The following is a 57,671-nucleotide window of genomic DNA, read 5'->3' as shown; positions in this document are numbered from 1 at the left end:
AAGGCCTTTTCCACCTGCTGCAGGCGCGAGATGATCCAGCGATCCGCCACTGACAGCTCATAGCCGCCGGAATTGTCCTGGTCGCAGTCGTGGGCGCTGAGGCGATTGCCCTGTTCGTCCTGCACCTCGCAGTTCATCAGCACATAGCGGGAGGCGTTCCAGATCTTGTTGCAGAAGTTGCGGAAGCCTTCGATGCGGCCTACATCAAACTTGATGTCGCGGCCGGTGGAGGCCAGCGAGTAGTAGGTGTAGCGCAGGGCGTCGGTACCGTAGGCGGCGAGGCCATTGGGGAATTCCTTGCGGGTCTGCTTTTCGATCTTCTCGCGCATCCGCGGCACCATCATGCCGGCGGTGCGCTTGGCCACCAGGTCTTCCAGTTCGATACCGTCGATCAGGTCGATGGGGTCGATAACATTGCCCTTGGACTTCGACATCTTCTGGCCGTGGCTGTCGCGCACCAGGCCGTGTACGTAGACGGTGTGGAACGGCACTTCCTTGCGGAAGTGCAGGGTCAGCATGATCATGCGCGCGACCCAGAAAAAGATGATGTCGAAGCCGGTCACCAGCACGTCGGTGCTGTGGAAGGTTTTCAGGAGGTCGGTCTGTTCCGGCCAGCCGAGGGTGCCAAAGGTCCACAGGCCAGAGGAGAACCAGGTGTCGAGCACGTCGTCATCCTGCTGCAGGCTGAGGTCGTCAGGCAAGTTGTGCTTCTGGCGCACTTCGGCTTCGCTGCGGCCGACGTAGACGTTGCCCTGGCGGTCGTACCAGGCGGGAATGCGGTGGCCCCACCACAGCTGGCGGGAAATACACCAGTCCTGAATGTCGCGCATCCAGGAGAAGTACATGTTTTCGTACTGCTTCGGCACGAATTGAATGTCGCCGTCTTCCACCGCCCTGATGGCTTCTTCTGCCAGCGGTTGGGTTTTCACGTACCACTGGTCGGTGAGGTAGGGCTCGATCACTACCCCGGTGCGATCGCCGCGCGGCACTTTCAGTTTGTGGTCGTCGATTTTTTCCAGCAGGCCCAGGGCCTGCAGGTCTTCGACCACCAGCGTCCGGGCGTCGAAGCGGTCCATGCTGCGGTATTTTTCCGGCACATTGGCGTTGGTGCGGGCGTCGTTGTCGAAGATGTTGATCATGGGCAAGCTGTGGCGCTGGCCCATTTCGTAGTCGTTGAAGTCGTGGGCCGGGGTGATCTTGACACAGCCGGTACCAAATTCGCGGTCGACGTAGTCGTCGGCGATAATCGGTATTTCGCGCCCTACCAACGGCAGGGTGATGGTCTTGCCGATCAACTGGCGGTAGCGTTCATCTTCCGGGTGCACCGCCACTGCGGTGTCGCCGAGCATGGTTTCCGGGCGGGTGGTGGCCACTACCAGGTGACCGCTGCCGTCGGTCAGGGGGTAGCGAAAGTGCCACAGGTGGCCGTCTTCTTCCTCGGAGATGACTTCCAGGTCGGAGACGGCGGTGTGCAGTTTCGGGTCCCAGTTGACCAGGCGCTTGCCGCGGTAGATGAGCTTTTCTTCGTAGAGGCGAATAAACACTTCCTGGACCGCTTTGTAGAAGCCGTCGTCCATGGTGAAGCGTTCGCGGCTCCAGTCGGGGCTGGCGCCGAGGCGACGCAGTTGCTGGGTGATGGTGCCACCGGATTCGGCTTTCCACTCCCACACTTTCTCGATAAATTTTTCCCGGCCGAGGTCGTGGCGGGAGATGCCCTGGGCGTCCAGTTGTCGCTCGACCACCATTTGGGTGGCGATGCCGGCGTGGTCGGTGCCCACTTGCCAGAGGGTGTTGCGGCCTTTCATGCGGTGGTAGCGGATCAGGGCGTCCATTATGGATTCCTGGAAGCCGTGGCCCATGTGCAGGCTGCCGGTGACGTTGGGCGGCGGAATCATGATGCAGTAGGACTCGCCCACGCCGGATGGCTTGAAGAAGCCATTTTTTTCCCAGGTCTGGTACCAGGATTTTTCGATTGCTTGGGGCTGGTAGGTTTTGTCCATAGTTCTGCTGTCGTTTGCTCGGCGGAAAAGTGCGGGATTATACAATGGCTGAGCGGTGGATGGGAGCGCCAAAGGGTGCTTTCTCGTTTGCTGACATTTGGCGGTTGGCAGGTGTGGCTCGTCGAGTCTATGCAGGCTCTCCGTTGGCGCTCAGTTTGAGCATCCGTCTGCGGGTACCCGAAAGATGTTAGTTAGTTCGCGCACATTAGACGGCTCGGCGGGTGTGCCCTGCCAGACCAGCCGCAGGCTCGCCGCTGGCAGTTGGCTTGAGTATCCGTCTGTGGGAATCCGAAAGATGTTATTTGGTTCGTGCACATTAGGCGGCTCGGCGGGTGCACCCCGCCAGACCGGCCGCAGGCTCGCCGCACTTTTCGCGCTCCCGCCCTTTTATTTACTTCTAAATCGTCGCTCCGCTGCGCTGCGCTCAAACATCCGTACGCGAAAGCCCGAAAAGCGCGGCGAGCCTAAACGCGGCCTGATTGGTCTGGCAGGGTACACCCGCCGAGCCTCGATCCAGCGTCGGCGAGGGTGGCTGATTTAACGGCATAGATCTTTTTTCGTTACAAGCGGGGTCGGGGCAGGCCTGAAAGGTTGGCTCTCATACTTTCAGGGGCCGCCGCAGATTTCTTTATCGTTTACTTAACAGAGGTATTATTCGTCTCCATTCGGCTTATCTACCTCGCCAAGAACCAAAGAAAAAACCCTGGCTCTAGCGATAATGCCGGGTCAAGGCGCAGCGGGTGCGTTCTACCAGACCAATCAGAGCGCGTTTAGGTTCGCCGCACTTTTCGGGCTTTCGCGGACGGATGTTTGAACGGAGCGAAGCGAAGTGAGTTTCCGGGAGCGCGAAAAGTGCGGCGAACCTGCGCTCGGTCTGGTAGGACGCACCCGCTGGGCCGCAGCGTCACACTTGACTGTTGAGCACTGGTTAGTTGAGCACAACCGCCGGGCCGCAGTGCCGACGCTTGGGGTTGCATGAAATCAATGAAATTCTCCCGCCACGCCACAACACCCAAGCGCAGTAGCTGCTCTGCAACCAATAGATTTCCGCTGAATGGGGCCGGGGAGCTCCGAGTGGGTTCATTCCCGCGCGATTCTGCTAGAATGGCGGCCTTTATTGATCCCATATCCAGGAAGCCTTCATGCAGCTACCCGATACTCCCCAGGCCATCAAAGACTCGGTGCTGGCCGTTAACGACGATCTGCCCATTCGTACTGATCGCCCGGTGCACAGTGGTAAGGTGCGTTCAGTCTATTGGTTGACCGAGGCTGACAGCCGCCGCCTGATTGCGGAGAAGGGTTACGATGTGGCCCCGGATGCGCCTTTGGCGATTATGGTGATCAGCGATCGTATCTCGGCGTTCGACTGTATCTGGCGCGGACAGGGTGATGTGCGTGGGGTGCCGGGCAAGGGCGCGGCGCTGAATGCTATTTCCAATCACTGGTTTCGCTTGTTTCGGGAGCAGGGGTTGGCAGATAGCCATATCCTGGATATTCCCCATCCGCTGGTTTGGATCGTGCAGAAAGCCCGGCCGGTGATGATCGAGGCTATCTGTCGCCAGTATATTACCGGCTCCATGTGGCGGGCCTATTCGAAAGGCGAGCGCAGTTTCTGCGGCATTGAATTGCCGGAGGGGTTGCGTAAGGACCAGAAGCTGCCGGAATTGCTGATTACGCCGTCGACCAAGGGCATTCTCAAGGGCATTCCCGGGGTGCCGGAGGCGGATGACGTCAATATCACGCGCGCTGATATTGAGGCCAATTTTGGGGCCTTTAATTTTCGTTCGCTGGCGGATGTGGGCCGCTACGAAACGCTGTTGCAGGAGGGTTTTGCCCTGATCAGCCGGGAGCTGGAAAAGATCGACCAGGTTTTCGTCGATACCAAATTCGAGTTTGGCTTTGTTACCGACAAGAATGGCGTTGAAAAGCTGATCTATATGGATGAGGTGGGCACACCGGATTCGTCTCGCATTTGGGACGGCGGGGAATATCGCGGCGGCCGGATTGTGGAAAACTCCAAGGAGGGCTTCCGCCAGTTTTTGCTCAACCACTTTCCCGACCCCGACATCCTGCTCAACAAGGAGCGTATGGGGGAGCGGCTCGCGCTGGCGCGGGACAATGAGTTGCCGCTGGAGGCGCTGTTGCAGATCTCTGCGACCTACGTGGGTATCGCCGAGAAAATTATTGGCGCTCCGCTGGCGCTGGCGGAAAACCCCAAGGCCGAGATCGTACAGGTGTTGCGCGACAGTTACGGCTTGATTAACTGAGCCGTTTTCCGGTCGCTGCGGAGCCTTGGCAGTATCCAGGGGCTGCCGCGCTGCAGGCAATTAGTGAAGGTTGCTTGCTGAGGCCCGGTTGATGCAAGCGTGCAGCAAGCGGGGCTGGCCTGGTTTTCCTGGTGTAGTGCCTCTTGCAAAGTGTTCATTGCGCAAGCCCCTAACGGGCCAGATACGAACCTCTGACCCAGGACACTAGCTACTGGCGTACTGGTTTAACAGTACCTGCAGCGGGTGCGGCAGTTGCGCGGCGTCAAAGCGCTTGGCTTGGCTGCGGCAGGAGTAGCCGGTGGCCATGAGTTTGCCCTGGTTGTCCGGGGCGCTGACCACTTCCGACCAGGACAGCTCGTAAATCTTCCTCGAGGTGTCGCGGTTGCGGGTTTCGTGGCCGTAGGTACCGGCCATGCCGCAGCAGCCCACGTCGACATTCTGCAGGGTCTGCCCCAGGGCGCTGAAGACGGTGTGCCAGTCCTTGATGGATGCGGCGGCGTTGGTCTTCTCAGTGCAGTGGGCCAGCAGTTTGAATTCACCCTGGCTAAAATTAGCGGCCTGTTGGCCGAGGTGCTCACTGGCGCCGGCCAGCCACTCCTGCAGCAACTCCACGCGCGGGGCTTTGTCGCCCAGCAGTTTCTTGTACTCGCTGCGGTAGGCCAGGGTCATGGAGGGGTCGATGCCCACCAGGGGAATGCGGTACTGGCCGAGGCGGTTGAGAAACTCGGCGTTGGTGTTGGCGGTTTTGTCAAAAGCCTTGAGAAAGCCGTGCACGTGCAGGGCTTTGCCATTGGCGCGATAGGGCGCCAGCATTGGGATAAAGTCGAGTTTTTGCAGCAGCGCCAGCACGTCCAGCACCAGTTGTGTCTCAAAGTAACTGGTGAAGGCATCCTGCACCACGATCACCGTTCTGGCCCGGTCCTCGGCGCTGAGCTGGGCGATATTGGCCTCGGCGGCGTACACCACACCCATTTCCGTCAGGCGTGCGTCCAGGTTGATGGCGCTGAGCAGGGGGCTGTCTACCATGCCGGCGATGCGCGACAGCAGGGCCTGCACGAACGCCGGTTTCATCAGGCCATTGTAGAGCCAGGGCACCCGGGCCAGGGTCGGGATCATATGTTCCAGGCCGCCGATAAAGTAATCCTTCAGTGGGCGCAGGTAACGACCGTAGTAGAGCTCCATAAACTTGCTGCGGAACGACGGTACGTCGACATTGACCGGGCATTGGCCGACGCAGGATTTGCAGGCCAGGCAGCCGGCCATGGCGTCCATCACTTCGTGGGAAAAGTCGTATTCGCCCTTGCGCTTGGCGAGGGTGTTCTTGCCGCGCGCCCAGAGTGAGCGCATAAACGGTTGCTGTTTCAGCTGCGCACTTTCTGCCAGCGGGTCGACACCGCGTTTACTCAATTGCTTGAGCCATTCGCGCACCAGTGCGGAGCGGCCTTTGGGCGAGTGAATGCGCTCCCGGGTGGCCTTCCAGGAGGGACACATGGCGTCGTTGGGGTTCCAGTTGTAGCAGGCACCATTGCCGTTGCAGTACATGCCCTCGCTGTATTCGTCCCAGATACGCACCGGTATCTTGCGGTCTTCTTCGCCGCGGGTGCGTACGCCGTCGATTTTGCTCAGCTGGTGCTGGTTGTCGGGGGTGGCGATCTTGCCCGGGTTGAGCTGGTTGCGCGGGTCGCAGGTGGCCTTGATGCGCTGCAGTTGCGGGTAGAGATCGCCAAAAAACTTCGGTGCGTACTCCGAGCGCACGCCCTTGCCGTGCTCGCCCCAGAGCAAGCCGTTGTATTTGTGGGTCAGGTCCGCCACCGCATCGCTGATGGGGCGCACCAGGCTGGCTTGCTCCGGGTCGCGCATGTCCAGCACCGGGCGCACATGCAGCACACCGGCATCGACGTGGCCGAACATGCCGTAGGCCAGGTTGTGGCTGTCGAGTAACTGGCGAAACTCGAGAATAAAATCGGCCAGGTTTTCCGGCGGTACCGCGGTGTCTTCGACGAAGGGCATGGGCCGGGCCGCCCCTTTCATATTGCCCAGCAGTCCCACGGACTTCTTGCGCATACCCCAGATCTTGTTGACCGCGTCGCTGCCCCAGGCCACCGAGTAGCCGCTGCTGACGCATTCAGGGGTGCCGGCGAGGGCGTCGAGCTGGTCGGTCAGGCGCTTGATGCTGGCTTGCAGTTCTTCTTCATCGTCGGCGCTGAATTCCACCAGGTTGATGCCCTGGATCTCGCCGCTGTCGGAACCCGGGAAGAATTCGGCCACGCTGTTCCAGACGATGTCGTTCATGGCCAGGTTGAGGACCTTGGAATCCACCGTCTCGATGGAGGTGGGGCCGGATTTCATCAGCTCGGTGGCGTCGCGCAGGGCGGCGTTGAAGTTCTGGTAGTTGACATTGACCAGGGCCGAGTAGCGCGGGATGGGCAAGACATTGAGCTTGGCCTCGCTGATAAAGCCGAGGGTGCCCTCGCTGCCGCAGAGTACACTGTTGAGGTCGAAGCGACCGTCCTCGGTGCGGATATGGGCGAGGTCGTAGCCGGTCAGGCAGCGGTTGAGCTTGGGGAATTTCTCCGCGATGGCATCCTTGTATTCACGCTGGATACTGTTGAGTACCCGGCACAACTCGCCGACCCGGTCCTGGCGTGAGGCGACCGCTGCGAATTCTTCGTCGTTGAGCGGTTGCGAGGTCCACTCGCTGCCGTCCATAAATACGGTGGTCAACGCCAGCACGTGATCGCGGGTTTTGCCGTACATGCACGAGCCCTGGCCGGAGGCATCGGTGTTGATCATGCCGCCGATGGTGGCGCGATTACTGGTGGACAGTTCCGGCGCGAAAAACAGCCCGTGGGGTTTGAGGGCAGCGTTGAGCTGGTCCTTGACCACACCGCTTTGCACCCGCACCCAGCGCTGCTCGACGTTGATCTCGAGGATTTTATTCATGTGCCGGGAGGTATCCACCAGCAGACCGTCGGTGAGCGACTGGCCGTTGGTACCGGTGCCGCCGCCCCGGGGGCTGAGCACGATATCGCGAAACTGGCGCAGGTTGCTCAGTTCCGCCACCCGCACCAGGTCGTTGGCGTTTTTCGGGTAGACGACCCCTTGGGGCAAGACCTGGTAAATGGAGTTGTCGGTAGCCAGTACTGTGCGGTTGGCATAATCCGGATTGATCTCGCCCTCAAAGCCGCAGGCCTTGAGCGCCTCGAGAAAGGCCAGGTATTGCGCTTGCAGCGGTGAAGTCTCGGTAATGCTGGGTATCATCGGGGTGTGTACGTCATGGAGGAGGAAAGGGTCGTCATTTTAACGGTTTCCCGGCAGTCGGGCTATGCCCCAATTTACGCCTGCTCGGGGAGCAGTGGATCACCGACGCGCAGGGTTGCGGTTTTTCCCGGCGCGGCGAGCAGGGTGGCGTTGACGCCAAAAGCGGCAGCGCGCGATTTGCTCGGCAGCGGGTTCAGCTGCAGCAGGGTGTGGAAGGGTTCGCGGTCGGCCGCCAGGGTGGCGCTGTCGGGGTCGATGGTGGTGATGATACAGCGCTCGCAGGGATCGCAAAGGGCAAAGCCCAGGCCGCTGGCGGGGTGTCGCAGTGCGCGTAACTGCTGTTCGCCAAACGCCTCGATACCGGCCACCACCAGGTTGGGGCGAAAGCGGCGCATATCCACCTGGGGCTTGGCGCTCAGCGCCAGTTGCTGGTTCAGGCGCACCAGCGAGGTGGTGTTGGCAATCAGGTAGGGGGCGGCGTCGGCAAAGCGGGTGCGGGTGTCGCGGCCAAAGCGGGCCGGGTCGGCGGCGGGGCGCTGCCGACCGGGTGCCAGGGTGACCAGGCGCAGGGGGTGCGGGGGCCGGAGCACGCGATTGAGCCAGGCGGAAGCCGCGCGGCTGGCTTCGATGACATCGCAGTCGTCGCGCCACACGCTGCCCTTGAAGACGGCGCTGTCGGTCGCGTCAGCGTTTGCCGGGTTGGGCAGCGGCAGCGCCACTGAACCGCGTCCGCTGGCACCCAGGTGCAGGCAATTGTCTTCAATGGCGGTGTCGACCAGGGCCATTTGCGGCAGTTGGCGCTGGCTGACGAAGCGGCCATTGGGCAGCACCAGCATCCACTGGCGATCGTAGGCCAGCCCCCGGGGGGTGGCCTGCCACTCCTGCACGGTAATTCCGCGCAGGGATTTCACCGGGTAGAGGGTGATTTGCTCAATGTGGATGTCGGTCACGGCGGCGGCTTGTGCTCGTGTGGATCCCTGTATCAGGGGGCTACATTAGTCCTTCTGTCTGGCGTTAAACGCGGCCAGCTGTTCCGGAGTGGCGGGCTGTTGGTATTTGTCTTTCCACTCGCTGTAGGGCATGCCGTAGACGATTTCCCGGGCCTGCTCATAATCCAGCGCCAGGCCTTTTTCTTCCGCTGCCGCGGCATACCATTTGCTCAGGCAGTTGCGACAGAAACCGGCCAGGTTCATCAGGTCGATATTCTGGACGTCCTTGCGTTGGTCCAGGTGTTGCAGCAGGCGGCGAAAGGCGGCGGCTTCCAGTTCGGTTTGTGTTTGTCGATCCACGGTGCACTCCTGTTGGTGAGTCGGTTGCCCTTTTAAGGCACTTTTAAGGCAACCCTAAAAGACTGAATAATCTGGCCAGCGGTTGGCGCCGGCGGTTTAAATCAACTGGTCAAAGCGTACCACCTCAATCGGGTCGCCCACCTTTAGTTCAGTGTCGACCGGGACAATGGCCACGGCATTGGCCCAGGTGGTGGAGGAGAGTACCCCTGAACTCTGGTTGGGGTAAACCTGCATCTGGCCCTCGTGGTCAATCCTTATCATCACGTACTCCTGGCGAATGCTCGGCCTGCGGGTAAAACTGGCGGGCCAGAAAGTGCCTTGCGGCAAGATTGGCTGCTGACCCTGGATCTTTTGCAGCCAGGGGCGGGCGAAGAACAGGAAGGTCACAAACACCGACAACGGGTTGCCGGGCAGCCCCAGAAACGGGGTCTGGCCAACGCGACCAAAGGCCAGCGGTTTGCCGGGTTTGATGGCCAGTTTCCAAAGGTTCAACTGGCCCAGTTTTTCCACCGCCGATTTCACATGGTCTTCCTCGCCCACCGATACCCCGCCGGTGCTGAGTATGACATCGGCCCGGGCGGCGGCCTCGGTGAGGGCGGCAAGGGTGGCATTGGCACTGTCTTCCACCCGTCCCAGGTCAATGACATCGACGTCGATATTGTGCAGCAGGCCGGTCAGCAGGTAGCGATTGGAGTTGTAAATCTGGCCCGGCTGCAGCGGTTCGCCGGGCTCCGCCAGTTCGTCACCGGTGGAGAGGATGGCAACCTTCAGTTTGCGCACCACCTCCACCTCGGCGATACCAATGGAGGCCAGCAGGCCCAGTGCCTGGGCCGAGAGTCGGTCGCCCCGGGCGGCGACCAGGCTGCCGGCGGCGATGTCCTGGCCGCGGGGGCGAATATTGTTGCGGGGTTCAATGCCGGCGGGAATCGACACCCGATCGCCCTCGACCACACATTGCTCTTGCATGACCACGGTGTCGGCCCCCGGGGGGACCGGCGCACCGGTAAAGATTCGCGCCGCGGTGCCGGTCTCGAGGGGGCTTGCGGTGGCGCCGGCGGGGATGCGCTGGCTGACCGCAAACCACTGGGCACCCGAGGAGGTATGTGCGGCGCTGTGGAAGGCGTAACCATCCATGGCGCTGTTGTCGCTGGGCGGCACGTCTAGCGGTGAGTGTTGGGTCTGGGCCAGGATACGGTTCCTGGCCTGGGCCAGCGGCACCTGTTCGGTGGCGGATAGCGGCACGGCGGATTGCAGAATTTGTGTGAGGGCTTCGACGGCCGGTTTCATAGCGGTTACTGCTCTGGAGAACTGACGGCGGATTATAGCCGAGTTGGGCGAATATGTTTCACCCTCCCGCGAGTTTGGGTTAAGGTTCGCCACCTTTGCATCCCGGTCCCGGGAGCGGTTATCCAGACCATGAGCAGTTGATGAAAAACAGATATCTGGTTGAATTAAAGCAGTTGATACGGCTGGCGTCGCCGCTGCTGGCGGCCCAGCTGTTGGTCACCGCCACCGGTGTGGTGGATACCCTGATGGCGGGCCGCTACCATGCCAATGATCTTGCGGCAGTGGCCATAGGCAACAGCTTTTGGCTGCCGCTGCATCTGTTGATCAGCGGCTTGTTGATTGCCACTACGTCTATGGTGGCGCGGGCACACGGGGCCGAGCAGTTGCAGGCGATCAAGACGGTGGTGCAGCAGAGTATCTGGCTGTCATTGGCACTGGCGCTGCTGTGCGTGCTGGTGCTGGTCAAGATCGGCGGGCTGCTGGAGTGGCTGGCAGTGGATAGCGCATTTGCCGGCATTAGCGAGGACTACCTGCTTGCCATCGCCTGTGGTTTTCCGGCGATTGCCATTTACAGTAGCTTGCGCGCTTTTTGCGAGGGCATGGGCCGCACCATGCCCTATATGATTGGCAGCCTGGTGGCTTTCCTGGCCAATATCCCACTCAATTACGCTCTGATTTACGGCGCCTGGGGCCTGCCGGAACTGGGCGGTGCGGGTTGTGGCTGGGCAACCGCGGCGAGTATGTGGCTGCAGGTTGTTATTTTAATGATTTTGACCGCCCGCTCCGGGGACTACCAGGGCATTCACCTCTTTAGCGATTGGCAGTGGCCGGTCTGGCAGGAGATCAAACCGGTGGCCCGGTTGGGGGTTCCGATTGCGCTGGCGGTGTTTGCCGAGGTGTCCATTTTTTCTACCATCGCCCTGCTGCTGGCGCCGCTGGGGGCGGTGGTGGTCGCCGGGCACCAGATAGCCCTCACCATCTCCCACCTGATTTTTATGATACCCCTCAGCTTCTCCCAGGCGTTGACCATTCGCGTCGGTTACTTTCTCGGCCGTGGCCAACAGTCAACCGCCAACTTTGTGGTCAGGACAGGTCTGCTGACCGCGGTGGCGCTGGCCCTGCTTACAGCGACCTCAATCCTGCTGCTGCGCCATACCCTGGTGGGCTGGTTTACCACCGATGCGGCGGTGCAGGCGGGCGCAGTGGCACTGTTTGTGTGGATGGCGCTCTACCAGATTCCCGATCATATCCAGATTGCGGCCAATGCCGGCTTGCGCGCCTATCAGGACAGCCGCGTGCCCATGCTGTTGATCCTGCTGGCCTATTGGGGGGTGGCGCTGCCGCTGGGTTTCGTGTTGGCGCGCACGGATTGGTGGGGGGTGTCGTTGGCGGCCAAGGGGTTCTGGATCGGCCTGCTGGTGGGTTTGGCTGGCAGTGCCGTGTTGTTGAGTGCACGCTTGCTGTGGGTGGCGACCCGCCCGCTGTCGGGGGCTAGCAGCCAGGCGGCTGTGGTGCGCTAGGTCAGACGGCGCTGCGCAACCGCTGCAGGCGCTGTTCCCGCATAATGAATTGTTCCAGTTGACGGCGCTCACTGCTGTCGAGGGTGACCATCTGCGCGCCGATGGTGGTGATGCCGGAATCGGCTTCGGCAATGCGCGCCACTCGCAAATCGCAGTGCAAGTTCAGCGAGGCGATCTGCAGGTTGCAGTTTTCAATGGCTTCCCCCACCGCCAGTGGCGGGCTGTCGCCAGGGGTTTCCGGCAGGGAGATTTGCACACCGCTGATGGAGATATCACTGACCCGGGCCTGGTCAATCTCAATACTCCCCATTTGCCAGCGGGCGCTGCCCTGGGTGGCCAGGCGGAAAGCATCGCGGCGCTGGTGGCCGTCGAGCTGGCTGGGCAGTACCAGGCTGTAGCTCGGCTGGTCGCCGTCGCTGAGGCGCTCGGCGACGCGAGTGTGGAAGGTAAGGGAGCGGTGCTTTGAGGTGCGCACGGTCACGGAGACGCGGTCGTTTTCATGCAGCAGCAGGCCGGTGGGAAACAGTTCGTCGATGGTGAGTGTGCCGGCGCCCGGATTGACCTCAAGGATGATGCTCTGGTAGGTGCGCTGCCCCTGATTGCCGCCACCGGTCGCGGTGCGCGCGACGTAGATCAGGGTGTGCTCGCGCTGCAATTTTTGCAGGGTGGCCAACACTTCGCGCTCGGGGGCTGCGCCGGCGGCGGCCGACCTGGGCTTGCTGTTTCTTAATACCCCGGTCAATTTCAGCATTGGCTCTCACCTCGATTCAGGCGCTGCGAATGCAGCACTGGTACTCTGTCTAGCGGCCAGTTTACGCAAAACTTGACGGTTTGTTTTAGCTTAATAAGTTCTATTAATGCCTGTTTTTTATGCAGGCATTTTTTATTCGGTCATTTTTATTCGGTCATTTTTATTCGGTCATTGGAGAGCCAATCCCGGCGGGCTGGAGCGGCCAGCCTCGCCAAGACCGTCGCGGACTAGTTGGTGCTGCTTTGACCGCTGAGCAAGCGCTGCAGAATGCCCCGATAAATGTTGGTCAAGACGTCCAGGTCGCTGGCTTTGACACACTCATCCAGCTTGTGAATGGTGGCGTTGACTGGCCCCAGTTCGATGACCTGGGCGCCGGTCGGGGCGATAAAGCGGCCGTCCGAGGTGCCGCCGGCGGTGGACAACTGGGTGTCAAAACCGGTTTCCGCCTTGATGGCGGCAACGGTGGCTTCCACCAGTGGTCCGCTGCTGGTGAGAAACGGCAAGCCGCTCAGGCGCCAGTCAATGTCGTAGTCAAGCTGGTGTTTGTCGAGAATGGCTTCGGTGCGCTGGCGCAGGTCCGCCTCGGTCAGCTCGGTGGAGAAACGGAAGTTAAAGATAACCTCCACTTGCCCGGGAATGACATTGGTGGCACCGGTGCCGGCGTTGATATTGGAGATCTGGAAGCTGGTGGCGGGAAAGAAATCATTGCCCTGATCCCATACTTCAGCCGCCAGCTCCGCCAGTGCCGGGGCGACCCGGTGAATGGGGTTGTCCGCCAGGTGGGGGTAGGCCACGTGCCCCTGCACGCCGTTGACTGTCAGCCAGCAGCCGAGGGAGCCGCGGCGGCCGTTCTTGATGACGTCGCCGGTTTTGGCGGTGCTGGAGGGCTCGCCGACCACGCACCAGGTAATTTGTTCACCTTGCTGCGCCAGCCACTCCATGACCTTGACCGTGCCATTGATGGCCACGCCCTCTTCATCACTGGTGATCAGGAAGGCAATGCGGCCGCTGTGGTCGGGGTGTTGAGCGACAAAGTTTTCGCACGCCACCACCATTGCCGCGAGACTGCCCTTCATGTCAGCGGCGCCGCGGCCGTAGAGCATGCCCGCGTCGATGGTGGGTTCGAACGGCGGCCGCTGCCACTGGGAGGCGGGGCCGGTAGGCACCACATCGGTGTGGCCGGCGAAGGCCAGAATGGGGCCGCTGGTACCGCGCACGGCCCACAGGTTGTCGACGTCGCCAAAGCGCAGGTTGTGAATCTGGAAGCCGATGGCGCTCAGGCGCTCGGCCATCAGTGCCTGGCAGCCCTTGTCTTCCGGGGTAACAGAGTCGCGGCTGATCAGGTCACAGGCCAGTTCAAGGGTCGGCGATAAATTAGTCATATAAAGGTTCTTCTGGTTTGGTTGACCGCGCTGAGCTCGGCCGGATTGTGCTGCTGTGCACACTAGGGAGGTTCCGGCGGCTGGCCGGACCTCTTTAGTTTTTGGCTTTTTTAGTTATTGGCTTAGTTATTGGCGTGCAGCTCGGCGTTGAGGGCTACAGCCGATTTATTGGTCTTGCACTCCACCGCGCCGGTGATGGAGTTGCGGCGGAACAGCAGGTCGGACTTGCCGGCCAGTTCCCGGGCCTTGAGCTGTTCTACTTCGTTGTTGCCGTCGTCCAGCAGGATGACCTTGGTGCCGGCGGTAATGTACAGGCCCGCTTCCACCGTGCAGCGATCGCCCAGCGGGATGCCGATGCCGGCATTGGCGCCCAGCAGGCACTCTTCGCCAACGGAGATAATGATGTTGCCGCCCCCGGACAGGGTGCCCATGGTGGAGCAGCCACCACCCAGGTCGGAGCCCTTGCCCACAAACACACCGGCGGAAATCCGACCTTCGATCATACCCGGCCCTTCGGTGCCGGCGTTAAAGTTGACGAAGCCCTCGTGCATGATGGTGGTGCCTTCGCCGATATAGGCGCCGAGGCGGACCCGGGCGGTATGGGCGATGCGGACGCCCTTGGGCACCACGTAGTTGGTCATTTTCGGGAACTTGTCGACGCAGTCCACATCCAGCAGTTCACCCTGCAGGCGCGCTTGCAGCTGCCGCTCGGGCAACTCGTCCAGGTCGATGGCGCCGAGGTTGGTCCAGGCGACATTGGGGAGGGTGCCGAACAGGCCGGTGAGGTTGGTGCCGTGGGGTTTTACCAGGCGGTGAGAGATCAGTTGCAGCTTCAGGTAGCCCTCCGGTACTGACGCCGGCGCCGCGTCTTCGCTGAGCAGGGTAGCCACCAGTGGTCGCTGGCTCTCTTGCAGGCTGCGGGCGAGGGTTGCCTGGTCAGCTTCACCGGCCGCCTCAAGCGCCGCGGCCAGGGCTGCCAGTTGACTGTTGTCGAGGGCGATGGCCTGGTTGCCACCGCTGTAACCCAGTGCCTTGTTGGCGGCTGCGGCCAGTGCAGCGCTGGGGTTCAGCTGGGGCTTGGGGTAGTAGACTTCCAGCCATTGGCCCTTGCTGTTGTGAGTGCCGACACCGAGGCCGAAAGAGTAGAGATTGCTCATGGTTAAGATTCCGTTTGTATTTGTAGGAGGTGGTTAAGCCGCCAGGTGCGGGTTGCCCCGGCGCAAGTTACTGAAACAGGGATTGGTATTCGGCGGGCTTGAAACCGACCTTGAGCAGGTCGTCGCGCGCCAGCAGTGGCCGTTTGATCAGGGTGGGGTGGGCCAGGATAAGATCGACAACGCTGGCGTCAGTAATCTGCTGGCGAGTGGCATCATCCAGGGTTTTCCAGGTGGTGCTGCGCTTGTTGACCAGGGTTTCCCAGCCCAGTTGTGTCACCCACTCGATTACGTCTGCGCGGCTCAGGCCGTCTTTGCGGAAGTCGCAGTACTGGTAGTCGACGCTGTGGCTGTCGAGCCAGTTGCGGGCTTTTTTCACTGTGTCGCAATTGCTGATGCCGTAAAGACGGGTCATGTTCGCTGGTTCGCTCCGTGCCGGTGGCTGCCGCAGCAAGCCATTGTCGAAAAAGGGTGCCTGATAATCAGGCGGGGGATCATATCAAATTCCTCGCTTGTATTCACGGCACCGTTGCCGGCCGGGTCGCTAAAGCGTCGGGAAGACAGCCAGGGATTTAGTGAAATGTGTAGAAATAAGTGACAAATGCCCTGATCTTTTTTATAATTTGTGGACTGGTTCACATTAATTTGCGGAATCCACTGGGGGTCACCCAGAGCCGCACGCCAGGTCGTGGCGATCGGGGATGTGATTTTGCCTGTTGCAGCGGCGAGGCAGTTTTATTTACCGTTGGGAGTTTTTGGGGATGTCCTCTGAGCATTCTACTTATCGTGTGGTATTTTGGGGTGAAGTGACCCTCGGCCACACCCGTAGTGATGTGGCGCGGCGCTTTGCCAAATGGTTTAAAATCAAGGAGCGAAAAACCCTGCAAAAGCTGTTTGGCGGCCGACTGCTGACGCTGAAAAAAGGCTTGAGTTACAGCGAGGCGCAACTCTACAGCGATGTGATTCGAGGCCTCGGTGCCGTCTGCAGGATCGAGCCGGAGCAGAGTATCCTCACCGCCCATTATCCGCTGCCCCAGCTGCAGGCGGAGCGTGAGCACCGGCCGGCACACGAGCTGCGGTTGGTGGATGAAGGCGAGGTCGCCGAGCGAGATCGCAACAACCCGTTCGCCGCCCGCGACCTGCAGGTGCCGAGCCACCCGCCCTGCAAATACTACGACCCCCGCGCCACTGGACCGCTTCCTGTGCGCTCCTGATTCGCTCCTGAATAGCCCCGCTGCCGGCCATTAATTGTGACGGCACTTGAATTCAGGGCTTGTTGATTTTCTTTGGGTGTTTGCGGTTGGGGTAACAAGTGGTGCAGATTTCGCACACCGTTCCGTCGCAGCCGCGCGCGCTGCAAAATTCCCGTCCGTAAAAGATGATCTGCAGGTGCAGCTTGTTCCAGCTGCCGCGGGGGAACAGCCGTTTCAGGTCTTTTTCTGTCTGCGCCACATTTTTGCCATTGCTCAGCCCCCAGCGCTGGGCCAGGCGGTGAATATGGGTGTCCACCGGGAAGGCGGGTTCGCCAAAAGCCTGCGCCATGACCACGCTCGCCGTCTTGTGGCCTACTCCGGGCAACCTCTCCAGTGCAGCCATATCCGCCGGCACCTCGCCGTTGTGTTCGCTCACCAGCATCTGGGAGAGTACCGATATGGCCTTGGCTTTCTGGGGTGACAGGCCGCAGGGGCGAATGATCGTCTGGATGTCTTCGACCTTCTGCAGCGCCATAGCAAAGGGGTTGTCCGCCAGTTGCCAGAGCGCCGGGGTCACCTGGTTGACGCGCAGGTCGGTGCATTGGGCCGAGAGCAGTACCGCCACCAGCAGGGTGTAGGGGTCCTTGTGGTCCAGCGGTATCGGCGGATTTGGATAGAGTGCCTCCAGACGCTGCTGGATATAATTGACCCTCTCGGGCTTGCTCAGGCATATGCTGGCCATGGGACCTTGCCTCAGCCGCGGCGGATAAAGTCGCGAATGCGCTCGGCCGCCTCCCGGCACTCGGCCTCGGTGGCCACCAGCGCCATGCGCACGTGCTGCTCACCGGGGTTGATGCCGTCGGCGGCGCGAGCGATAAATCGTCCGGGCAAGACCGTGACGTTTTGTCGGGCATAGAGGTCGCGGGCAAACTCGTGACCGGCTTGCGCCGTGCGGGGCCACAGGTAAAAGCCGGCGTCCGGGCGCTCGACTTCCATAACGTCCTGCAATATATCCAGTACAGTGTCGAATTTGGCGCGGTAAGCCGTGCGATTATCACGCACGTGCTGTTCGTCTTGCCAGGCTGCGACGGAGGCCAGCTGACTGGGTATGGACATGGCACAGCCGTGGTAGGTGCGATAGTGCAGGAATTTGGCCAGAATGTCGGCGTCCCCGGCCACGAAGCCCGAGCGCAGGCCGGGCAGGTTGGAGCGCTTGGAGAGGGAGTGAAACACCACGCAGCGGCGGTAGTCATTGCGGCCCATGTCCGCACAGGCTTGCAGCAGCCCGATGGGTGGCCGTTGCTCGTCGAAATACAGTTCCGAATAGCATTCATCGCTGGCAATAATAAAATCGTGTTCATCAGCCAGGGCGATCAGTCTTTGCAGGGTGGCGGAGTCCAGTACTGCGCCGGTGGGATTACCCGGTGAGCACAGGTACAGCAGTTGGCAGCGCTGCCAGGTAGCGGGGCTGACCGCGTCGAAATCGGGTGTGTAGCCATTTTCCCGGGTGCAATTGAGAAAGTGGGGTTGGGCTCCGGCCAGCAGGGCTGCGCCTTCGTAAATCTGGTAAAACGGGTTGGGCATAATCACCAGCGGCTGCTCGCTGCGGTCGATAACCGCCTGGGCGAAGGCAAACAGGGCTTCGCGAGTGCCGTTTACCGGCAGCACCTGGCGTGCCGCGCTGATGCTGCCCTCGGCCAGGCCGAAGCGCCGGCTGAGCCAGTCGGCAATCGCCTGGCGCAGCTCCGGCAGGCCAATGGTTGACGGGTAGTTGGATATGCGCGGCAGGCTGTCCACCAGCGCCTGCAGCACAAACGCCGGCGGCTGGTGCTTGGGCTCGCCGATGGAAAGGGCGATATGCGCCAGCGCCGCCGGCGGCTCGAGGCCGGCTTTCAGGGCGGCCAGCTTCTCGAATGGGTAGGGCTGCAGGAGTTCCAGGTCGGGGTTCATAGGGCTATTCCGGTAGGGTCAGATTTTGGGCCGGGGTGTGGCGTCTCAGCTGGTGATGGTATCGGTGCCGACCACCTGCTGATCCAATTGGGTGCGGATCTGGGCCTGCAGGGTGTTGCAAAAGTCGGGGTCGCTGAGGGGCTCGCCATTGGCATCCACCAGGTAGAATATATCCTCCACCCGCTCGCCCAGGGTCGCGATCTTGGCGCTGTTGAGCTGGATATTGTGCTGCATAAAGATCCTGGCAATGATGGCCAGCAGGCCCGGCCTGTCCGGGGTTACCACTTCCAGAACGGTGGAGTTGCTGCGAATGTCATTGCTGATCTTGGTGCGCGTGGGTATGGAAAAGTTCTTCAGCTGGCGCGGGGTGAGGCGTCTGGTGGTATCGCTGAAGAGGCTGTCTGATTCGAGGGCCTTCTTGAGCGCGCTTTTGATTCTGTCAACTCTGGCCGGGTCGTTGCCAATCGGCTGGTTATTGTGATCCAGGACGTAAAAGGTATCGATGGTATAGCCGCCGCGATCGGTGTTGTAGAGGCGCGCATTCTGGATCGACAGGTTGAGCTGGTCGAGAGTGTAGGCCACTGCAGCAAAGACGTTTTTGCGATCCTTGGTGCGGACAAATATCTCGGTGGCACCCTCGTGTTTCAGGTTGGTGGTCTCGCGCACCATGATCAAGTCGTCTTTGCTGTTGTGGCGAATGATTGCCTCGCTTTGCCAGATGATGTCGCGGGCGTGCTCGTGCAGGAAGTAGTCGTCGCCCAGATAGCCCCAGACCTTGTTGATCGCTGTCCGGTCAATGCCGCGCTTGAGCAGGTACTGCATGGCCGTTGCCTGGGTCTCTTCGATGATATCCTTCTGGTCGACCGGGTTTTCCAGGCCGCGGCGCAGAACCCGGATGGTCTCGTTATAAAGCTGGCGCATCAGGCTGGCGCGCCAGGTGCTCCAAAGATTGGGGTTGGTAGCGTTAATGTCGGCTACGGTCAGGGCGTAGAGGTAATTGAGGTGGGTTTCGTCACCCATCTCCAGCGCGAATTCATGAATTACGTCCGGGTCAGCGAGGTCTTTTTTCTGCGATACGAAGGACATCAACAGGTGCTTTTCCACCAGCCAGGCCACCAATTTGGCTTCCTCGCTTGCCAGGCCGTGGCGCTCGCAAAATTGCAGGGCGTCCACAGCGCCGAGGGTGGAGTGATCGCCGCCGCGGCCCTTGGCGATATCGTGGTAGAGACCGGCAATGTAGAGCAGTTCCGGCTTCGGCAGCGCTTTCATGCAGTAGTAGGCCTGGGAGAATCGCTCCCGGCTACTGGGGTTGTGCAGGGCGCAGATGTTTTCAATGACCACCAGGGTGTGCTGGTCCACGGTATATATATGAAACAGGTCATGCTGCATCTGGCCGATAATATTGCCAAATTCCGGCAGGTAGCGGCCCAGTATATTGTAGCGCTTCATGCGTCGCAGCTGGGTGGCCAGGCTTTGGTGGCAGCTCAGTAGCTGCATAAAATAGGCGGTATTGACCGGGTTCTTGCGAAAATCGTCGTCGATCAGCTCCCGGTGCTCGCGCAGCAACCGGATGGTTTCCGGGCGCACCCCGATGATGGCGGGATTGCGGCCCATATGGACAAATATTTCCAGCAGCGCATAGGGATGGTTCAGGAAAATATCCTGCTGGGTGACTTCGATATAATTATCGCGCAATTGAAAGCGCTCATTGATGGCAACAATTTCGGCGTTGCCATTGCGGTTTAGCACCGCTTCATTGAGGTAGTGCATCAGCACGTCATTGAGCTCGCGCAGGGCGATCACTACCCGGTAGTAGCGGCGCATAAACTGTTCAACTGCGAGGATGCTGTCGGTGTCTTTATAGCCGAACTCGGTGGCCAGTTGGCGCTGGTGGTCAAACAGCAGGCGCTCTTCAGCCCGCCCGGCCAGTTTGTGCAGGCCATAGCGAACCCGCCAGAGGAATTCCTGGCCGCTCACCAGTACCGCGAACTCCTCCTCGGTGAAGAAGTCCTGCCCCCCCAGTTGATCGAGGGTGTTGACCCCAAAGTGACGTTTTGCCACCCAGGCGATGGTCTGGATGTCGCGCAGGCCGCCGGGGGCGTTTTTGACGTTGGGTTCCAGGTTGTATTCGGTGTTGTTGTATTTTTGGTGGCGGTCCTGCTGCTCTTTCCATTTGGCGTGGAAAAAGTCGATCATTGGCCACATCTTGTCGGGCAGGGTCTGCTTTCTCAGTTCGATACACAGGCTCGGGTTGCCGACTACCGCCCGGCTTTCCATGATGCTGGTGGCGACGCTGATGTCCTGGGCGGCAATGTCGATACACTGCTCCATGGTGCGCACACTGTGCCCAATGTTAAGGCCGATGTCCCAGAGCAGCAGCAACAGCTTTTCGGCACTGGCGAGATCTTCCGGCAGCTCTTGTCGCAGCAGTATCAACAGGTCGATGTCGGATTTCGGGTGCAGCTCACCGCGCCCGTAACCACCCACTGCGATCAGGCAGGCATTGTCGCTCCATGGGAACTGGTGCCAGGCATAGTGCAGGATGCAATCTACCAGCGAGGCGCGCTCAAAGATGAGGCTGCGAATCTCCTCGCCTTCGGCAAAGCGATCATTGAGGTGAACGTCGGCACCGTGCAGGGCATCTTTGAAAACCGTAATCTGGTTGGCCCCGTCGCTAAACAGGTGCTGCCGAAAGCGATACTGGGAGAAAAACAGTGGCGGTCGTTCAAAGTAGGGCGTGGGGTATTTCATGCGCGAGTGGGCTGCCTGGTTGGTGTGCATAAGGTGTCGGGGCGGGCGGGGCTGCCCAACCCCGGGATTACGGGCCCCGGAAGGGTTCGTCCGGGCGCCGGGTCAAGACTTCCACCCCATCGGCGGTGACCGCCAGGGTGTGTTCCCACTGCGCCGAAAGCCGCTTGTCGCGGGTTTCAACGGTCCAGCCATCGGCCAGCAGGCGGGTCGCCGCCTTGCCAGCGTTAATCATCGGTTCAATGGTAAAGGTCATGCCTTCCTTTAGTTCCAGGCCGGTATTGGGCTTGCCGTAGTGAACCACCTGGGGGTCCTCGTGGAAGGTGTCGCCGATACCGTGGCCGCAGTATTCCCGCACCACGGAGTAGTAGTTCTTTTCCGCATGTTGCTGGATCACGTGGCCGATATCTCCCAGCCGACAGCCAGGCCTGACCAGCTCGATGCCCTTATAGAGACACTCCTGGGTAACCTGGATCAGTCGCTGCGCGTGCGGCGCAACCTTGCCGACGGTGTACATCTTGCTGGTGTCGCCATACCAGCCATCGTAGATAACGGTGACGTCGATATTGATGATATCGCCGTTCTTGAGGATTTTCTTCTCCGAGGGGATACCGTGACAGACCACCTGGTTGACCGAGGTGCAAATGGACTTCGGGAAGCCCTTGTAGTTAAGTGGCGCGGGAATTGCCTTTTGCACGTTCACAATATGCTCGTGGCAAATTCGATCCAGCTCGGCGGTGGTCACACCGGGCACCACGTACTCTTCGATCAGGTCGAGGAGTTCGGCGGCCATGCGGCCGGCGACGCGCATTTTAGCGATTTGTTCCGGGGTTTTAATGCTTACACTCATGATATCGACGGGTTTCCGCTGTACTTCGATGGGGACTGCGATTGCCAGCCTTGCATAAATTTCAACGCAAAATTCGGTTGCAGGCGCTGTGGACGGCCCTGAGTTCGCCTCACTGGCAGGAAAAGCGTTGTATTGTAAACCAAGCGCCCGGAGAGAAGTAGGGGGCTGGCGGCTTTCCTTGTGTTCTGGTTTGTGGTATAAAGCGCGCCCTGCTTTTCGGTGGTAGTCGTCATTGCTTGTTGACAGGCACTGCCGGAGCGGGATTTAAACCAGAAATTTTACTTATCGTCACACATGCACCGTCACATCGGTCTGGGTGCCCCGCGGTGTTAGCATCGCCAGGGGTTGACCAATGGGGTGTGTGGAGGCCTAACCCAGGAATATATTATTATGCCTAACGTAAGCATGCGCGATATGCTGCAAGCCGGTGTCCACTTCGGTCACCAAACCCGGTACTGGAACCCCAAGATGAACCAGTACATCTTCGGTGCCCGCAACAAGATTCATATCATCAATCTTGAGCACACCGTACCCGCCTTTAACGAAGCCCTGGCCGTTGTTACCCAGATGGCGTCGCAGAAGAAGAAAATCCTGTTTGTCGGCACCAAGCGTGCGGCTTCCAAGATTATCCGCGAGCAGGCCGAGCGCGCTAACCAGCCCTACGTCAGCCACCGCTGGCTGGGCGGTATGCTGACCAACTACAAGACCATTCGCACGTCTATCCGTCGCTTCCGCGAGCTCGAGGCCCAGCAGACCGACGGTACTTTCGAAAAGCTGACCAAGAAAGAAGCGCTGATGCGCAGCCGTACCAAGGACAAGCTGGAGCTGTCTATTGGCGGTATCAAGGATATGGGCGGCCTGCCAGACGCGCTGTTTGTGATCGATGTTGAGCACGAGCGCATCGCCATTCAGGAAGCCAACAAGCTGGGTATCCCGGTTATTGGTATCGTCGATACCAACAGCGATCCGGTCGGTGTTGACTACGTTATTCCAGGTAACGACGACGCTATTCGCGCGGTCAAGCTGTACGCTTCAGCGGTTGCCGATGCCTGTCTGGAAGGCGCAGCGAACCTGCAGGGTGGCGCCGCCAAGGCCGACGAGTTTGTCGAGGTGAACGACGACGAAGCTGCGGCCCAGTAAGGCCCGGGCTGGTCATATTTCCCGGGTCCGCTCAAGGGTCGGGAAACGCAAAAAGGGGGCCCGGCCCCCTTTTTTGAATTTGAATACGCAATTAATGAAGAGGATATTGTCATGGCAGCTGTTTCTGCTTCGATGGTAAAAGAACTGCGCGAGCGCACTGGTCTCGGCATGATGGAGTGCAAAAAGGCACTGAACGAAGCCGATGGTAACATCGATCTGGCCATTGAAAACTTGCGCAAGGCCTCCGGTCTGAAAGCTGAAAAGAAAGCCGGTCGCACCGCTGCTGATGGTGTTGTTGCGGTCAAGGTTGCCGACGACGGCGCCTATGCGGTAGTGGTCGAAGTCAACTCTGAAACCGACTTCGCCGCCCGCGATACCGGCTTCCTGGCGTTTGTCGACACCGCCTTGGAAGCGGCGTTTAATGCCAAGAGTGACGATGTGGCGGCCCTGTTGGCTGCCGGCCTGGAGGAGACTCGCCAGGCGCTGGTGCAAAAAATCGGCGAAAACATCGGCCTGCGTCGCGTGCAGGTGGTTGAGGGTGGCGTACTGGGTGCCTATGTGCACTCCAACAGCAAAATTGCAGTTGTGGTCAGCCTGGAAGGCGGTTCTGCCGAAGTGGCCAAGGATGTCGCCATGCACGTGGCAGCCGTTAATCCACGGGTTGTAAGCCCTGAAGACATGCCGGATGAAGAGCTGGCCAAAGAAAAGGAAATCATCAAGGCGCAGCCGGATATGGCGGGCAAGCCGGACAACATCGTCGAGAAAATGATGGTGGGCCGGGTCAACAAGTTCCTCAAGGAAAACAGCCTGGTACAGCAGCCGTTTGTTAAAAACCCTGACGTCACCGTTGGCCAGTTGGTCAAGGATGCCGGTGCTACCGTGAAATCCTTTATCCGCTTCGAGGTGGGTGAAGGCATCGAAGTCGCTGAAGCTGACTTTGCTGCAGAAGTTGCCGCCCAGGTAGCAGCCAGCAAGAAGTAATTGCTCATTTCCACTGCCGCTTGTTTGAGCCGGCATTGCGTTTAAAAAAGGCGGGGGCCACTACCTCCGCCTTTTTTTCTGGTACACTTCCGCAAATTTTATCCGCTTTCGTAATTGGAGCCTGTTTTTGTGACGTCCGGTAGAGAGAAGAAGTACAAGCGCATCCTGTTAAAACTCAGCGGCGAAGAGCTGATGGGATCGGAAAATTTTGGAATCGACCCCAGGGTTCTCGATAAAATGGCACTGGAAATCGGCCAGCTGGTCGGCATCGGGGTGCAGGTGGGACTGGTGATCGGCGGCGGCAACCTGTTTCGTGGGGCGGCCCTGCAGGCGGCGGGCCTCGACCGGGTAACCGGCGACCATATGGGCATGCTGGCCACGGTTATGAATGCGCTGGCCATGCGCGATGCCCTGGAGCGCAGCAATATCAGCTCGCGGGTGATGTCTGCTATTCCCATGAGCGGGGTGGTGGAGCACTACGACCGGCGCCGGGCGATCCGCTTTTTACTGGATGGGGAGGTTGTCATCTTCGCCGCCGGCACCGGCAACCCGTTCTTTACCACCGACTCAGCCGCCTGTTTGCGCGGAATCGAAGTGGATGCGGATATTGTCCTCAAGGCGACCAAGGTTGACGGCGTCTATACCGCCGACCCGATGCAAGACCCCAGTGCCACCCGCTATGAGCGGCTGACCTACGACGAGGTGCTGGATAAAAAGCTCGGGGTGATGGACCTGACCGCCATCTGCCTCTGCCGCGAGCACGATATGCCGGTCCGGGTGTTTCGTATGAACAAGTCCGGGGCCCTGCTCAATATCATCAAGGGCGAGAACGAAGGCACCCTGATCGAAGAAGTTGCAGCAACTTAAGCGAAGATTGTTTTAGTCGTAGATTGGATTAAAGGAAACTCAGAGGACTCCACCCAATGATAGAAGACATTAAAAAGGACGCCAACGAGCGAATGGCCAAGGCAGTAGATGCCCTCGGCAACAATTTTAACAAGATACGCACCGGGCGCGCGCACCCCAGTATTCTCGACAGCGTCATGGTGAATTACTACGGTTCATTGACGCCCCTGAAGCAGGTGGCGAACATTTCAGTGCTGGATGCCAGGACCCTGTCCCTGAGCCCGTGGGAGAGAGCCATGGTGCCCGAGATCGAGAAGGCCATTATGAAGTCAGACCTGGGCCTGAACCCGGTGACCACCGGCGAGTTGATGCGTATTCCCATGCCCGCCCTGACCGAGGAAACCCGCAAGAACTACATTAAGCAGGCGCGCAATGAAGCCGAGAGTGCGCGGGTATCGATCCGCAATGTGCGTCGCGATTGCCTCGGCCTGGTCAAGGACCTGGTCAAGGAAAAGGAAATCAGCGAAGACGACGAGCGTCGCGCCCAGGATGAAATCCAGAAGATAACCGACAAGTATGTTGCCCAGGTTGACAGTGCGTTGGCAGCAAAAGAAAAAGACTTGCTGGAAATTTGATGGCGCCTATTACAATGTTACTGCACGCGGCGGGGTTTGTCGGTGGCAGTTAATCAATTGCGCCATATCGCCGTTATTATGGACGGCAACAACCGCTGGGCGAAACAGCGCGGTAAAGTGGGCAGCCAGGGACACAAGGCCGGTGTCGAACAGATTCGCGAAGTGATGCGGGCCTGCAAGACCCACGGGGTCGAGGTGTTGACGGTGTTTGCGTTCAGTTCCGAGAACTGGCAGCGCCCCCGTCGCGAGGTGGAGGCACTGATGACCCTGTTTCTCACCTACCTCAAACGCGAAGCGGTCAAACTCAGCCAGGAGGGCGTGCGCCTGCGTATTATCGGGCGCCGGGATCGCTTCAGTGAAAAGATCCAGCGGGCGATAGGGGAGGCGGAAAGCATCGCCGCGGAGGGCAGTGCCACACTGGTGATTGCCGCTGACTACGGTGGTCGCTGGGATATCGCCAACGCCGCTCGCCAGCTGTCGGTGAAGGTGGCCAATGGCGAATTGGCCCCTGCGGATATCACTGAGGAGCTGCTGCACCAATGCACCTCCGTAGCCGACCTGCCGGAGCCGGATTTGTTGATTCGAACCGGTGGTGAGCATCGCATCAGCAATTTTCTTTTGTGGCAAACGGCCTACAGCGAATTCTACTTCAGTGACCTCTACTGGCCGGACTTTGGCGCTGAGGCGCTGGATGCGGCGGTGGCCGACTTTCACCGTCGCCAGCGCCGTTTCGGCAAAACCGCGGAGCAGGTACAAGGGGGCAGCAGTGCTTAAGCAGCGAGTCATAACAGCAATAATACTGGCAGCCTGTTTTTTGTTGGCGCTGTTTGCTCTGCCGCTGTCCGGTTTTGCCCTGGCGCTGGCGTTAGTGGTGATGCTGGCGGGCTGGGAATGGGCAAATTTGGCGGGTTTCGAGCCCCAGTGGCAGCGCTGCCTGTACGCACTGTTGGTCGGCCTGGTGGCGGCCGGGCTGGCGTATTACACCCATCTGCTGGGTGGCGAGGCGCTGGCACTGGATCGACTGCGCGACATCCTGCTGCTGGCCTGCGGCTGGTGGGCGCTGGCCCTGTTGTGGGTGCAGGGTTACCCGGCCAGCGCGGTACTTTGGGACCGGCGCTGGCTGAAGGCTATAATGGGTATAGTGGTGCTGGTGCCTGCCTGGCTGGCATTGGTATATCTCCACTCCCAGGAGTACGGACAGTGGCTGGTGGTGCTGGTCATGGTGGCGGTAGCCTGCGCCGATATTGGCGCCTATTTCAGCGGTAAGGCCTTTGGCAAGCACAAGCTGGCCCCCAATGTCAGTCCGGGCAAATCCTGGGAGGGGTTTTGGGGCGGCCTGGGCTGTTGCCTGTTGCTGGCGGCGTTGATTGGTTACAGCGCCAGTGGCGGCTGGTTGGTCTTCGCTGTCATCGTGCCGGCCAGTCTGGTGTCGGTGTTGGGGGATTTGTCGGAGAGCATGCTCAAGCGCCAGCGCGGCATCAAGGACAGCAGCCAGCTGTTGCCAGGCCACGGTGGCTTGCTGGACCGCATCGATGGGGTTACCGCCGCAGCACCGGTATTCGCACTGGCGATTTTACTCAGCGGTTGGTCGTTTTAGCACACTGCGCGCAGCACAGGGTTTGGATGTATTCATGAAACGACGGGTAACTGTTCTGGGTTCCACCGGCTCTATCGGTGTCAGTACGCTGGACGTACTGGCGCGTCACCCGGAGCGCTATCAGGTCTATGCCTTGACCGCCAACAATTCCGTCACCGATCTGTATCAACAGTGCCTGAGTCACCAGCCGCGCTATGCGGTGTTACGCCAGCAGGAAGAGGCCGCGCAATTGGCGCTTATGTTGCGGCAGGCCGGTTCCGCCACTGAAGTGCTGGCCGGCGCCGCCGGACTGGTGGACGTGGCAGCCGCGGCCGAGGTGGATACAGTCATGGCGGCCATAGTGGGTGCCGCCGGGCTCGAGCCCACCCTGGCGGCGGTGCGGGCCGGCAAGCAGGTGCTGCTGGCCAACAAGGAATCACTGGTGATGGCCGGTGGCCTGTTTATGCAGGCAGTCAGGGAGCATCAGGCCACCCTCTTGCCGATCGACAGTGAGCACAATGCGATATTCCAGTGCCTGCCCGCCGACTATCGGGGGTTGCAGCATTCCGGCATCCGTAAAATCCTGCTGACCGGTTCCGGCGGCCCGTTTCGGCAAACACCTCTGGCACAGCTGTCCGGGATGACTCCCGACCAGGCCTGTGCCCACCCCAATTGGTCGATGGGGCGCAAGATTTCGGTGGATTCGGCCACCATGATGAACAAGGGGCTGGAATTTATCGAAGCCTGCTGGTTGTTTGGTGTCAGCCCCGAGCAGATTGAGATCGTGGTGCACCCCCAGAGCGTAGTGCACTCGATGGTGGAGTATGTGGATGGCTCGGTGTTGGCGCAAATGGGCAACCCGGATATGCGCACACCGATAGCCCACGCCCTGGCCTGGCCCGAGCGCATTGAGTCAGGCGTGGCCAGTCTCGATTTTATGGCGGTCGCCCGGCTCGACTTTGAAGCGCCGGATTACCAGCGTTTTCCCGCACTGCAGTTGTCGGTGGCGGCGGCCAACGCCGGCGGCATCATGCCGGCGAGCCTGAACGCCGCCAATGAGGTGGCGGTTGAAGCATTCCTGCAACAGCAGATCCGATTTACCGATATTCCGGTAGTGATAGAGAAAGTGCTGGATAAGACCGACAATATCGAACCTGCAGACCTGAATACGGTCAAAGATGCGGATCGAGAGGCCCGCGCCAGGGCGGAGAGCGTAGTAGTACCAATGCGGCGGGATTTTCACGCTGGATCCAAGAGTAACCAGAGGTAGAGCAGTTTGGATAGTGTGTTGACCATTATTTGGTTTTTGGTGGCCTTGGGTGTACTGGTCACGTTTCACGAGTTCGGGCATTTTTACGTGGCGCGCAAATGCGGCGTCAAGGTGTTGCGCTTTTCGATTGGCTTTGGCAAACCACTCTATAGCTGGTATGACAAATCCGGTACTCAATACTGTGTGGCCGGCATCCCCCTTGGCGGCTACGTCAAAATGCTGGATGAGCGCGAGGGCGAGGTGGCGGCCGAGGAGCTGGATCGCGCCTTCAATCGCAAAAATGTCTGGCAGCGCATCGCCATAGTGGCTGCCGGGCCGGTGGCAAACCTTATTCTCGCCGTCCTGCTGTTCTGGATCATGCTGCTTCCGGGTACCACGGATATAGCCCCGGTGATCGGCAAGGTGGAGCCGGGCTCGCTGGCTTTCCAGGCCGGTCTCGAGGCCAACCAGGAGATTATCGCGGTTGATGGCCAAGCGGTGGCGACCTGGCAGGACCTGAACCGGCAGTTACTGAAACGACTGGGGGAGTCCGGAACCATCTCCTTTACGGTCAAATACGCCAATTCCAACCTGCAATATGAATCGGAAGCGCAGCTGGATAAATGGTTGCAGGGGGTCGAGGAACCTGACCCGGTGGCGGGCCTCGGCATCAGCCTCTGGCGGCCGACCTTTGAAGCGATTATTGCCGAGGTAATGGACGACAGCCCGGCCGGGCAAGCGGGCCTTGCCGCTGGCGATCGCATTGTCGCTATCGATGGCGAGTTGATCGGCGATTGGGCCGAGCTGGTGAAGATCGTCCAGGCTCGGCCCGGCCAGCGAATTATGGTGGAATATGAGCGTCGGCGGGAAATCTATACGGTGCCCCTGACCACCCGCGCCGTGACCACGGAAACCGGTGCCCAGGTGGGGCAGATAGGGATTATGCCGGTGCGCCCGGAGTGGCCCCGGGAAATGTTGCGCCAACAGGAATATTCCATCTCGGCGGGCTTTGTCAAAGCCGTGCACAAGACCTGGGATACATCGGGGTTTGTGTTGCTGTCAGTCAAGAAGCTGATTCTCGGTGAAATTTCCACGAAAAACTTGAGCGGGCCCATCACCATTGCTAAAGTGGCGGGCGCTTCCGCTAAAGCTGGCGCCAATTATTATATTGGCTTTCTGGCTTTGCTGAGTATCAGTTTGGGGGTGTTTAATTTATTGCCAATTCCGGTGCTGGATGGGGGTCACCTGTTCTACTACTTTATTGAAGTGGTTAAGGGGAGCCCGGTTTCGGAAAAAATACAGGCGGCCGGCTATCAAATTGGATTGGTGCTCGTTGCAGGGCTGATGATCCTGGCGCTCTACAACGATGTCATGCGACTTTGATGCTGTACTGCTCCGCAGGGGTGGTGTAATGCCCCTTTGGCGCTGTAGCAATACCGGGTGAAGACGGTGCACTGAAACCTGACATTCCCATTGCAAGTGATGAATTCTGCAGGCTTTGATGGCTCGCTATCAAAGCAATAGTTTAGTTTTAAAATAACCTTAGAACCTGATATATGAAGCGTTGTCGCTACCTCTTTGTTGCTCTCTTGTTACTGCCAGTTACCGTTTTCGCCGCCCAGTTCCGGGTCGCGGATATTCGGCTGGAGGGCTTGCAGCGTGTTTCTGCCGGCACCGTATTTGCCGCACTGCCAGTTCAGGTGGGTGAAACGATCGATACCCTGGATATCCAGCGGGCTACCAGGTCGCTGTTCCGGACCGGCTTCTTCGCGGACATCAAGATTGGCCGTGACGACGATGTGCTGGTGATCGTGATCAAGGAGCGGCCGGCCATCAGCGAGATAGAAATCGAAGGCAACAAGGCCATCAAAACCGAAGACCTGAAAAAGGGTATGACCGATAACGGTCTTGCCGAGGGCCAGATCTTCAAGCAGGCCACCCTCGAGGGCCTGACCCGTGAACTGGAGCGCCAGTACGTATCCCAGGGGCGCTACAGCGCCAAGGTTGAAACAGAAGTCATTGACCTGCCGCGCAACCAGGTCAAATTGAAGGTGACCGTGGATGAGGGCACGGTAGCCTCCATCAAGCACATCAATGTGGTCGGCAATTCAGCTTTCAGCGACAAGGAGCTGGGCGAATTGTTCGAGTTGAAAACCACTGGCTGGCTGTCATGGCTGAACAGCAATGACCGCTATTCCAAGGAAAAGCTCACCGGTGACCTGGAGCGACTGGAGTCCTGGTACCTGGATCGCGGTTACCTGGAGTTCAAAATTGATTCCACCCAGGTGTCATTGAGCCCCGACAAGGAGACGGTCTACATCACCGCGAATATCACCGAGGGCCCGGTATACACGGTCAGCGCGGTGGAACTCGCCGGTGAACCGGTGATTCCGGAAGAGCAAATCAAGCGCCTGTTTATCCTGCGCGAGGGGCAGACATTCTCCCAGGTGTTGATGACCACCACCTCCGACTACATCACCCAGCGGCTTGGCAATGAGGGTTATACCTTTGCCGAAGTGCGCGGCATCCCCGAATTGAACGAGGAGGATAGCACGGTAAAAGTGACCTTCTTTATGGACCCGGGCAAGCGCGCCTACGTGCGTCGTATCGACTTCCGGGGTAACACCAAGTCCACCGACGAAGTGTTGCGCCGCGAAATGCGGCAGATGGAGGGGGGCTCTGCTTCCACTTCCCGCATTGAGTCGTCCAAAGTGCGACTGGAGCGGCTGGGGTACTTTAAAGAAGTCAAAGTGGACACCCGCGAAGTGCCCGGTACCTCGGACCAGGTGGACGTCGAGTACACCGTAGAAGAGCAGCCATCCGGCAGTATTGGCGCCAGTTTTGGTTACGCCCAGGGCACCGGCTTCGTGCTGGGTGCCAATGTGCAGCAGAACAACTGGTTTGGTACCGGCAAGGCGGTGGGCTTTAACGTCAGTACCTCGTCCTACCAGACGGTGTACAGCTTTAACTATACCGACCCCTACTTCACCCCGGACGGCGTCAGCCGCGGCTTCAACATCTTTTACCGGGCGCGGGATTTTTCTGAGTACAACATCTCCAGCTACACCACTGACTCCTTCGGCGGCAGTGTTAACTTCGGCTACCCGATTTCAGAGGTCGAGCGGCTGTCCTTCGGCATCGGAATCTCGAATATATCCATCGAGACCGGCAGCTTTGCGGTGCAGGAAATTATTGGTTCACCGCGGCCTACGGCGGGTATTAACTGGGTGGTGGACCAAGCTGATTATCTCGGGAACTGCTTTGACAGTAGTGGTGCAGCTATCGCCTGTGATCTCAGTGATTCTGGGCTGGATCTGCGTCAACCGTACGATCCGAACGCAGCCTACAATACCGCATCTCCCGATGGCTGGATCGATATACACGGTGATTCGTTCAATATCATGACGTTGAATGGCAGCTGGCGCCAGTCCACCCTGAACCGGGGCCGACTGGCGACCCGCGGCTCCTCCCAGTCCCTGTCGCTGGAGTTGAGTCTGCCCGGCGGTGACCTGGAATACTATAAAGTGACCTACGACGCGCAGTATTTCCGCCCCCTGACCCGCAGCCTGACCCTGCGTTTGCGCACTAGCCTCGGTTACGCCAATGCCTACGGTGGCACCGATGAACTGCCGTTCTTTGAGCATTTCTACGCCGGCGGTTTTGGTTCGGTGCGGGGTTTCAAGCGCAATACTTTGGGGCCGCTGTCCACACCTGCGGTGTTTTATACCTCACCGCTGGATGTGGTGACCACAGCAGGCAGCGTCAATTCACTGGATGACTTTGCCTATATTATTGATAGCACTACCGGAAAGTTACGGACCCAGACCGCGAGCAACGACGACGACCCGTTTGGTGGTAATATTCTGGTGGAAGGCAGTGCCGAGATACTGTTTCCGCTGCCCTTTATCAAGGATCAGCGTTCCATGCAGTCGGCGTTCTTTATCGACGCGGGCAATGTCTTTGATGCCAATTGCGGCCCTGAGCAGCTCAACTGTTTTGATTTCGATATCAGCAAGTTGAGTGTATCTGCAGGGATTGGTGTTACCTGGATCAGTGGCTTTGGCCCCTTGACCTTCAGTATTGCCAAACCGCTGGTTGAAAATGAGTACGACGATACCGAGTTTTTCCAGTTCTCGCTGGGTTCTTCTTTCTGATCCCGGGTTCAAAACTGATTTATTATTTTAATTTGGAGTTTAATTGTGAATATAAGTAAAAAAATTACCCTGGCGTTGTTGGCCCTGACCCTTTCTGCCGGCGCCTTCGCGGCCCAGAGCAAAGTGGTGGTGGTCAATATGCAGGCTGCCATTATCCAGACCGAAGCGGCGAAAAAGCAGTTGATGGCCCTGGACGCGGACGCGGATTTCGCCGCCCTGCGAGCCAAGTTTGAAAGTCTGCGCGCCGACCTGGTCAACCTCGACAAGGACGCACAGACCAACGGCATGACCTGGTCAGAAGAGCGCCGCGCGGATCACCGCAAAAAAGTGGAATACATCAGCGCGGACCTGAAGCTGGCTGCGGAAAAGCTGAAAGCTGAGCGCAACGGCGTGGTCAAGCGCATTATGCAGGACCAGGGTGAGCTGGCCAAAGAAGCGCTCAATGACGTGGTCTCTGCCGGCAATATCGGCCTGGTGCTGGATTCCAGCGTGGCCTACTTTGCCACCCCTGACTACGACATTACTGCCAAAATTACCGAGAAATTGAACAAGAAGTAACTCGCTTGCCGAGCACGCAGTGCAAGTTGCCAGAGGACTGCTTTGACTGGCGACTGCAGTAGCGGTCCCTCGGCCCGATTTGGCCTCGATTGGCAGGTGCTTTCACCTTGCGGAAGTCTGCGATCCCGGAGCCTTGGATTGCATGTTTTTTCGATCCCGAATTCTTGATCGGCGGTTACTCTCGATTGACAGCTGCTCTCGAACGCCAGCTACTCTCGAACGACAGTAATGAAAGAGTTGATCGGCTTGTATTGCGAAAGTGAAAGGAAGGTCTCTCCCGGATCCGGGCCAACCGCCCGGGTGTCGGTGTGCCGCTGACTCGCGGCGCACTGAACGGTTAATTTGACGCATTTTATAATGGATGTCCCATGACCAAGCGACGTGTGTGGACCCTGCAGGAATTGGCCACACTGATTGGAGCCGATTTGGAAGGTGATGGCGACTGCCATATCAGCGGCATCAATACCCTGCAAAGCGCCCAGCCGGGCGATATCAGCTTTCTCGCCAACCCCGCCTACCAGAAGTACTTGCCGGACACCCGCGCCAGTGCGGTGATCATGCGCGCCGACAGCCGCGAGGTGTTTGCCGGCAACCGCCTGCTGTCTACCAACCCTTATCTTTGTTACGCCAAGCTGAGCCAGGTACTGGATACCTCACCCGCGGCAGTGCCGGGGGTGCATACCAGTGCCAGTGTGGACCCGTCGGTGAGGCTGGGTGAGGGTGTCAGTATCGGCGCCAGTGCCAGTGTGGCAGCCGGGGCAGTGCTCGGCGCCGGGGTAGTTATTGGCCCGGGCTGTTCCGTGGGAGCCGATTGCGAAATCGGGGCGGACACGGTTCTGCACGCTAACGTCACGCTCTACCACGGTGTTAGAATTGGTTCCGGGGTGATACTGCACAGTGGTTGTGTCATCGGCGCCGACGGTTTTGGCTTTGCCCCCAGTGCCGCTGGCTGGGTGAAAATTCACCAGTTGGGTGGCGTGGTTATCGGCGACCGGGTGGAGATTGGTGCCTGCACCACAGTAGATCGGGGCGCATTGGACGACACGGTCATTGGCAACGGCGTCATTATCGATAACCAGGTCCAGGTCGCACATAATGTCAGGATCGGCGAGAATACGGCCATCGCCGGTTGTACCGGCATTGCCGGCAGTACGACGATCGGTAAAAACTGTATTATAGCCGGTGCCGCCTGTATTGCCGGCCACTTGACTATTGTTGATAACGTGCAAATTACCGCGGTCACCTTTATCAATCAGTCGATCGATACACCGGGGTCCTATTCCTCAGGTACGCTGGCAACTGCCAGCAAGCAGTGGCGCAGAAACGCCATTCGCTTCGGCCAGTTGGATCGCATTGCGAGCCGGCTGGGGGTATTGGAAAGGGCACTGGAAAAAAAATTCTCAAAGTCTGACACCCAGGCAGGATCCGGCACCGATAAAGAATAGGCCAAGAATTACACTACTCTCAGGATTGAGCTAATGATGCATACCAACGAAATTCGTGAATACCTGCCCCATCGCTATCCATTCTTACTGGTGGATCGGGTTGTTGAACTGGTGGAGGGTGACTATATCCGCGCTTACAAGAACGTCTCCATCAATGAGCATGTGTTCAACGGCCACTTTCCCCAGGCGCCCATATTTCCGGGAGTAATGATTGTTGAAGCCCTGGCCCAGGCGGCGGGCATTCTCGGTTTTAAGACGCTGAACAAAAAGCCGGCGGATGGTTCCATCTACCTGTTTGCCGGAGCGGATAATGTGCGTTTCAAACGCCAGGTTATCCCCGGTGACCGTCTCGACCTGGAGTCCCGGGTAGTATCGGAAAAGCGTGGTATCTGGAAGTTTGAGTGTCGCGCCACGGTTGATGGTGTGCTCGCTGCTTCGGCCACGATTCTCTGTGCCGATCGCAAAGTCTGAGGGTGACCGCATTGATTGATCCCCGCGCGATTATTGATCCTGCCGCCCGCCTGGGTGAGGGCGTCAGTGTTGGTCCCTGGTCTATTGTTGGGCCGGGGGTGGAGATTGGTGACGGCTGCCGGATTGAGTCCCATGTGATTATCAAGGGCCCCACGGTTATTGGTCGCAACAATCATATTTTCCAGTTCTCGTCGGTGGGCGAAGACACACCCGACCTCAAGTACAAAGGTGAAGATACCCGCCTGGTTATGGGGGATAACAATGTTATCCGCGAGGGGGTAACCATCCATCGCGGCACGGTGCAGGACCAGGGTGAAACCCGTATCGGCAGTGACAATCTGTTGATGGCTTATGTCCACGTCGGCCACGACAGTGTCATCGGCAATCACTGCATCCTGGTCAATAACGCCGCCCTGGCTGGCCACGTCTACGTGGACGACTGGGCCATTCTCAGCGGTTATACCCTGGTGCATCAGTTTTGTCGGATCGGCGCCCACGCCTTTACCGGTATGGGCTGCGGCATCGGCAAGGACGTGCCCGCTTACGTGATGGTGAGCGGCAACCCGGCCGAGGCCAAGAGCATAAATTCCGAGGGACTGCGGCGGCGCGGTTTTAGCAAGGAAGATATCGCTGGCATTAACAAGGCCTACAAGATTATCTATCGACGCAAGCTGACCCTGGCGGAAGCCCTGGTGGAACTTGAGTCCCTCGCTGCTGACTGCCAGCCGGTTCGACTGCTGATCGAAACCCTGCAGTCGTCAAGCCGTGGCATCGTTCGCTGAGAAAATACTGAATGTCCTTGCGTGTGGGTATTGTCGTCGGGGAGGCGTCTGGCGATATGCTGGGTGCCGGCCTGATGGCGGCTCTGCAAAAGCGCTATCCCGACGCCGTGTTTGAAGGTATCGGTGGCCCGCGCATGCTGGCGCTGGGCTTTAACAGCTTTTTCCCCCAGGACCGCCTGGCGGTGATGGGGTTGATCGAACCCCTCAAACGCCTGTTTGAATTGCTGCGTATTCGCCGACATTTGGCCACCCATTTTAGCCGCAATCCGCCGGACGTATTTATCGGGATCGACTCGCCGGACTTCACCCTCAGCCTGGAGGAGACACTGCGGGCCAAAGGCATTGCCACAGTGCACTATGTCAGCCCTTCGGTCTGGGCGTGGCGGCAAAAGCGCATCGTCAAAATCGCCCGAGCGGTGGACCTGATGTTGACCCTGCTGCCGTTCGAGGCCAGCTTTTACCAGCAACACCAGGTGCCGGTCTGTTTTGTCGGCCACCCGCTGGCCGACCAGATTCCGCTGCATTCCGATCAGCAAGCTGCTCGCGCCAGTCTCGGGCTGGATGCGCAGGTACGCTATGTCGCATTGTTGCCGGGCAGCCGCGGCGGTGAGGTGAACATACTGGGTCCGGTTTTTTGGCGGGCCGCGGCCTGGTGCTTGCAGCAGTGCCCGGATGTGCAGTTTGTGGTGCCCGCGGCTAACGCCGCCCGCAGGGTGCAAATCGAACAGCAGCTGGCGGCGCTGCCGACACCACTGCCGCTGCAAATTATCGACGGCCAGTCGCAGACCGTAATGACGGCGGCGGAAGTGGTATTGATGGCCTCCGGCACCACCAGCCTTGAGGCCATGCTGTTGAAGCGCCCGATGGTGGTGGCGTACAAGTTTTCCAAATTGGGCTACTGGATTCTGTCACGGCTGGTGAAAACCCGGCACTTTGCCCTGCCCAATTTGCTGGCGGACGAGCCCCTGGTACCCGAGATTTTGCAGGATGACGTCACCCCCGAACGCCTCGGCAGGGAAGTCCTGGCTTACCTGCAACAGCCGCAGGAAGTGCGTCGCCTGCAACAGCGTTTTACCGAGATACACGAACATATTCGCTGTGACGCCAGTGAAAAGGCCGCAGCCGCGGTGTTGCAATTGATTGGCAGGGAGTGATTGATGCAGCCTTTTGTCAGTGTCTATTCGGGTGAGCTGGGTGCGGGTGTCGACGAAGTCGGGCGCGGCCCGCTGGCCGGTGATGTGGTGGCGGCAGCGGTCATTCTGGATCCGGACAAGCCCATTGCCGGGCTGGCAGATTCGAAGAAGCTCAGCGAAAAAAAGCGCGAATTCCTGTTTGAAGAAATCCGCACCAAGGCAAAAAGTTTCTGTGTAGCGCGTGCCAGCGTGGTGGAAATTGATCGCCTCAATATTCTCCAGGCCAGCCTGCTGGCTATGACCCGGGCAGTGCAGGGCCTGGAGGTCGAGCCGCAGCACGTGTGGGTGGACGGCAACAAGATACCGCGCTGGGACTATCCGGCGGAAGCGGTGGTCAAGGGTGACAGCCGGGTGGCGGCCATCAGTGCCGCGTCCATTCTCGCCAAGGTGACCCGCGACCGGGAAATGGTCGCCTTCGATCAGCAGTACCCGGGTTACGGCTTTGCCGGTCACAAGGGCTACCCGACTTCGGTGCATCTGCAGGCGCTGGAGCAGCTGGGGGTCAGCCCTATTCACCGGCGCTCGTTTGGCCCGGTCCAGGCGAAGCTGGAGCAGCTTAAGCTGTTTTAAAATTCTGATCTCAGGCTGTTTTCACCTGGCCGCTCAAGCTGTTTTACCCTGTTCGCTCAAGCTGTTTAAACAGACCGCACAGCGGCTTGTACAGTGCGCCTGGGTGGCAGGGTTGCAGCGAACCGGGTTACAGGGGCGGCAGACCGACAGTGGCGAGGTTGTAGTTGGAAAAACGCAGGTCGTCGGTGATCTCCTCACCAAACCAGGGTGGCGGCCTGAAATCGCGGCTGGCTTGCTCCGACTCGAATTCCACCTCGGCAACCAGCAGCGGGGCCAGCGACCCCTGGTATTGGTCGACTTCGATCAGGTGCTCACCCCAGGGATAGTGGTGGCGAATCTTGTCCAGGCGCGCGTCTGCGGTGGTCGCCCACAGGGCAGCAAACTGCGCCTCATCAATGTCTATTTCGGTCTCCTGCCGAGTCAGGCCGCGGCCGACTTTCACGGTTAAATAGCAACCCTCGCCCTTGCGCCGCACCCGCACCTCGCGGCTGTCTGGTGTCAGGGCTATATATCCCTGCTGGATTGGCACGCTGTCGTCCAAGTTCAGCGGGGTTGGCAGCTCGGCCAGCAGGAATTTACGTTCGATTTCCAGTGCAGTCATAGGGCTTCAATCCTGTTTCTCAGTTCACTCCACATCATTTGGTAACACTTGGCCGCGATATGGTTACGGGCGTAGGCAAAAATTGGCGCTCGCTGGGCGCCCATTTTTTCGATTTCGGCCGACAGGGGTATATAGCCTTGCAGCACGCGTTTGTAGTCCTTGTGCAGGCGCTCTGACACATCCTTATGCATGCGGGTTCGGTAGTTCACCATGGACAGGAAGGGACAGATTTTACGGGTGTCATAGTCGTTGTCTTTGAAAAACCGCCACAGCTGCCCCAGGGTACGTTCGGAGAGAGTGGTGGGGATGACCGGTACCAGAACCAGGTCTGCGGCGTTGAATACGTTTTCCGACAGCAGTGAAATGCTGGGCGGGCAATCCAGCAACAGCAGGTCATAATCACTTTTCAGGCTTTTCAGCACCTTGCGCAACTGGTGTTTTGAACGGGACATCTGCTTGAACATGACGTCAAAATTACGGTATGACAAATTGGCGGGCAGGATATCGAGGTTGGCGTAATCCGAGGCGCGAATGTTCTGGCGCAATTTTTCCTGTTCGCTGAGAAACAGCTTTGCTTTCAGTTTGCTGGAGGGTTTGACCCGGAAATAAAAGGACGACGCCCCCTGTGGGTCGAGGTCGATCAGCAGTACCCGATTGCCATCTTCGGCAGCGGTGAGGGCAAAGTTAACCGCGGCTGCGGTTTTGCCCACGCCACCTTTTATGCTGTAACACGCAATTGTTTTCAAGCAATACCCCGGCAGGATTATGGCACTGTTGCTGTTGCCGGGAACAGGTCGGCAACCACAGCGTCGTTTGGCTGGTTGTGAAAGTCCTTGAGCGCTGTCAACACCCGATGCTTCTCTGCCAGGTGTTGCTGGTGCAACAGGCTCAACAGGCCGCCAGCGGCGAGGCTGGCTTGCGGGTCGAGGTTTTTGGCACCGGCAAGCGCGCTGATTGTTGTGCTGAGAAATTGCTGCTGCACCGCCAGGTCGTTAAAGCGGCCGAGCATATCCTGCAGTGCCTTCAGCTGGCCGGTCAAAGCTTGCCAGGCATCCTGGTTGGCGATCGGCTGAAACAGCTCGGTCAGGTAGCGAAGCTTTTTACACTCAATACGGATTTCATGAATGTGTTCGTCGGCGCAATCCGGGCTGGCTTGTGCGCACAGGCGTGCGATTTTGCCGCGGTGTTTGCGCACTGCTTTGGCGGCGACCACTGTGCCGGACAGCTCGGCCCTGCGGCCGTGGAGCGAGGGGTCATTGTTTGTAAATTGTCGGCGGATACTTTCCAGCTGTTGCAGGGTTTCCGGGTCGCGGAGGAATTTTTGCACCTGTCGCAGGCTGGCCTGGCGCTGTTTGGCCAGCGCCCTGGCCAGCAATTCAAAACCCGGCTGCAGCTCCTGCGGCAGCATGGCCCGGTAGCTATCGCTATCCAGCAGCCACACATCGAGGTCGCGCAGGGTGTTGGTGCGGCTGGCCAGTTCGCCCAGTTGCCGCTTCACCTGGAGGCTGAACTGTGGCTCATAAACCTCTTTCAGCAGCGACAATAGCGCCCGGGTGCGGCGCAGGGCGACCCGGTAATCGTGCAGGAATTCCGGGTCCCGATCGCGGCTGATGCCGTCGATGTTGGCCTGCGCGCAGTCGAGGTTGGCGCTGATACAGCGCTGCAGCACTTGCTGCACCGGCGTGGCGGCAGTGAATTGCAGCTGTGGTTTACTGCGATAACCGCTGGCGAACAGGCGCTCAACCCAGGGCGCGAGCACCAGTTTTACGCTGTCGCCGCTGTGGCCCTTTGCGGGTTGCAGGGCCTTGCGCAGCCGTTTTATTGGCGTGCTATAACCTTTCAGAGGCTGCGGCTCAACCCCGTATACTGGTGCCAGGGGGCTATTGTCCGGCTGGTTGCCAGCGCAGGAAAAGTGGTGGCTGAGCAGGTGGCCGATCAATTTGTCTTCATCGTCGCGAACGGCAAATGTCGACGTTGCCCAGTCAACCCGAAGGCGGGCAAACACCACCCGCGGCCGGATCAGGGACGCAATCTCCGCGCCCAGCCCGGCGGGCAGATCGGCAGCGCCAATGTCGCCCTTGGGCCAGTTGACAGCTTCGCTATAGACAAGCCGTGTCTTTGGCACCTGGACCAGGTTGACCTGGTCATTCAGGCGCAGCAGTAAAAAGTTTTTTTGCCACAACAACCAGTCAAAGCTGTCATACAGCTCGATGCTGCAGGTGTTATCAGCGCAATGGCTCAGTGAAATTTGTAGTGCCTGGCAACGGGGCTGCACCGCGTCGGGGTCAAGCGGGGTGTCGAGCTGGTACCATCGGGTCAGGTTCATGGCCGGAGTATTTTTGCTGTTAAATGGAGAGCCTTGTCTCCGTAAATGTCGCTGTAAACGTTTCTGTAAATGTGCTGCAAGGGTTTGCGACAGGTTAACACAGTTAGCACCCGGCTGGGGCTGTCACCCCGGAAAGGTTATGATAGTGCCTCGATTCCAAACTGATCACGATGAGCAGGTGAAAATGGCAAAGATTACCGACCAGGCTGAGAGTGTCGGCCCCTGGCAGCGGCTGTCGCGAGAAACTGTGTATGAAAATCCCTGGATCAGGGTTAGTCATGATGAAGTAAAAACCCCGGCCGATACCGACGGAATTTACGGCGTGGTGCACTTCAAAAGCAGGGCCATCGGCGTGATCGCGCTGGATGAGGAACAACATTTGTGGCTGGTCGGCCAGACACGCTATGCGCTCGGCTGCTACAGCTGGGAGATTCCCGAGGGTGGAGCACCGCTGCAGGAGCAACCGCTGGCCGCGGCACAACGGGAGTTGCAGGAGGAAACCGGGCTGTTGGCGGACCAATGGCAACAAATACTGCACCTGCACCTGTCCAATTCGGTTTGTGACGAAGAGGCGCTGGTATACCTGGCGACCGGCCTGACCCAGGCCCAAGCCAGTCCGGAAGCCACCGAGGATATCACCGTCAAGCGGGTTGCGTTTACTACGGCGGTGGCGATGGTAGAGCGCGGGGAAATTACCGATGCCATCAGCGTAGCGGCGATTCTCACCATCGCCAGGCGCTTGCATGTTTAAGAGACGCGGGGCGATTGCTCGTGGGGCCACAGCTCGTCTATGGCCTGGCACTGTTCGCTGTGTGAAAAAGCCGGCGCCGGACTGGCTTTCGCTAACCGACAGGCCATAATGGTGGCATATCTTCCACGCCAGAATAAATTATGCCCCATGTAGAGTTGGTCGTTGCCTTCGTATTATTGCTGGCCATGTTGTGCCAGTGGGTGGCCTGGCGGGTGCGCCTGCCCGCGATTCTGTTCCTGTTGCTGGTCGGCCTGGTAGCGGGGCCGATCTCCGGCTGGTTGCAACCCGATTTGTTGCTGGGCGACCTGCTTTTGCCAATGGTGTCGCTGTCGGTGGCCATTATCCTGTTTGAGGGCAGCCTGACGCTGAACCTGCAGGAAATCAAGGGCGTGAACAAGGTGGTGCAGCGCATGATCTCCGTGGGTGCGCTGGTCACCTGGGTTATCGTGGCAGTGGCGACGCGGCTAATCCTGGATTTTTCCTGGCAGGTGAGCGCGCTGTTCGGAGCGGTGGTGATCGTCACCGGACCGACAGTGATTGTGCCCATGTTGCGCTCGGTGCGGCCGACTCGCAAGGTGGCCAATATCCTGCGCTGGGAGGGCATCGCCATCGACCCCATCGGTGCGTTGATGGCGGTACTAACCTACGAGTTTATTCTCGCCAGTGTTGAACAGCAGGCCATCAGGCACGTGTTGCTGGTGTTTTTCCAGACCGTGTTTACCGGCGGGGTGAGCGGCATTCTGGCGGGTTATGTGCTCGGTCGTTTGCTGGCCAAGAACTGGATTCCCGAGTACCTGCAGAACCTGGCCACCCTCAGCCTGGTGTTGGGGGCGTTCAGCATTTCCAACGCCATCCAGCACGAGTCCGGGTTGATCACAGTCACCGTGATGGGTATGTGGCTGGCCAACCGGCGCGAAGTGGATATTCACCCGATTCTCAACTTCAAGGAGCACCTGAGTTTACTGTTGATCTCGGTGCTGTTTATTCTGTTGGCGGCGCGGATCGATTTGCAACAGTTGGCGCAGGTGGGCTGGCAAGCTTTTCTGTTGCTGTTGGTGCTGCAGTTTGTCGCCCGTCCGGCCAAGATCTGGGTGAGTACCATTGGCCTCGATGTGAGTTGGCCGGAGCGCGGTTTGTTGGCCTGGATTGCGCCGCGGGGAATTGTAGCCGCGGCCATATCCGCTATTTTTGCCGATAAACTGGTGGCTGCCGGCTATCAGGACGCGGCCTTGCTGGTACCGCTGACCTTTTCCATGATTATCGGTACGGTGGTGTTGCAGAGCAGCACGGCGCGCCTGCTGGCGACGTGGTTGGGAGTGGCGGAGCCTTCTCCGCGGGGCTATTTGATCGTCGGCGCCAATGCCTTCTCCATCGCCCTGGCGAAGGAGCTGAAGGAGCACGACTTGCGTTGCGTGCTCGCCGACTCCAGCTGGGAGAGTGTGCGCCAGGCGCGCATGGCCGGGCTGGAAACCTATTACGGCAACCCGGTTTCTGACCACGCCGACCTGCACCTGGATTTGGCGGGTATCAGGGGCCTGTTGGCACTGTCGCGACAGCGCTACCTCAATGTCATTTCCACGGTGCACTATAGTGCCGATTTTGGCGCTGACAAGATCTACAGCCTGGTGACATATGCCGACAAGAACCAATCGGAGAAACACAAGTCATCGAGCAGTTACCAGGGCCGGAAATTGTTCTCCGAGGACATAACCTACGTCGATTTAATCAGCATGGTGTCCAAAGGCATGCCCATCAAGAGTACGCCCCTGACCCGGGAATTTGATTGGGCTACCTACCGGAAAAAATACTCAGGCAACCGCCTGCCCCTGTTCCTTATTGATGCCAAAGGGCTGGCTACCCCGTTTACTATCGATGCAGAATTAAAGCCAGGGGAGGGTGCCATCATTATCGCCCTGGCGTTGCAGGACGAGACGGAGACTGCGGAGGTCGAGGCGCAGCGACCCCGGGATAAAAACGCGCAGCCCGAACAGGTGGAGAGCAGGGCATAGGTTTATCGCAAGCATAGATCGATCACAGGCCTGTGCCAAAGCAGTCACCGCTGCGCCTTGGGCTAACCCGCCATTTGGGATAAAAAAGGCCGCAATAAATTGCGGCCGAAGAGGCATTGCGGAGCGAGTGAGTCTATTTGATAAACATCATCTCGGCGTATTTGGGCAGCGGCCAAAGGGCGTTGGGGACCAGGGTCTCCAGGGTGTCGGCGTAACTGCGGGCGGTATCCATCAGTGCGCGAATCTCACTGGCGCAATACTTCATGTGCGCTTCGACGCTGGGGAAGTCGTGCTGGCCGATCGACAGCGCCAACTTGTCTACGGTGGCCAGCAGTCCATCTGCCTGGGCTGCGACCTTTTTCGCCAGGCTGGCGTCCAGGCTAATGCCGAGCTCAGCGGACGTTGCCAGGGTGTTGGTCAATTGTTCCAAATAGCTCATTGCCGCCGGGTAAACCAGGGTTGTCGCCATATCGATGACCAGCTTGGCTTCGACCTCTATGGAGAGAATATACTGCTCGGAATAGACTTCGTAGCGGCTCTCCAATTCAACCGGTGTCAGCACTCCGGTACTGGAAAACAGTTCAATGATCGCCGGGTCGAGGAACGCTGGCAAGGCGTCGGCGGAGGTGGGCAGGTTTTTCAGGCCGCGCTCTTCAACCGCCATCTTGTGCCAGGCTTCGGAGTAGCCGTCACCGCCGAAAATAACATTGCTGTGCTGGTCCATCAGTTCCTTTAACACGGCCAACACGGCTTCAGTCAGGCTCAGGCCCTCACCCAGGGCCAGCTCCAGTTTCCCGGCGACCCAGTTGAGCGAGTCGGCCAGCATGGTGTTCATAGCCACCAGCGGGCCGGACACCGATTGGGACGAGCCCACGGCCCGGAATTCGAAGCGGTTGCCGGTAAAGGCAAACGGCGAGGTGCGGTTGCGATCCCCCGGGTCGCGTTTGAAGGGCAGGATTTCAGCCAGGCCGAGATCCATATTGCCGCCACATTCGGTGGCGGTAAGATTGCCCGCCTTGATGTCCATAAAGACCTTTTCCAGCTGGTCGCCAAGATAAACGGACAGGATAGCCGGCGGTGCTTCGTTGGCGCCGAGGCGGTGGTCGTTGGAGGCGGATGCGATAACCGCGCGCAACAGCGGCCCAAACAGGTGGACACCGCGAATCACGGCACCGCAGAACAGCAGGAACTTCAAATTGTCTTCGGGGGTATTGCCGGGATCGAGTAAATTGCCTTGAGTGGAATTGCCCACTGACCAGTTGACGTGTTTGCCTGAGCCATTGACACCGGCGAACGGCTTCTCATGCAGCAGGGCCATAAAGCCGTGGCGCTTGGCGGTTAGCTTCATCACCGTCATCAGCAGCTGCTGGTGATCGGCGGCGACATTGGCGGATTCGAAATAGGGGGCAATTTCAAACTGGCCTGGTGCCACTTCGTTGTGATGGGTCTTGGCCGGTATGCCGAGCTTATAGAGTTGGTTTTCAAAGTCCTGCATAAAGACCTGGACGCGCTCGGGGATGGCGCCGAAATAATGGTCGTCAAACTGTTGCCCCTTGGCCGGTGGTGCACCAAACAGGGTGCGACCGGTGAGCAACAAGTCGGGGCGCAGGTTGGCAAATTTCTCATCCACCAGGAAGTATTCCTGTTCCGCGCCGCAACTGGAATTGAGGCTGGCGATTTCGGTTTCGCCCATCAACTGCAGGACTTTTTTGGCCGCCTTGTTCATGGCCGCGTTGGAGCGCAGCAGAGGGATTTTCTTGTCCAGTGCCTCGCCGGTCCAGGACATAAACACGCTGGGTATCATCAGGGTGGCGCCGTTGGCGGTATTCATGATGTAGGCTGGGCTGGTTGGATCCCAGGCTGTATAGCCGCGGGCGGCATTGGTCATGCGCAAGCTGCCGTTGGGAAAAGAGGAGCCGTCGGGCTCACCCTTGATCAACAGGCTGCCGGTAAATTCTGTAATGGCGTTGCCATCGGCATTGGTGACGATAAAGCCATCGTGTTTTTCCGCGGTGGCGTTGGTCATAGGGTAGAAAATGTGGGAGAAAAACTTTACCCCTTTGGACAGTGCCCAGTCTTTCATGGCCGCGGCGACGACGTCGGCCGTGGCTGGGTCCAGCGGCGCACCGGTCTGGGCGGTCTTTTTCATCGCCTTGTAGGCGTTCTTGGACAGGCACTCTTCCATCTTGGCCAGGTTGAATACGTCCGTCGCCCAAATCTTGCTCAGCGGTTCGGGTTTTTCCACTTCCATTGCTGCGCCAGATGTAATTGCACTGATGGCCAAATGCCGGTACTCACTTCCACTCATGTTTGTTTCCTCAAAAATAGCAACGACGTTATCTGTTGCGTGGTAAACGATCAGATAACAAGGGGAGCTGGGTTAACGCCAACTGCAGCCAGCGACGGGGCAGATGAATACCGCTGACAGGTGGTCATCGTGTTCCCTTTCAATGCGTTTGCCGGGCCGGGGTGTTTTACTCGCTCAGGTCTTGTGTACTCAGGTCTTGTGTACTTTGCTCTCGTGTACATAGGCCTGGTGTACTTGGGTCTTTTGTAGCCAGGCTTTGCTTACATGGGTTTTGTTAGCTCGCGGAATACAGGGCAGCAACGCATAACAGTAGTGACAAGGCAAAAACCGAACCACACTGGTGGCATGCAACGAGTTATTTGCAGCTTGCACACTAAGGGGGTGTTTTGCGCGGTGGGCGCGAGAAGTTGGTGCACCGAAGTGCAGGGAATCGGCCTTAAACAGCGCTGGTGAAGTCCAAATGCCGGTGGCTGCCGGTAACTTTGCGTACAAATGATGCACTTGCGGTACTGGCCAGAAAGTCACGGTGTTGCATCCGCACTGACAGTACAGCCGTGCGCCGCGGGATTGCATATAAATGCGCCATATTAGCTCGTTGCCTGGGCAGAGCGCGGAAAACGTCCCCTGTTGGTGCGGCGCGAGATTTGATGCGGCCGTGGTGCTGTAGCTTTTTTGCCCGGTGCGCCAGCTGCCGGACAGTTGCCGGGCAATAAGCTGTCGGGCGACAACTACTCTGTCATAAGGGGATAGCCGCCCGGCGCTGCTGGTTATTGCCCCCAGCGTTGCGGTGCCGGGGGACGGTTGTCGACGATATCCTCGATTGCGTCCATGACTTCTGTGGTCAGTTGGGGCAAAGCGTCCAGCGCCCGCAGGTTGTCTTCTAATTGGGTCAATTTTGAGGCGCCCAAAATGACGCTGCTCACGTTCGGGTTTTTCAGGCACCAGGCCAGCGACAGGTGAGTGACACTGATGCCCAACTGGCTTGCCAACTCGGTGAGCTTGCGGATTTTGGCGATTTTTTGTTGGCCGGCGTCACTGTCCCAGGTTTTTCGCAACCACTCATAACCGGGCAGGGCCAAACGACTGTCGCCGGGAACGCCGTCGTTGTATTTCCCGGTCAGCAGGCCAGAGGCCAGTGGCGACCAGATCGTAGTGCCCATGCCGTAGTTTTGGTAGAGCGGCAGGTATTCCGCTTCAACTCGGTGCCGGTGAAGCAAGTTGTACTCCGGCTGCTCCATGCTCGGCGGGGTTAAATGTTCGCGCTGGGCTACCGCGTGAGCTTCGGTAATCTGCTGGGCTGACCACTCCGAAGTACCCCAGTAGATAACCTTGCCCTGTTGAATCAGGTTGTGCATGGCGCGCACAGTTTCTTCAATGGGGGTATCGATGTCCGGGCGGTGGCAGAAAAACAGGTCGAGGTAGTCGACCCGCAAGCGTTTCAGGGCGGCGTCGCAGGCCTCGCGCACGTGTTTGGCGTTGAGCCCCAGCTGGGTTGGCTGCTCGCCACCCCAAAATACTTTGGACGAGACGCTGAAAGTGTCCCGGGCCAGACCCAGGGCAGCAATGGCGTCACCCATGATCTTTTCTGATTCGCCCGCCTCGTAGCCCTCGGCATTATCGAAGAAATTAATGCCGCCATCGTAAGCCGTGCGCAACAGAATCTTGGCGTCGCGCAGAGCTACCTGTTTGCCAAAGGTGACCCATGAGCCCAGTGACAGCGCGCTCACTTTTAATCCGGCCTTGCCCAGACGTCGATATTCCATGGTTATACTCCCGAGTTAGTTAACGCTAAAAATAGCCACTGTAACATTCATGGCCAAGTGATACCGACACGCCAGCGGCAATGCATGAACGATACCGGCGGGGGAAGCTGTTGTGGGGCTGGTTCGCGCCTTCAGGAAAGGTTTTTATAGAGCGCCCTCAGGGGGCCGCTCTATGCCGGGGCAATGCCTACTTGACCACCTTGATCCACTCCCCTGGCTGGGGTTCACCCCGCGGATAGTAGCCATTCAGCAGCCGCAATTGCTCCTCGGTGTATTTGCCCAGGTTAAAATGCTGCGCCAGTTGTGCAAAGGTGGTGAACTCGTTGGCTCTGACATAGTGCAGGGTCTTGTTGGTACCGCTGCTGCGGCGCTCGGTTTGGGAGGGGCGAAAGGTGCGGATGCTGTCTACAAACAACTGGTCATCGGTCTTCGGTTCGCTGCTGTCTGCAGCCGGTTCGCTGTCGCTGCTGTCGCCGGCGGGCGGCGCCGCAGGGCCCTCCACCAGACCCTTGATGATATAGACCCGGCTGCCCTGGTAGATGACGGCCAGGCGGGTGGGGTAGGGTTCACTTGCCGTTGCTGGCACCAGGCCCATATGCCCCGGCATACCAAATTGGGTAAATGGCTCCGATTGCTGCAGGGTGGGTATTTTGAGAATTTGCTGGATATATTCGTTGGGCGCCAGCGGGGCGCGCAACAGGTCGATGCCAATGGTCATACGGGCGTGTTGGTCGGGGGCGCTGGCAACGATCTGGTTGCGCTGGTTCTCAGCTTGCCACTGCAGCGGAAAGTCGATGCTAAAGCCCAGTTTGCTGTGGCTGTAGGTGTTTTTCTGCGCCGCCTCCAGGGTTTTGGCCTGGTAGTTGGGGCCGTAGACCATGTCCTCGGTGTGCCGGCGGAACTCCTCCCGGTTATCCGTACCGGACTGCAGGGCGGACAGCTCGCCGGCTTTGCCAACCACCTCCTGCAGGCGCTTGTCGTTGCGCGGGTGGGTGGCAAATACACCGTGATAACTGCTGGGCTTTTTGCCTGAATCCAATGCCAGGCGCCGACTGAAACGCTCCTGGTCTTTCAGCACACCAATAACTTCGATCATGGCCTTGGGGTTGTAGCCGGCGCGGTACAGGTACTCGGCGCCCAGGCTGTCGGCTTCCAGCTCCATTTCCCGGCCGTAGCCACTGACTGCGGCCGTACCCCAGAGATCGGCGACATCGCCGACCACCGTGCTGCCGGTAGCCAGTACCGAAACAATGGTGGCCACACCGGAACCCTTGCGGGCAGTGTCCTGCTTGACCGAGTGACGGGCGGTAATGTGACCGATTTCATGGGCCAGCACCGCCGCCAGCTGTGCTTCGGATTGCAGGTAGCCGATCAGGCCGCGATTGATGTAGACATACCCACCGGGCAGGGCAAAGGCGTTGATATCGGGGCTGTCGATGATGGTGAAGTGATACTCCAGCTCTGGCCGGTGGCTGCTTTGTACCAGTTTCTGGCCGATGGCATTGATGTAGGCGGTCAATTCCTCGTCCGGGTAGACCGGGGCAGACTGCAGGATTTTTTCGTGCATCTCCTTGCCGAGGCTGATCTCCTTGCTCTCACTCATAAACACCAGGTTGGGTGTGCCGGTGGCGGGGTTTACCGAACAGCCAGCCAGGCCCAGCAGGGTTAACCCCAAGGCAACGGCGGCGACAGTGGGCAATTTCATGGAGCTCCTCCGGGCTGGTTTATTGCCACGCGGCTATTCCAGGCCGGGCACGTTGTTCTGGCTGGCGCCGACAGGCTGGAAAAAGCTGTACAACTGTTCCGCCATGGCTTTGCAGGCGTTGTTCTGCACTCTGGCAATGATGGGTATGGGGATGACCACCGCCGGCATATAGGATGTGCCTTCGGCATCGGCACTGATTTTGCCGAGATTCTGCAAATCCCGGTAGTCCCAGATGGTGGCTTCATAGTCCGATTCCTTGTCCCAGGTGCCGAAGCCAAAACAGCCGGCGCCGCCGGTGCCGATGGAGCAGCCGATGGAGCCGGCGCTGCCGGTGGTTTCGGTATTGCCATCCACCCAGATAATATAGCGGATCTTATAGCTGTCGATGCGCTGGGCGACCTGCTTGCGGGCCAGCAGGCGGTTCATATCCTTGACCCGCATCGGCGCGGTGCGGGGCTCAAACCAGGGGTACAGGGCGTCGACAAATTGCTGTTCGGGTATCACTGCGACGTTGTTGCTGGCCAGGGTTTTGCTGATGCAGTCCACCAGTTCCGGCTCGGTCTCATAATTGCTGGATTGACGCCTGCCCAGCAGCACCACGTACTCTCCCTCGGCGATTTCCACACTGGTCTGCCGGTGTCGCAGTTCGTCGATGGTGACGCTGGTGCAGCCCGGTAACAGTATGGCGCAGAGGATCAATAAGCGGCAGCATTTCATGGTTTGGGCTCCACGGTTTCGCTGGCTGGGGAAGCGGGGACGGTCGCCAGTATACGACTCTTGTTCTCCATCCAGGCTCTGATTTCCGGTACTCGCAGTGTCGTTAATGACAGATTGGCACCCAGGTCTCGCAGGGCGACCACAGCGGCGGCATTCATGGCCTTTTCGTCCGACAGCATAAAGGCCGTGGGGGTTTTGCCGTAACCGGTGAGAATCCAGTCGGCCACCAGGCCACCGTGGGAGTTGTAGGCACTGAGGTTGTATTTTAGCCACACTTCGTAGACTTTAAAGCGGGTCTCGCGCGGTACTGAATACTGGAACTCGATAATCTTCGGGTGTATCACCAGGTCCGCCGCCAGTGGCGCCTCGGCCTCTGGCAGGGCGCTGATTACGGTGAGGTCGCCAAACAGTTGCGATAAAACCTGGTTAAACAGCTTTATCTGGGCGTCGCCGGTCTCAATGATCCACTTGCCCCGGTCTTTACTCTCTTCGGTGTAGGTGTAGGTGCGAAATGTATCGTCGTAGTACACGGCGATGTTGTGGGCAGTGGGCTTGACCAGCGGAATGGGGAAATCGCCCTCGACCTTGAGGGCGTTAGTGCAGCCCTGCAGCAAGAGTAGCAGCATTAGCACGGCTGTCTTAGCGGTATTGGGCATGAAGCCGACCCCTCTTATATCCTATTTTATAATTATCAACTACAGCTCTTATATTTCGATGAGTTAACCGGTTAAAAGTTCTGGTGGCGCGGCTATTTTCCTGGCCGGTAGTCGTTCAGGCCGACAAACGTGCCGCCGTTGCGATAGGTTAGCTCCCGCATCAGCGCGGCAAAACGGATGCCGGTGGTTTGCAGGTGGGGCGGCCGGGCAAACTGCACCGGGAAGCCAACCGCGTGAATGCGCACCATGCGCTCGCCCGGGCGCCGCTCCTTGTTGAGTCGGTCAACGGTGTTCACCACCGTCTCGATGGATTGGCCGGTGAACTCATCCCCCATAACGTAAAGGCTGATCTTCTTGCCGGGGTCATAAAAGCTGCGCACGGCTTTCTGGATACCCTCTACCGGGCTGCTGTTGCTGAACGGGTTCCAGCTGCGCAGGCGCTTGATAATGATGTCACGCCGGCCGGGGGTATCCGGAATCCACTCACCGCGGTAATTGGGGAACATATAATCCCCCATATCGTTCATGATCTGAATGCCTTTAACCTGGGGGTATATCTGCAGGGTCGCCACCAGCTCCTCCAGCATACGCTCCCAGCTGTAGTTAAACATACTACCGGATGTGTCGATGATGAAAATAATATATTCGCTGTCCACGGGAATGCCGCCGATGACGCTGTTTTGGCGCTGGTGCTGGCGCCCCAGCAGGCGCTCCATTTCTTCAGTCAGGGTCTGCAGGGCGAGGTAGAGCTCGCCGCGGCGGGTGCCCTCGGTGGACGCCGCAGCCGCCATGCGGGCGTAGTCGGCCCGCACCTGCTCGAGCTTGCTCTTGAGGATGGCGATGCGCTTTTTTTCCTCGGACAGCTGCTCGTGCTTGGCGTCGAGGTCGCGATTTAACACGGCGGTTTCACCGCGCAGGCTGAAAAGCTGTTGTTGCAGGTTCTTGAGCTGTCCCTCCAGGTTGATCTCCGCCCGTTCAATGGCGATGGGCTCCGTGGTTTTGGCGATCATCAACAGCAGCACGATGGCGCCGAAGCCGCAGCAGATCACGTCCAGAAACGACATGTTGAATTGTTCCTGCTCCCGGCGCTTTCTCATCAGGGCCAATCCTTTGAGGGGCTGATAAAGCTGCCGTTGGTACTCTGGGCCAGTTGCCAGAAGGCCGCAGCGGCCATGGGGTCACCCTCCATCGGCGCCAGAATGACGTTTACCGGAATGCCTCCCGGCAACTTGTCCAGCGCGCGGTTGAACAGCTTGACCCGCTCGGGGCTGCTGACCACGCTGCCCTTGGGGGGCTGCATACCCTGGGTCGGCAGGCCGTCGGTGATCAGGTAGATATTGTCCGGTCGCGGCGACATCAGGCTGACCGCGTGAAATACCCGCTCCAGGCTGGTGCCACCGGCGGGTGTCAGGCGGCGAATGTTGAGCAAGCCCTGCTCCAGCTCGGCCCCGTCACTGACCCGCAGCCAGTTGTTTTCGCTGCCACTGATGGCGGCCTTCACGTCGGTGTTAAAGGTGTAGATCTGGTATTGGCTCAGGGGTGGGAACTGGGCGCTGAGCCAGTCCACAGTGGCGATGGCGCGCTGCCATTTGGCGGCGTTGCGGCGCTGTTCTTCCGGCATATTGCGACGCCGGATGATGTTGACGATGCGCTCGTCCAGCATGCTGGCGGAGGCATCCAGCAGGATCAGGATGCGGCGCCCCCCCAACTTCATGCCGGTGAGGTACTGGCGGTTGCCGGCGCCGACAAACTGGCGCACATCGTTGCCCTGGTCCCGCTGCTGCTTTTCCAGTTCCTCTTTTTCCGCCTGCAGGTCGCGCAGGCGCTGTTGCAGGGAGGTTATGGCTTCCTGCGGCTGGTCAGCCAGCAGATCTTCGATGCGGGCGCGGGCGGCTTCGGTATCGCGGTTGATACGGGTGGCCAGGCCGAAGGCGTCTGCCAGTTGTTGATCCAGCGCCGAGAGTGTATTGCGGGCTCGCACCAGGCCGGCCTCGCCCTCACGGATGTCCTCCTCGAGCAGGTTGACCTCGGCCATCAGGTTTTCATTCTCGACCCGGGTCTGGTTGTCGACATCGTGTTTAATGATCAAAAAGACCAGCGCGACGGCGCCAAATCCACAGGACATGATGTCGAGGAAGGAGAGGCTGAAGGTGGTAAAGCGCCGCTTGCGTGCCACGAGTGTTGTGTTTCCTGAATCCTGTTGACTGTTTGGGCATGATTTATCGTCATGCGCTGTTGGGATGCCCGCTGTGGCACCCGCTACGGTTCGCCGCCGGGGCTGGCCTGGCCTGCGAAAATTTTATGCCGCCCAATTAACTGGCGGGCAAAACCCTATCCCTCCACGGTAATCAATTCCAGCACCGGGCCATGGGCCGACAGACTGACAGTATCGCCCTGGTGCAACGGTTGCTCCGCGGTCAGGGTCAGGCCGTTGAGCATCAAGCCGTTATCTTGCAGCGGGCGTATATGGTTGTTGTGCAATATTGCCAGTGCGGCACTCTGCTCATCCGTCTGCAGTGGCTGCTCCCGATCGGCCTGTAACCACAAGGTGCCTGCCAGCGGGTAAGCCCGGGAGCGGAACAGGATATGGGTGGCGGGAATGCCGGTTTTCGGGGCCTCGGCCTGCGGGGTGCAGGGCAGGGCGCTGGTAAACCGAATGCCGTCGGGGTGGACCGGCAAAATGCGGGCGATGGACTCAAACGCTTGTCCCACTTCGGCGGCGGAGAGATGGTGCTGTTGCAGCTCCGGCGGCAAAAACATGCCCAGCCGCGACAGGCGATCGCCGAGGTAGAGCTGACTGTGATCGTTGAGTTGCTGCAGCCGGGTTGTCAGTGGTTGCAGCCGGTTGGCCACTTCAGCACAGAGTTCGCGGGCGTCCACCTGGATGCTGCTGTGATCGAGCCGGCACTCAATCACCCGCTGGGTTTCTGCCTGTTGCAAATACTCGGGGATGGCGTCAAACAGGCTCTGCTCGATGTGGGCGTCGTGGCGCGGGTTGAAGCGGGTCAGCTGGATAAATTTGTTAGTCAGGTATTTCAGCAGGTGCGCTTGCAAGTCGAGCCAGCCGATGTGCGGCAAGACTTCGACCTGCTGGCGCCGCAGTTGCTGCCCGTCCATGACCAGTTCGGAGATGACCGCGTGGTGCAGGTGGCACTCCACATGGCTGAGACGGGGTTGGCTGGCGTTGGGCAACAGCGAAGCCAGCGCCGTATCGACGATGCCGGTGGTGTTGAGGCCGCACTGCTGGGCAATGCCCAGCAACAGCCCCAGGGCCTGTTTGTCGAGCTGGCCGGAGAGGGCAAAGATAACGTCCCGGCCATTGAAGTCGAGCCCCAGTTGCGCCTCGATGTGCTGCAGGTGCTGGTAGGCCAGGTCGGCGTGGTGGCGAATCTGGCGGTTGACGCTGTTAAACGGGGTGACATCCAGCTGCGACCAGAAGCGCGTGTAGGTGTTCAGCGGCTGGGTACGGCTGGCCTGCAGGGCCGGCTCGCCAAACAGCAGTCGCTCGCGGTCGACCAGGGCGACGCCGGGGCTCTCGAGCAACATCTTGCCGCCGTCGTAGCAGCGAATGCCGAGGTCGTTCAGGTCCAGTACCAGGCTCATAGATCAGTTCCCTCAGGCGGCGCGCAGGTGGCGTAACAGTTTGTCTTCGCAGTAGCTGTGCGAATCCAGCACCTGGCGCTCTTGCAGCAATTGCAATTGATGACTCAGGAACATGACCACAATGCTGATCACCAGGGCGATAAAGGTGGAGTTAAAGGCTACCCCTAGGCTGACTGTGACGCCGGCAATATCACCCTCGACAGCTTTATGGGCCTGGCCCAGCGCCTCCCCGATACCGCGCACCGTGCCAATAAAGCCGATGGAAGGAATGGCCCAGGCGATATAGCGCACCATGGACAGCTCGCTGTCGAGACGGTCGGCTTCGGACTCACACATCTCCTTCACCGCATTGCTGGCATCGGCGATATTGCGGGTCGAGTGAAAGCGCCGCAGTGCCGCCAGCATAGCGCGGGGAATCAGCAGGCTCTGCTGCTCTTGCGGCAGAGCCTGCACCGGGCGGGCAAATTCTTCGGTATCTTCCGGTAAAATGCTGGTGCCCTCCCGCACCCGCAGCAGCGGCATGGCCAGCAACTTGCGTTCCGTGAGCGCCAGCCTGGCCTTGTAACCCATAATGGCCATGGCCCAGAACATCAGGATAAAGCAGGCCTCCTGCTCCAGGTCGCGCATCACCACGTAAACGCTGCGCTGCACCACGTAGGCTTCGCCACTGGCCTGGCGGTCGAGCTGGTATTGCAGTATGGCGTCAGCGTTGGGGCGAATCCAGGCGACGTAAAGGGAGTGCACCACGATGATGGCGATCAACAGGGCAAATAGTTGATAGGTGAACTCCGAGCCGGCATTACGTTTCATCCAGGTTTCCTGTGTGCTTGATGGTTAGGTTATATGTCGGCCGGAAAAGAGACCGACAGATCCTTGGAGATCTCTTCGCTGGGGTCAAACCGATCCGCGGAGGGCTCGGCAGGCTCTTTCGCGGCGACCTTTTTGTTCTGCTCGCCGTCTTGCTGGCTAGCGGCGGCTTGCTGTTCGGTGCCGGCGGCGCCGGCCTCGGCCTGCGGCTCGTCACCGGTCACTGTTTTTTTCTCGCTAATTTGTACGCCAATTTGCGCGGAGTTGTCGTCCTCGCCGAATACCGGTGTGGTGGCAATTGCCAGCGACAGCAGCAGGGTAGCCAGCGCCGCGCGAGCGCATAGTGTGTGCCCGGTGCCGTCGGCGCGGCTCGAGTTCGAAACGCTGGGTTGGCGCATTAGCGAGAGCCTCATTCTACGTAACGTGCAATTCTAAAGCCGACATCGTTGCGCGCCGCGCTGCCATAATCCCGATACGACAAGCGCAAATCGGTCATAGTGGCGTGGGCCCAGCTGGAGCCGCGAATAACGTGGTAGTCGCCTTTTTCCGGGCCCATCGGGTTTTCCTCCACCTGTTGTGACAGCCCGGTTTTGATGCCGTAATAATCGTTTATCCATTCAGCGGCATTACCGCTGATGTCGTAGAGCTGGTTGTGATTGGGTGGAAACGCGGTGGACGGTGCGGTGACGGCGTATCCGTCATCGTAATCGAACAGGATGTTGCCGAGTAATTTGGCGGCGCTGCGGTCGCCAAAATTTCCGCTACCCTTGGCCGGCGGCAGTTGATCGCCCCAGGCGTATTTGAGCATTGCGCCGTCGCGCCGCCGCGCCGCCCAGGCCCACTCCGCCTCCGTCGCCAGGCGATAACCTTTGGCGGCAGGTTCAAAGCCGGTGACCACGCCGTTTTCAACCTGGTAGAAAGGTGGCAATTGATCCCGCTCCGAGAGCCAGTTGCAGTACAGGGCGGCCTGCTGCCAGCTCAGGTTGACGGCGGGCTGGTCGTCGCCATTGAGGCTGTTGCCTTGCACGTGGCCGGAGGAGTGAAAGCGGTCAAACTGGCGGTACTCGCCGTTACTGACCAACCGTTCACCCAGGTAGAAAGCCTTGTTGAGAACCACTGTGTGCTGGGCTTCGTTGGCTCTGCGCCCCTGCTCGCGGCGGGAAGCGCCCATGCTGAAGCGGTCATTGGGCTTGAACAGCAGCAATTTTTGCTGGGCGGCGGTGAGTAACTGGGGGGGGATGTTTTTCCACTTGTACTCTTCCTCGGTGAGCAGTTGCACGGAGAGTTTTTGTTGCAAACCGCCCCGGGGTAATACGGTCGCGCTGTGGTCGGCGTAGCCGCTCTTGCTGATTCGAATCCGGTGCTGGCGGGTGGGCAGCGATACTGTCTGGTTGGCACGGCCCATCAGGACACCATCCACGTAAAGCAGTGCATCCTCCGGCGTGGCGCTAATCTGGATGTCGCCGAGGGTGGGTTTTAACGAGTAGCTGAGGGCCTGTTCGGCGCCGGATTGGGGGCTGAGGCTGGCGTGCAGCGGCTGGTAGCCCTCTTTGAGCAGGGTCAGTGAGTATTTCTGCTCCGGGGCCAGCTCGACCTGCAGTGGGGTCCTGCCATAAAACTGGCCGTCGATCGTGATATTGGCGCCGCTCGGGGTGGTGTTGAGGGTAATCAGGCCATCGGCCTTCTGCAGGGTGACTACGGGCAGGGTCTCAGCGGTTTGGGCGCTGACCCGCAGCACGTGTTGCCAGCTTTTGTGGCCGGGCAGCTGCAGTTGCAAGGTATGCTTGCCGGCTAACAGCTGGGCGGTGATGGGAGTCTCACCGACAGCCTGGCCGTCGACTGACAGAGTGGCGCCGGCCGGTTCGCTGGCGACGCTGATGTCAGCCCAGTTGGGCGCCAGTTGCAGATCCAGTGTCTGGTGTTGATCGAGCCCCTCGATGGTGATGTCCTGGCGCAGGGGCTGGTAGCGCTCGGCCAGCAGTTGCAGTTGATGCAGGCCGGGCTCGATGGGGGACAGGCGCTCGCCACTGACGCCCATCAGTTGGCCGTCGATATACACCTGCGCGGGCGCGTTGGTGGTGACGGTCAGGTGCCCGGGCATGGGCTGCAGGGTGATGTCCAGGTACTGGGTTGTGGCCTCGGTCACCTCGATGGTGGTGGTGGTGGGGAAGTAGCCGTCGGCACTGGCCTGCAGTTCGTGGCTGCCGCGCAGCAGCAGGAAATGATCCGCCAGGGCAAAGGTAAGCAGGCCGTCAATGGTGACGCTGGGTTGTTCGGCATTGGTGCGAATATACAGTGACTTGGCGGAAAACAGGTAGATCATCACCGCCGCCGCTAGCGCCAGGGCAATGGCGGCGGTGACGATTACCGGTGTCGGTCGCCAGCGCCTGTGGGGCAGCTGATCGGACACCGGCTGAAAGGCAACTGACTCGATGACTTCATCGTTGGTTTCTGGGTGCTGTGCGCGGGTATCGGGTTCTTTAGCCGTCAAGCGATATCTTCTCCGTGCACTGGATGACGATGGTCAGGGCCTGGTGGTCGGGCCGTACAACAAATTCCTCGCGTACATCCCGGTAGCCCTTGCGGCTGCCGACCACGGTGTATTGGCCGGGCTTCAGTTGCACCTTGTGCTCGCTGAAGCTACCCAGCGCGCCGACCTGGTAGAGGGTTACCTCGGTCTGGTTGTCTGACCGCAGGTGGATGGCGACCGGGATCTGGGACTCGGCTATAGCCTGCTGCAATTGGCGGGTTTGTGCAACGATGCGCTGGCCCTGGGGTTTGACTCGGCGGGCGTCGTCGAGGAGGGCCTGCGCCTGGGCGTAGACGCCGTCATCATTGAGGCGCAGGGGTTCGGTGATGAGCTGTTGCAGGCGCTGGTCGAGCCCGGCCCGGGCCTGGGTCCTGAGCACTCCGACCCGGGCTGCCACCAGGCTGCTATCGAGAGCTTGCACTTGCTGATAGGTTTCCAGTGCGGCCTGCCACTGCTCCTGGTCTTCCAGTGTACTGGCGCGCTGCAGGGCTACCTGTATTTGCGCTTGCAGGTTCTGGTTATTGGCGGCCGCCAGCGCCTCGCGCGCGTCCTTGTCGGCGGGCTTTATTTGCAGGGCCTGCTTGAACTGGCTAATGGCCTGCTTGAACTGTTGTTTTTGCATGTGCTGGAAGCCGGACCCCAT

At 59.2% G+C, this 57,671-nt stretch carries 48 protein-coding genes (2 of these 48 cut by a window edge); 20 read left to right on the top strand and 28 right to left on the bottom strand.

Features of this window, described 5'->3' with window-relative positions; genetic code table 11:
- On the bottom strand, positions 1 to 2,000 hold the 5' portion of the coding sequence (locus G8764_RS10575) for a valine--tRNA ligase (RefSeq protein WP_166164605.1). Its footprint begins 814 nt before the window's first position; 2,000 of the gene's 2,814 nt are visible here — the first part of the coding sequence; its start codon is at positions 1,998 to 2,000; its stop codon lies off the left edge, out of view.
- 1,142 nt (positions 2,001 to 3,142) lie between these two features.
- Between G8764_RS10575 and G8764_RS10570 the strand changes: the two genes are divergently transcribed.
- Positions 3,143 to 4,267 (top strand): phosphoribosylaminoimidazolesuccinocarboxamide synthase, encoded by a 1,125-nt coding sequence (locus tag G8764_RS10570; RefSeq protein WP_166164604.1) that lies wholly within the window; start codon positions 3,143 to 3,145, stop codon positions 4,265 to 4,267.
- Positions 4,268 to 4,471: 204 nt separating this feature from the next.
- On the opposite strand, the gene ydiJ is transcribed toward G8764_RS10570, so the two are convergent.
- The 4 genes from ydiJ to G8764_RS10550 form a co-directional block, all read right to left on the bottom strand.
- Positions 4,472 to 7,528 carry a D-2-hydroxyglutarate dehydrogenase YdiJ gene (gene ydiJ / locus G8764_RS10565; protein ID WP_166164603.1) on the bottom strand — a complete coding sequence of 1,019 codons (3,057 nt, stop codon included), beginning with the start codon at positions 7,526 to 7,528 and terminating at the stop codon, positions 4,472 to 4,474.
- A 74-nt stretch (positions 7,529 to 7,602) separates the two neighbouring features.
- A complete protein-coding gene (locus G8764_RS10560; protein WP_166164602.1) occupies positions 7,603 to 8,478 on the bottom strand; it encodes an MOSC N-terminal beta barrel domain-containing protein in 876 nt (291 codons plus the stop codon).
- 45 nt (positions 8,479 to 8,523) lie between these two features.
- A complete protein-coding gene (locus G8764_RS10555; RefSeq protein ID WP_166164601.1) occupies positions 8,524 to 8,817 on the bottom strand; it encodes a DUF1244 domain-containing protein in 294 nt (97 codons plus the stop codon).
- 96 nt (positions 8,818 to 8,913) lie between these two features.
- Positions 8,914 to 10,104: a molybdopterin molybdotransferase MoeA gene (locus tag G8764_RS10550; protein ID WP_166164600.1), complete on the bottom strand. Its 1,191-nt coding sequence runs from the start codon at positions 10,102 to 10,104 to the stop codon at positions 8,914 to 8,916.
- 140 nt (positions 10,105 to 10,244) lie between these two features.
- Between G8764_RS10550 and G8764_RS10545 the strand changes: the two genes are divergently transcribed.
- On the top strand, positions 10,245 to 11,624 hold the full coding sequence (locus G8764_RS10545) for an MATE family efflux transporter (protein WP_166164599.1): 1,380 nt from the start codon (positions 10,245 to 10,247) through the stop codon (positions 11,622 to 11,624).
- 1 nt (position 11,625) lies between these two features.
- Here G8764_RS10545 and G8764_RS10540 read toward each other — a convergent pair whose 3' ends face one another.
- The 4 genes from G8764_RS10540 to G8764_RS10525 form a co-directional block, all read right to left on the bottom strand.
- Positions 11,626 to 12,375, bottom strand: a complete 750-nt coding sequence (locus G8764_RS10540; protein ID WP_166164598.1) for a flagellar brake protein — start codon at positions 12,373 to 12,375, stop codon at positions 11,626 to 11,628.
- A 227-nt stretch (positions 12,376 to 12,602) separates the two neighbouring features.
- Positions 12,603 to 13,757 carry a succinyl-diaminopimelate desuccinylase gene (dapE, locus tag G8764_RS10535; protein ID WP_166164597.1) on the bottom strand — a complete coding sequence of 385 codons (1,155 nt, stop codon included), beginning with the start codon at positions 13,755 to 13,757 and terminating at the stop codon, positions 12,603 to 12,605.
- 122 nt (positions 13,758 to 13,879) lie between these two features.
- Entirely contained in the window at positions 13,880 to 14,914 is a 1,035-nt protein-coding gene (gene dapD, locus G8764_RS10530) for a 2,3,4,5-tetrahydropyridine-2,6-dicarboxylate N-succinyltransferase (RefSeq protein ID WP_166164596.1), read from the bottom strand.
- Between the two features lie 67 nt (positions 14,915 to 14,981).
- Positions 14,982 to 15,326: an ArsC family reductase gene (locus G8764_RS10525; RefSeq protein WP_166164595.1), complete on the bottom strand. Its 345-nt coding sequence runs from the start codon at positions 15,324 to 15,326 to the stop codon at positions 14,982 to 14,984.
- A 346-nt stretch (positions 15,327 to 15,672) separates the two neighbouring features.
- Between G8764_RS10525 and G8764_RS10520 the strand changes: the two genes are divergently transcribed.
- Positions 15,673 to 16,125, top strand: coding sequence for a hypothetical protein (locus tag G8764_RS10520; protein ID WP_166164594.1), 453 nt, complete (start codon positions 15,673 to 15,675; stop codon positions 16,123 to 16,125).
- Positions 16,126 to 16,177: 52 nt separating this feature from the next.
- On the opposite strand, the gene nth is transcribed toward G8764_RS10520, so the two are convergent.
- The 4 genes from nth to map form a co-directional block, all read right to left on the bottom strand.
- Entirely contained in the window at positions 16,178 to 16,831 is a 654-nt protein-coding gene (nth, locus tag G8764_RS10515; RefSeq protein WP_166164768.1) for an endonuclease III, read from the bottom strand.
- Positions 16,832 to 16,857: 26 nt separating this feature from the next.
- A complete protein-coding gene (dapC, locus tag G8764_RS10510) occupies positions 16,858 to 18,054 on the bottom strand; it encodes a succinyldiaminopimelate transaminase (RefSeq protein ID WP_166164593.1) in 1,197 nt (398 codons plus the stop codon).
- A gap of 45 nt (positions 18,055 to 18,099) precedes the next feature.
- Complete coding sequence (locus G8764_RS10505) at positions 18,100 to 20,805, bottom strand: [protein-PII] uridylyltransferase (protein ID WP_166164592.1); 2,706 nt, start codon at positions 20,803 to 20,805, stop codon at positions 18,100 to 18,102.
- A 67-nt stretch (positions 20,806 to 20,872) separates the two neighbouring features.
- Positions 20,873 to 21,652: a type I methionyl aminopeptidase gene (gene map, locus G8764_RS10500; RefSeq protein ID WP_166164591.1), complete on the bottom strand. Its 780-nt coding sequence runs from the start codon at positions 21,650 to 21,652 to the stop codon at positions 20,873 to 20,875.
- Between the two features lie 390 nt (positions 21,653 to 22,042).
- Between map and rpsB the strand changes: the two genes are divergently transcribed.
- From rpsB to rnhB, 15 genes are all read left to right on the top strand, one after another.
- The gene (gene rpsB, locus G8764_RS10495; RefSeq protein WP_166164590.1) at positions 22,043 to 22,792 is read left to right on the top strand and encodes a 30S ribosomal protein S2; all 750 of its coding nucleotides are present in this window, start codon (positions 22,043 to 22,045) and stop codon (positions 22,790 to 22,792) included.
- 111 nt (positions 22,793 to 22,903) lie between these two features.
- Complete coding sequence (gene tsf / locus G8764_RS10490) at positions 22,904 to 23,773, top strand: translation elongation factor Ts (protein WP_166164589.1); 870 nt, start codon at positions 22,904 to 22,906, stop codon at positions 23,771 to 23,773.
- A 129-nt stretch (positions 23,774 to 23,902) separates the two neighbouring features.
- A complete protein-coding gene (gene pyrH, locus G8764_RS10485) occupies positions 23,903 to 24,640 on the top strand; it encodes a UMP kinase (RefSeq protein ID WP_166164588.1) in 738 nt (245 codons plus the stop codon).
- Positions 24,641 to 24,696: 56 nt separating this feature from the next.
- Complete coding sequence (gene frr / locus G8764_RS10480; RefSeq protein WP_166164587.1) at positions 24,697 to 25,254, top strand: ribosome recycling factor; 558 nt, start codon at positions 24,697 to 24,699, stop codon at positions 25,252 to 25,254.
- 78 nt (positions 25,255 to 25,332) lie between these two features.
- Complete coding sequence (gene uppS / locus G8764_RS10475; RefSeq protein WP_207951826.1) at positions 25,333 to 26,028, top strand: polyprenyl diphosphate synthase; 696 nt, start codon at positions 25,333 to 25,335, stop codon at positions 26,026 to 26,028.
- Positions 26,021 to 26,851 (top strand): phosphatidate cytidylyltransferase, encoded by an 831-nt coding sequence (locus G8764_RS10470; RefSeq protein ID WP_341806364.1) that lies wholly within the window; start codon positions 26,021 to 26,023, stop codon positions 26,849 to 26,851. Before uppS ends, G8764_RS10470 begins: the two co-directional genes overlap by 8 nt.
- Positions 26,852 to 26,885: 34 nt before the next feature.
- A complete protein-coding gene (gene ispC / locus G8764_RS10465; protein WP_166164584.1) occupies positions 26,886 to 28,100 on the top strand; it encodes a 1-deoxy-D-xylulose-5-phosphate reductoisomerase in 1,215 nt (404 codons plus the stop codon).
- A 15-nt stretch (positions 28,101 to 28,115) separates the two neighbouring features.
- A complete protein-coding gene (gene rseP / locus G8764_RS10460) occupies positions 28,116 to 29,462 on the top strand; it encodes an RIP metalloprotease RseP (protein WP_341806363.1) in 1,347 nt (448 codons plus the stop codon).
- Between the two features lie 173 nt (positions 29,463 to 29,635).
- On the top strand, positions 29,636 to 32,233 hold the full coding sequence (bamA, locus tag G8764_RS10455) for an outer membrane protein assembly factor BamA (RefSeq protein ID WP_166164582.1): 2,598 nt from the start codon (positions 29,636 to 29,638) through the stop codon (positions 32,231 to 32,233).
- A 45-nt stretch (positions 32,234 to 32,278) separates the two neighbouring features.
- Complete coding sequence (locus G8764_RS10450) at positions 32,279 to 32,791, top strand: OmpH/Skp family outer membrane protein (protein ID WP_341806362.1); 513 nt, start codon at positions 32,279 to 32,281, stop codon at positions 32,789 to 32,791.
- Positions 32,792 to 33,159: 368 nt separating this feature from the next.
- Positions 33,160 to 34,236, top strand: coding sequence for a UDP-3-O-(3-hydroxymyristoyl)glucosamine N-acyltransferase (gene lpxD / locus G8764_RS10445; protein WP_166164581.1), 1,077 nt, complete (start codon positions 33,160 to 33,162; stop codon positions 34,234 to 34,236).
- A gap of 33 nt (positions 34,237 to 34,269) precedes the next feature.
- A complete protein-coding gene (fabZ, locus tag G8764_RS10440; RefSeq protein ID WP_166164580.1) occupies positions 34,270 to 34,707 on the top strand; it encodes a 3-hydroxyacyl-ACP dehydratase FabZ in 438 nt (145 codons plus the stop codon).
- Positions 34,708 to 34,718: 11 nt separating this feature from the next.
- Positions 34,719 to 35,489 carry an acyl-ACP--UDP-N-acetylglucosamine O-acyltransferase gene (gene lpxA / locus G8764_RS10435; RefSeq protein WP_166164579.1) on the top strand — a complete coding sequence of 257 codons (771 nt, stop codon included), beginning with the start codon at positions 34,719 to 34,721 and terminating at the stop codon, positions 35,487 to 35,489.
- Between the two features lie 11 nt (positions 35,490 to 35,500).
- The gene (gene lpxB, locus G8764_RS10430; protein WP_166164578.1) at positions 35,501 to 36,643 is read left to right on the top strand and encodes a lipid-A-disaccharide synthase; all 1,143 of its coding nucleotides are present in this window, start codon (positions 35,501 to 35,503) and stop codon (positions 36,641 to 36,643) included.
- Between the two features lie 3 nt (positions 36,644 to 36,646).
- On the top strand, positions 36,647 to 37,252 hold the full coding sequence (gene rnhB, locus G8764_RS10425) for a ribonuclease HII (protein WP_166164577.1): 606 nt from the start codon (positions 36,647 to 36,649) through the stop codon (positions 37,250 to 37,252).
- Positions 37,253 to 37,379: 127 nt separating this feature from the next.
- On the opposite strand, the gene G8764_RS10420 is transcribed toward rnhB, so the two are convergent.
- Genes G8764_RS10420 through G8764_RS10410 form a run of 3 tightly spaced genes read right to left on the bottom strand, consistent with a single transcriptional unit; the run spans position 37,380 to position 40,179 of the window.
- Positions 37,380 to 37,853: a CYTH domain-containing protein gene (locus G8764_RS10420; protein ID WP_166164576.1), complete on the bottom strand. Its 474-nt coding sequence runs from the start codon at positions 37,851 to 37,853 to the stop codon at positions 37,380 to 37,382.
- Positions 37,850 to 38,599: a ParA family protein gene (locus G8764_RS10415; protein ID WP_166164575.1), complete on the bottom strand. Its 750-nt coding sequence runs from the start codon at positions 38,597 to 38,599 to the stop codon at positions 37,850 to 37,852. Before G8764_RS10415 ends, G8764_RS10420 begins: the two co-directional genes overlap by 4 nt.
- A 17-nt stretch (positions 38,600 to 38,616) precedes the next feature.
- Positions 38,617 to 40,179 (bottom strand): CHAD domain-containing protein, encoded by a 1,563-nt coding sequence (locus G8764_RS10410; protein ID WP_166164574.1) that lies wholly within the window; start codon positions 40,177 to 40,179, stop codon positions 38,617 to 38,619.
- 139 nt (positions 40,180 to 40,318) lie between these two features.
- On the opposite strand from G8764_RS10410, the gene G8764_RS10405 reads away from it, so the two are divergent.
- Together G8764_RS10405 and G8764_RS10400 are read left to right on the top strand one after the other, a co-directional pair.
- Entirely contained in the window at positions 40,319 to 40,930 is a 612-nt protein-coding gene (locus G8764_RS10405; RefSeq protein WP_341806360.1) for an NUDIX domain-containing protein, read from the top strand.
- A gap of 140 nt (positions 40,931 to 41,070) precedes the next feature.
- Positions 41,071 to 42,939, top strand: a complete 1,869-nt coding sequence (locus G8764_RS10400) for a cation:proton antiporter (RefSeq protein ID WP_166164573.1) — start codon at positions 41,071 to 41,073, stop codon at positions 42,937 to 42,939.
- Positions 42,940 to 43,072: 133 nt separating this feature from the next.
- Here the strand turns inward: G8764_RS10400 and G8764_RS10395 are convergent, their stop codons facing one another.
- The 12 genes from G8764_RS10395 to G8764_RS10340 form a co-directional block, all read right to left on the bottom strand.
- Positions 43,073 to 45,247, bottom strand: a complete 2,175-nt coding sequence (locus G8764_RS10395) for a glutamine synthetase III family protein (RefSeq protein ID WP_166164572.1) — start codon at positions 45,245 to 45,247, stop codon at positions 43,073 to 43,075.
- Positions 45,248 to 46,014: 767 nt separating this feature from the next.
- Entirely contained in the window at positions 46,015 to 47,010 is a 996-nt protein-coding gene (locus G8764_RS10390; RefSeq protein WP_166164571.1) for a potassium channel beta subunit family protein, read from the bottom strand.
- Positions 47,011 to 47,197: 187 nt separating this feature from the next.
- A complete protein-coding gene (locus tag G8764_RS10385) occupies positions 47,198 to 48,715 on the bottom strand; it encodes a M48 family metalloprotease (protein WP_166164570.1) in 1,518 nt (505 codons plus the stop codon).
- 33 nt (positions 48,716 to 48,748) lie between these two features.
- Complete coding sequence (locus G8764_RS10380; protein ID WP_166164569.1) at positions 48,749 to 49,432, bottom strand: hypothetical protein; 684 nt, start codon at positions 49,430 to 49,432, stop codon at positions 48,749 to 48,751.
- Complete coding sequence (locus G8764_RS10375) at positions 49,429 to 50,088, bottom strand: hypothetical protein (RefSeq protein WP_166164568.1); 660 nt, start codon at positions 50,086 to 50,088, stop codon at positions 49,429 to 49,431. The genes G8764_RS10380 and G8764_RS10375 overlap by 4 nt, the downstream gene beginning before the upstream one ends.
- 92 nt (positions 50,089 to 50,180) lie before the next feature.
- Entirely contained in the window at positions 50,181 to 51,185 is a 1,005-nt protein-coding gene (locus tag G8764_RS10370) for a vWA domain-containing protein (protein WP_166164567.1), read from the bottom strand.
- The gene (locus tag G8764_RS10365; RefSeq protein WP_166164566.1) at positions 51,185 to 52,264 is read right to left on the bottom strand and encodes a vWA domain-containing protein; all 1,080 of its coding nucleotides are present in this window, start codon (positions 52,262 to 52,264) and stop codon (positions 51,185 to 51,187) included. Before G8764_RS10365 ends, G8764_RS10370 begins: the two co-directional genes overlap by 1 nt.
- 155 nt (positions 52,265 to 52,419) lie before the next feature.
- Complete coding sequence (locus tag G8764_RS10360) at positions 52,420 to 53,691, bottom strand: hypothetical protein (protein ID WP_166164565.1); 1,272 nt, start codon at positions 53,689 to 53,691, stop codon at positions 52,420 to 52,422.
- A 12-nt stretch (positions 53,692 to 53,703) separates the two neighbouring features.
- Positions 53,704 to 54,501: a MotA/TolQ/ExbB proton channel family protein gene (locus tag G8764_RS10355; RefSeq protein WP_166164564.1), complete on the bottom strand. Its 798-nt coding sequence runs from the start codon at positions 54,499 to 54,501 to the stop codon at positions 53,704 to 53,706.
- 29 nt (positions 54,502 to 54,530) lie between these two features.
- Positions 54,531 to 54,896 (bottom strand): hypothetical protein, encoded by a 366-nt coding sequence (locus G8764_RS10350; protein ID WP_166164563.1) that lies wholly within the window; start codon positions 54,894 to 54,896, stop codon positions 54,531 to 54,533.
- An 11-nt stretch (positions 54,897 to 54,907) separates the two neighbouring features.
- Positions 54,908 to 56,989 (bottom strand): PEGA domain-containing protein, encoded by a 2,082-nt coding sequence (locus tag G8764_RS10345; RefSeq protein WP_166164562.1) that lies wholly within the window; start codon positions 56,987 to 56,989, stop codon positions 54,908 to 54,910.
- On the bottom strand, positions 56,979 to 57,671 hold the 3' end of the coding sequence (locus tag G8764_RS10340; protein WP_166164561.1) for a hypothetical protein. The gene runs 852 nt beyond the window's last position; the window shows 693 of its 1,545 coding nt (coding positions 853–1,545); the start codon falls outside the window, past its right edge; its stop codon occupies positions 56,979 to 56,981. The genes G8764_RS10345 and G8764_RS10340 overlap by 11 nt, the downstream gene beginning before the upstream one ends.

This window comes from Pseudomaricurvus alcaniphilus, assembly GCF_011440395.1.
GTDB classification, from domain to species: Bacteria; Pseudomonadota; Gammaproteobacteria; order Pseudomonadales; family Cellvibrionaceae; genus Pseudomaricurvus; species Pseudomaricurvus alcaniphilus.
This window is presented reverse-complemented; position numbering and strand designations above follow the sequence as displayed.

Coding starts and splice junctions, on each gene's coding strand:
- G8764_RS10570 (WP_166164604.1), top strand. CDS start 3,143: ATGCAGCTACCCGATACTCCCCAGGCCATCAAAGACTCGGTGCTGGCC.
- ydiJ (WP_166164603.1), bottom strand. CDS start 7,528: ATGATACCCAGCATTACCGAGACTTCACCGCTGCAAGCGCAATACCTG.
- G8764_RS10550 (WP_166164600.1), bottom strand. CDS start 10,104: ATGAAACCGGCCGTCGAAGCCCTCACACAAATTCTGCAATCCGCCGTG.
- G8764_RS10545 (WP_166164599.1), top strand. CDS start 10,245: ATGAAAAACAGATATCTGGTTGAATTAAAGCAGTTGATACGGCTGGCG.
- G8764_RS10540 (WP_166164598.1), bottom strand. CDS start 12,375: ATGCTGAAATTGACCGGGGTATTAAGAAACAGCAAGCCCAGGTCGGCC.
- dapE (WP_166164597.1), bottom strand. CDS start 13,757: ATGACTAATTTATCGCCGACCCTTGAACTGGCCTGTGACCTGATCAGC.
- dapD (WP_166164596.1), bottom strand. CDS start 14,914: ATGAGCAATCTCTACTCTTTCGGCCTCGGTGTCGGCACTCACAACAGC.
- G8764_RS10525 (WP_166164595.1), bottom strand. CDS start 15,326: ATGACCCGTCTTTACGGCATCAGCAATTGCGACACAGTGAAAAAAGCC.
- G8764_RS10520 (WP_166164594.1), top strand. CDS start 15,673: ATGTCCTCTGAGCATTCTACTTATCGTGTGGTATTTTGGGGTGAAGTG.
- dapC (WP_166164593.1), bottom strand. CDS start 18,054: ATGAACCCCGACCTGGAACTCCTGCAGCCCTACCCATTCGAGAAGCTG.
- G8764_RS10505 (WP_166164592.1), bottom strand. CDS start 20,805: ATGAAATACCCCACGCCCTACTTTGAACGACCGCCACTGTTTTTCTCC.
- map (WP_166164591.1), bottom strand. CDS start 21,652: ATGAGTGTAAGCATTAAAACCCCGGAACAAATCGCTAAAATGCGCGTC.
- rpsB (WP_166164590.1), top strand. CDS start 22,043: ATGCCTAACGTAAGCATGCGCGATATGCTGCAAGCCGGTGTCCACTTC.
- tsf (WP_166164589.1), top strand. CDS start 22,904: ATGGCAGCTGTTTCTGCTTCGATGGTAAAAGAACTGCGCGAGCGCACT.
- frr (WP_166164587.1), top strand. CDS start 24,697: ATGATAGAAGACATTAAAAAGGACGCCAACGAGCGAATGGCCAAGGCA.
- uppS (WP_207951826.1), top strand. CDS start 25,333: ATGGACGGCAACAACCGCTGGGCGAAACAGCGCGGTAAAGTGGGCAGC.
- ispC (WP_166164584.1), top strand. CDS start 26,886: ATGAAACGACGGGTAACTGTTCTGGGTTCCACCGGCTCTATCGGTGTC.
- bamA (WP_166164582.1), top strand. CDS start 29,636: ATGAAGCGTTGTCGCTACCTCTTTGTTGCTCTCTTGTTACTGCCAGTT.
- lpxD (WP_166164581.1), top strand. CDS start 33,160: ATGACCAAGCGACGTGTGTGGACCCTGCAGGAATTGGCCACACTGATT.
- fabZ (WP_166164580.1), top strand. CDS start 34,270: ATGATGCATACCAACGAAATTCGTGAATACCTGCCCCATCGCTATCCA.
- lpxB (WP_166164578.1), top strand. CDS start 35,501: ATGTCCTTGCGTGTGGGTATTGTCGTCGGGGAGGCGTCTGGCGATATG.
- rnhB (WP_166164577.1), top strand. CDS start 36,647: ATGCAGCCTTTTGTCAGTGTCTATTCGGGTGAGCTGGGTGCGGGTGTC.
- G8764_RS10420 (WP_166164576.1), bottom strand. CDS start 37,853: ATGACTGCACTGGAAATCGAACGTAAATTCCTGCTGGCCGAGCTGCCA.
- G8764_RS10410 (WP_166164574.1), bottom strand. CDS start 40,179: ATGAACCTGACCCGATGGTACCAGCTCGACACCCCGCTTGACCCCGAC.
- G8764_RS10405 (WP_341806360.1), top strand. CDS start 40,319: ATGATAGTGCCTCGATTCCAAACTGATCACGATGAGCAGGTGAAAATG.
- G8764_RS10400 (WP_166164573.1), top strand. CDS start 41,071: ATGCCCCATGTAGAGTTGGTCGTTGCCTTCGTATTATTGCTGGCCATG.
- G8764_RS10395 (WP_166164572.1), bottom strand. CDS start 45,247: ATGAGTGGAAGTGAGTACCGGCATTTGGCCATCAGTGCAATTACATCT.
- G8764_RS10390 (WP_166164571.1), bottom strand. CDS start 47,010: ATGGAATATCGACGTCTGGGCAAGGCCGGATTAAAAGTGAGCGCGCTG.
- G8764_RS10385 (WP_166164570.1), bottom strand. CDS start 48,715: ATGAAATTGCCCACTGTCGCCGCCGTTGCCTTGGGGTTAACCCTGCTG.
- G8764_RS10380 (WP_166164569.1), bottom strand. CDS start 49,432: ATGAAATGCTGCCGCTTATTGATCCTCTGCGCCATACTGTTACCGGGC.
- G8764_RS10375 (WP_166164568.1), bottom strand. CDS start 50,088: ATGCCCAATACCGCTAAGACAGCCGTGCTAATGCTGCTACTCTTGCTG.
- G8764_RS10370 (WP_166164567.1), bottom strand. CDS start 51,185: ATGAGAAAGCGCCGGGAGCAGGAACAATTCAACATGTCGTTTCTGGAC.
- G8764_RS10360 (WP_166164565.1), bottom strand. CDS start 53,691: ATGAGCCTGGTACTGGACCTGAACGACCTCGGCATTCGCTGCTACGAC.
- G8764_RS10355 (WP_166164564.1), bottom strand. CDS start 54,501: ATGAAACGTAATGCCGGCTCGGAGTTCACCTATCAACTATTTGCCCTG.
- G8764_RS10350 (WP_166164563.1), bottom strand. CDS start 54,896: ATGCGCCAACCCAGCGTTTCGAACTCGAGCCGCGCCGACGGCACCGGG.